This window comes from Streptomyces sp. CB02056 (genome assembly GCF_001905545.1).
Classification (GTDB): Bacteria; Actinomycetota; Actinomycetes; order Streptomycetales; family Streptomycetaceae; genus Kitasatospora.
Genome location: NZ_LIPD01000025.1, coordinates 1 through 56,288 on the forward strand (window position 1 = coordinate 1; position 56,288 = coordinate 56,288).

At 74.4% G+C, this 56,288-nt stretch carries 49 protein-coding genes; 25 read left to right on the forward strand and 24 right to left on the reverse strand.

Annotated elements, in window-relative coordinates:
* Positions 1-629 precede the first annotated feature (629 nt).
* Together AMK13_RS39210 and ptsP are read left to right on the forward strand one after the other, a co-directional pair.
* The gene (locus AMK13_RS39210) at positions 630-1,079 is read left to right on the forward strand and encodes a PTS sugar transporter subunit IIA (RefSeq protein WP_049657699.1); all 450 of its coding nucleotides are present in this window, start codon (positions 630-632) and stop codon (positions 1,077-1,079) included.
* A gap of 97 nt (positions 1,080-1,176) precedes the next feature.
* Positions 1,177-2,847 carry a phosphoenolpyruvate--protein phosphotransferase gene (gene ptsP, locus AMK13_RS39215; RefSeq protein WP_074006345.1) on the forward strand — a complete coding sequence of 557 codons (1,671 nt, stop codon included), beginning with the start codon at positions 1,177-1,179 and terminating at the stop codon, positions 2,845-2,847.
* An 83-nt stretch (positions 2,848-2,930) separates the two neighbouring features.
* Here the strand turns inward: ptsP and AMK13_RS39220 are convergent, their stop codons facing one another.
* The 3 genes from AMK13_RS39220 to AMK13_RS39230 form a co-directional block, all read right to left on the reverse strand.
* Positions 2,931-4,949 (reverse strand): acetoacetate--CoA ligase, encoded by a 2,019-nt coding sequence (locus AMK13_RS39220; protein WP_074006346.1) that lies wholly within the window; start codon positions 4,947-4,949, stop codon positions 2,931-2,933.
* Between the two features lie 118 nt (positions 4,950-5,067).
* Positions 5,068-5,634 carry an NUDIX domain-containing protein gene (locus AMK13_RS39225; protein ID WP_074006347.1) on the reverse strand — a complete coding sequence of 189 codons (567 nt, stop codon included), beginning with the start codon at positions 5,632-5,634 and terminating at the stop codon, positions 5,068-5,070.
* A gap of 51 nt (positions 5,635-5,685) precedes the next feature.
* Positions 5,686-6,618, reverse strand: a complete 933-nt coding sequence (locus AMK13_RS39230; RefSeq protein ID WP_074006348.1) for an NUDIX hydrolase — start codon at positions 6,616-6,618, stop codon at positions 5,686-5,688.
* A 215-nt stretch (positions 6,619-6,833) separates the two neighbouring features.
* On the opposite strand from AMK13_RS39230, the gene mmuM reads away from it, so the two are divergent.
* The 5 genes from mmuM to AMK13_RS39255 all read left to right on the forward strand — a co-directional run bounded on the left by mmuM (position 6,834) and on the right by AMK13_RS39255 (position 13,189).
* A complete protein-coding gene (mmuM, locus tag AMK13_RS39235; protein WP_074006349.1) occupies positions 6,834-7,778 on the forward strand; it encodes a homocysteine S-methyltransferase in 945 nt (314 codons plus the stop codon).
* 216 nt (positions 7,779-7,994) lie between these two features.
* Positions 7,995-8,759, forward strand: coding sequence for an IclR family transcriptional regulator (locus tag AMK13_RS39240; RefSeq protein WP_049657378.1), 765 nt, complete (start codon positions 7,995-7,997; stop codon positions 8,757-8,759).
* Positions 8,760-9,082: 323 nt separating this feature from the next.
* The gene (locus AMK13_RS39245) at positions 9,083-9,802 is read left to right on the forward strand and encodes an MIP/aquaporin family protein (RefSeq protein ID WP_234348595.1); all 720 of its coding nucleotides are present in this window, start codon (positions 9,083-9,085) and stop codon (positions 9,800-9,802) included.
* A gap of 97 nt (positions 9,803-9,899) precedes the next feature.
* Positions 9,900-11,420 carry a glycerol kinase GlpK gene (gene glpK, locus AMK13_RS39250; RefSeq protein ID WP_049657375.1) on the forward strand — a complete coding sequence of 507 codons (1,521 nt, stop codon included), beginning with the start codon at positions 9,900-9,902 and terminating at the stop codon, positions 11,418-11,420.
* 173 nt (positions 11,421-11,593) lie between these two features.
* Positions 11,594-13,189: a glycerol-3-phosphate dehydrogenase/oxidase gene (locus AMK13_RS39255; RefSeq protein WP_049657374.1), complete on the forward strand. Its 1,596-nt coding sequence runs from the start codon at positions 11,594-11,596 to the stop codon at positions 13,187-13,189.
* A 134-nt stretch (positions 13,190-13,323) separates the two neighbouring features.
* Here AMK13_RS39255 and AMK13_RS39260 read toward each other — a convergent pair whose 3' ends face one another.
* Positions 13,324-14,544 (reverse strand): metal-dependent hydrolase family protein, encoded by a 1,221-nt coding sequence (locus AMK13_RS39260; RefSeq protein ID WP_074006350.1) that lies wholly within the window; start codon positions 14,542-14,544, stop codon positions 13,324-13,326.
* A gap of 72 nt (positions 14,545-14,616) precedes the next feature.
* On the opposite strand from AMK13_RS39260, the gene AMK13_RS39265 reads away from it, so the two are divergent.
* Positions 14,617-15,237, forward strand: coding sequence for a TetR/AcrR family transcriptional regulator (locus AMK13_RS39265; RefSeq protein WP_074006351.1), 621 nt, complete (start codon positions 14,617-14,619; stop codon positions 15,235-15,237).
* 93 nt (positions 15,238-15,330) lie between these two features.
* Here AMK13_RS39265 and AMK13_RS39270 read toward each other — a convergent pair whose 3' ends face one another.
* Entirely contained in the window at positions 15,331-16,719 is a 1,389-nt protein-coding gene (locus AMK13_RS39270; protein ID WP_074006385.1) for a GntT/GntP/DsdX family permease, read from the reverse strand.
* Between the two features lie 2 nt (positions 16,720-16,721).
* Positions 16,722-17,276: a gluconokinase gene (locus AMK13_RS39275; RefSeq protein WP_074006352.1), complete on the reverse strand. Its 555-nt coding sequence runs from the start codon at positions 17,274-17,276 to the stop codon at positions 16,722-16,724.
* 217 nt (positions 17,277-17,493) lie between these two features.
* Here AMK13_RS39275 and AMK13_RS39280 point away from each other — a divergent pair, with 217 nt between their 5' ends.
* Together AMK13_RS39280 and AMK13_RS39285 are read left to right on the forward strand one after the other, a co-directional pair.
* Positions 17,494-18,189, forward strand: a complete 696-nt coding sequence (locus tag AMK13_RS39280; protein ID WP_049658539.1) for a FadR/GntR family transcriptional regulator — start codon at positions 17,494-17,496, stop codon at positions 18,187-18,189.
* A 196-nt stretch (positions 18,190-18,385) separates the two neighbouring features.
* Positions 18,386-18,922, forward strand: a complete 537-nt coding sequence (locus AMK13_RS39285) for a hypothetical protein (protein WP_143204763.1) — start codon at positions 18,386-18,388, stop codon at positions 18,920-18,922.
* Between the two features lie 15 nt (positions 18,923-18,937).
* On the opposite strand, the gene AMK13_RS39290 is transcribed toward AMK13_RS39285, so the two are convergent.
* The 4 genes from AMK13_RS39290 to AMK13_RS39305 form a co-directional block, all read right to left on the reverse strand.
* On the reverse strand, positions 18,938-19,705 hold the full coding sequence (locus AMK13_RS39290) for a metallophosphoesterase (RefSeq protein ID WP_074006386.1): 768 nt from the start codon (positions 19,703-19,705) through the stop codon (positions 18,938-18,940).
* A gap of 19 nt (positions 19,706-19,724) precedes the next feature.
* Positions 19,725-24,287 (reverse strand): hypothetical protein, encoded by a 4,563-nt coding sequence (locus tag AMK13_RS39295; protein ID WP_074006353.1) that lies wholly within the window; start codon positions 24,285-24,287, stop codon positions 19,725-19,727.
* A gap of 117 nt (positions 24,288-24,404) precedes the next feature.
* Positions 24,405-25,280: a hypothetical protein gene (locus tag AMK13_RS39300; protein ID WP_049658421.1), complete on the reverse strand. Its 876-nt coding sequence runs from the start codon at positions 25,278-25,280 to the stop codon at positions 24,405-24,407.
* Between the two features lie 91 nt (positions 25,281-25,371).
* The gene (locus AMK13_RS39305) at positions 25,372-26,910 is read right to left on the reverse strand and encodes a hypothetical protein (protein ID WP_369808353.1); all 1,539 of its coding nucleotides are present in this window, start codon (positions 26,908-26,910) and stop codon (positions 25,372-25,374) included.
* A gap of 185 nt (positions 26,911-27,095) precedes the next feature.
* Between AMK13_RS39305 and AMK13_RS43920 the strand changes: the two genes are divergently transcribed.
* The 5 genes from AMK13_RS43920 (at position 27,096) to AMK13_RS39330 (ending at position 31,574) form a co-directional block, all read left to right on the forward strand.
* Positions 27,096-28,148, forward strand: coding sequence for an IPT/TIG domain-containing protein (locus AMK13_RS43920; protein ID WP_074006354.1), 1,053 nt, complete (start codon positions 27,096-27,098; stop codon positions 28,146-28,148).
* 429 nt (positions 28,149-28,577) lie between these two features.
* Positions 28,578-29,117 carry a hypothetical protein gene (locus AMK13_RS39315; RefSeq protein ID WP_241853229.1) on the forward strand — a complete coding sequence of 180 codons (540 nt, stop codon included), beginning with the start codon at positions 28,578-28,580 and terminating at the stop codon, positions 29,115-29,117.
* A 175-nt stretch (positions 29,118-29,292) separates the two neighbouring features.
* Entirely contained in the window at positions 29,293-30,069 is a 777-nt protein-coding gene (locus AMK13_RS39320; RefSeq protein WP_234348727.1) for a LamB/YcsF family protein, read from the forward strand.
* Complete coding sequence (gene pxpB / locus AMK13_RS39325; RefSeq protein WP_074006355.1) at positions 30,066-30,698, forward strand: 5-oxoprolinase subunit PxpB; 633 nt, start codon at positions 30,066-30,068, stop codon at positions 30,696-30,698. The genes AMK13_RS39320 and pxpB overlap by 4 nt, the downstream gene beginning before the upstream one ends.
* Positions 30,699-30,710: 12 nt before the next feature.
* Entirely contained in the window at positions 30,711-31,574 is an 864-nt protein-coding gene (locus AMK13_RS39330) for a biotin-dependent carboxyltransferase family protein (RefSeq protein WP_074006356.1), read from the forward strand.
* Between the two features lie 30 nt (positions 31,575-31,604).
* Here AMK13_RS39330 and AMK13_RS39335 read toward each other — a convergent pair whose 3' ends face one another.
* The gene (locus tag AMK13_RS39335) at positions 31,605-32,375 is read right to left on the reverse strand and encodes an alpha/beta fold hydrolase (protein WP_074006357.1); all 771 of its coding nucleotides are present in this window, start codon (positions 32,373-32,375) and stop codon (positions 31,605-31,607) included.
* Between the two features lie 145 nt (positions 32,376-32,520).
* Here AMK13_RS39335 and AMK13_RS39340 point away from each other — a divergent pair, with 145 nt between their 5' ends.
* From AMK13_RS39340 to AMK13_RS39350, 3 genes are all read left to right on the forward strand, one after another.
* Positions 32,521-33,054 carry a PadR family transcriptional regulator gene (locus tag AMK13_RS39340; RefSeq protein WP_049659302.1) on the forward strand — a complete coding sequence of 178 codons (534 nt, stop codon included), beginning with the start codon at positions 32,521-32,523 and terminating at the stop codon, positions 33,052-33,054.
* 84 nt (positions 33,055-33,138) lie between these two features.
* Positions 33,139-33,834 carry a class I SAM-dependent methyltransferase gene (locus AMK13_RS39345; RefSeq protein WP_074006358.1) on the forward strand — a complete coding sequence of 232 codons (696 nt, stop codon included), beginning with the start codon at positions 33,139-33,141 and terminating at the stop codon, positions 33,832-33,834.
* Between the two features lie 226 nt (positions 33,835-34,060).
* Positions 34,061-34,903: an undecaprenyl-diphosphate phosphatase gene (locus AMK13_RS39350; protein ID WP_074006388.1), complete on the forward strand. Its 843-nt coding sequence runs from the start codon at positions 34,061-34,063 to the stop codon at positions 34,901-34,903.
* An 85-nt stretch (positions 34,904-34,988) separates the two neighbouring features.
* Here the strand turns inward: AMK13_RS39350 and AMK13_RS39355 are convergent, their stop codons facing one another.
* Entirely contained in the window at positions 34,989-36,500 is a 1,512-nt protein-coding gene (locus AMK13_RS39355) for a HEAT repeat domain-containing protein (protein ID WP_074006359.1), read from the reverse strand.
* A gap of 290 nt (positions 36,501-36,790) precedes the next feature.
* On the opposite strand from AMK13_RS39355, the gene AMK13_RS39360 reads away from it, so the two are divergent.
* The gene (locus AMK13_RS39360) at positions 36,791-37,381 is read left to right on the forward strand and encodes a PAS domain-containing protein (protein ID WP_143204764.1); all 591 of its coding nucleotides are present in this window, start codon (positions 36,791-36,793) and stop codon (positions 37,379-37,381) included.
* Between the two features lie 76 nt (positions 37,382-37,457).
* Here the strand turns inward: AMK13_RS39360 and AMK13_RS39365 are convergent, their stop codons facing one another.
* A complete protein-coding gene (locus AMK13_RS39365; protein WP_074006361.1) occupies positions 37,458-38,939 on the reverse strand; it encodes a DNA-binding protein NsdB in 1,482 nt (493 codons plus the stop codon).
* 524 nt (positions 38,940-39,463) lie between these two features.
* On the opposite strand from AMK13_RS39365, the gene AMK13_RS39370 reads away from it, so the two are divergent.
* Entirely contained in the window at positions 39,464-40,708 is a 1,245-nt protein-coding gene (locus AMK13_RS39370; RefSeq protein WP_338016391.1) for an aminoglycoside phosphotransferase family protein, read from the forward strand.
* 65 nt (positions 40,709-40,773) lie between these two features.
* Here AMK13_RS39370 and AMK13_RS39375 read toward each other — a convergent pair whose 3' ends face one another.
* The 4 genes from AMK13_RS39375 to AMK13_RS39385 form a co-directional block, all read right to left on the reverse strand.
* Positions 40,774-42,156 carry an acyl-CoA dehydrogenase family protein gene (locus tag AMK13_RS39375; RefSeq protein ID WP_079272924.1) on the reverse strand — a complete coding sequence of 461 codons (1,383 nt, stop codon included), beginning with the start codon at positions 42,154-42,156 and terminating at the stop codon, positions 40,774-40,776.
* 168 nt (positions 42,157-42,324) lie between these two features.
* Positions 42,325-42,408, reverse strand: coding sequence for a putative leader peptide (locus AMK13_RS46510; RefSeq protein ID WP_350526312.1), 84 nt, complete (start codon positions 42,406-42,408; stop codon positions 42,325-42,327).
* Positions 42,409-42,488: 80 nt separating this feature from the next.
* Entirely contained in the window at positions 42,489-42,983 is a 495-nt protein-coding gene (locus AMK13_RS39380; protein ID WP_049656052.1) for a hypothetical protein, read from the reverse strand.
* 759 nt (positions 42,984-43,742) lie between these two features.
* On the reverse strand, positions 43,743-43,970 hold the full coding sequence (locus tag AMK13_RS39385) for a DUF397 domain-containing protein (RefSeq protein WP_234348556.1): 228 nt from the start codon (positions 43,968-43,970) through the stop codon (positions 43,743-43,745).
* 355 nt (positions 43,971-44,325) lie between these two features.
* On the opposite strand from AMK13_RS39385, the gene AMK13_RS39390 reads away from it, so the two are divergent.
* On the forward strand, positions 44,326-44,865 hold the full coding sequence (locus AMK13_RS39390; protein WP_079272925.1) for a hypothetical protein: 540 nt from the start codon (positions 44,326-44,328) through the stop codon (positions 44,863-44,865).
* 58 nt (positions 44,866-44,923) lie between these two features.
* Here the strand turns inward: AMK13_RS39390 and AMK13_RS39395 are convergent, their stop codons facing one another.
* The 3 genes from AMK13_RS39395 to AMK13_RS39405 form a co-directional block, all read right to left on the reverse strand.
* The gene (locus tag AMK13_RS39395; RefSeq protein ID WP_049656056.1) at positions 44,924-45,412 is read right to left on the reverse strand and encodes an NUDIX hydrolase; all 489 of its coding nucleotides are present in this window, start codon (positions 45,410-45,412) and stop codon (positions 44,924-44,926) included.
* 10 nt (positions 45,413-45,422) lie between these two features.
* A complete protein-coding gene (locus AMK13_RS39400) occupies positions 45,423-45,974 on the reverse strand; it encodes a sugar transferase (RefSeq protein WP_049656058.1) in 552 nt (183 codons plus the stop codon).
* A gap of 280 nt (positions 45,975-46,254) precedes the next feature.
* On the reverse strand, positions 46,255-46,527 hold the full coding sequence (locus AMK13_RS39405; RefSeq protein ID WP_143204765.1) for a hypothetical protein: 273 nt from the start codon (positions 46,525-46,527) through the stop codon (positions 46,255-46,257).
* 371 nt (positions 46,528-46,898) lie between these two features.
* On the opposite strand from AMK13_RS39405, the gene AMK13_RS39410 reads away from it, so the two are divergent.
* Complete coding sequence (locus tag AMK13_RS39410; protein WP_241853228.1) at positions 46,899-48,089, forward strand: polysaccharide deacetylase family protein; 1,191 nt, start codon at positions 46,899-46,901, stop codon at positions 48,087-48,089.
* 979 nt (positions 48,090-49,068) lie between these two features.
* On the opposite strand, the gene AMK13_RS39420 is transcribed toward AMK13_RS39410, so the two are convergent.
* Positions 49,069-49,839, reverse strand: a complete 771-nt coding sequence (locus AMK13_RS39420) for a glutamate racemase (RefSeq protein ID WP_074006363.1) — start codon at positions 49,837-49,839, stop codon at positions 49,069-49,071.
* A 57-nt stretch (positions 49,840-49,896) separates the two neighbouring features.
* Between AMK13_RS39420 and AMK13_RS39425 the strand changes: the two genes are divergently transcribed.
* Positions 49,897-51,045 carry a glycosyltransferase gene (locus AMK13_RS39425; RefSeq protein WP_049658710.1) on the forward strand — a complete coding sequence of 383 codons (1,149 nt, stop codon included), beginning with the start codon at positions 49,897-49,899 and terminating at the stop codon, positions 51,043-51,045.
* Between the two features lie 43 nt (positions 51,046-51,088).
* A complete protein-coding gene (locus AMK13_RS39430; RefSeq protein WP_074006365.1) occupies positions 51,089-51,835 on the forward strand; it encodes an SAM-dependent methyltransferase in 747 nt (248 codons plus the stop codon).
* Between the two features lie 72 nt (positions 51,836-51,907).
* On the opposite strand, the gene AMK13_RS39435 is transcribed toward AMK13_RS39430, so the two are convergent.
* The 3 genes from AMK13_RS39435 to AMK13_RS39445 form a co-directional block, all read right to left on the reverse strand.
* Complete coding sequence (locus AMK13_RS39435; RefSeq protein WP_074006366.1) at positions 51,908-52,783, reverse strand: alpha/beta fold hydrolase; 876 nt, start codon at positions 52,781-52,783, stop codon at positions 51,908-51,910.
* A 117-nt stretch (positions 52,784-52,900) separates the two neighbouring features.
* Positions 52,901-53,575, reverse strand: a complete 675-nt coding sequence (locus AMK13_RS39440; protein WP_049658715.1) for a thiol:disulfide interchange protein DsbA/DsbL — start codon at positions 53,573-53,575, stop codon at positions 52,901-52,903.
* A 173-nt stretch (positions 53,576-53,748) separates the two neighbouring features.
* On the reverse strand, positions 53,749-55,011 hold the full coding sequence (locus AMK13_RS39445; protein WP_079272928.1) for a glycosyltransferase family 4 protein: 1,263 nt from the start codon (positions 55,009-55,011) through the stop codon (positions 53,749-53,751).
* Positions 55,012-55,490: 479 nt separating this feature from the next.
* Here AMK13_RS39445 and mscL point away from each other — a divergent pair, with 479 nt between their 5' ends.
* Entirely contained in the window at positions 55,491-55,937 is a 447-nt protein-coding gene (gene mscL / locus AMK13_RS39450) for a large conductance mechanosensitive channel protein MscL (protein WP_049650971.1), read from the forward strand.
* Positions 55,938-56,288: the final 351 nt, after the last annotated feature.

A 56,288-nucleotide genomic window follows, 5' to 3' on the forward strand; every position in this document is an offset into this window, starting at 1 on the left:
ACACCCGCGTTGAGCGGCACGGCAACCACCGGAATAGGGCGGCCCCGCGCACTGCGTCCTCGCTAGTGTTTGTTTCAAAAGGAATCTCCAACCCCAGGAAACCCTGAGGCCGGGGATGTCAACATATCTGGCGTTGACTTTTGGCACGCTGTTGAGTTCTCAAGGAACGGACGCTTCCTTCGGACCGCCTTCCAGCGGACCCTCCGGGCTTCGTTCTTTCGTGTTTCCAGCTTACCAGATGCTTTCCGTTCCGTTTACCGGGGGTTTTTGCACCTGAAATCTGGCGTTAACCGCCGAGTTGCGGCGACTCGCCCAACCATAGCGGGTCGGCAGCCGGAGCGCGAACCGGGGCGCACCCGGGGTCGCTCGGACGGCGGCATGATTTGTTGCTCTCGCGAGCATATACAGCAATGGTCTCGATTCGCCAAGATGCCTGTAGAGTGCGGCGCATCGGCCAGAGGACTAGACCACTAGCGGGCCGGTGAGTCGCCGGCCGGCTAGGTAGGCAAGGGCGGGGTCTTCGCCCGGGAATGTCAGCAGTTGTCCGAAGTTGACATGAATTAGGCTTCAGTTGATCGTCGCGCCGCTCCTCGCGGCCGCTCGCTGTACTGCACTTGGGAGGCACAACCATGACCACTGTGACGTCGCCGCTGACCGGCAAGATCGTGGGGCTCGCGGGCGTGCCCGACCCGGTGTTCTCGGGTGCGATGGTCGGCCCGGGCACCGCGGTCGACCCCGTTCGCGAGCAGACCACGGCGGTCGCTCCGGTGGACGGTGTCGTCGTCTCCATGCACCCGCACGCGTTCGTCGTCGTGGACGCCGAGGGCCACGGTGTGCTGACCCACCTCGGGATCGACACCGTTCAGCTCAACGGCGAGGGCTTCGAACTGCTCGTCAACAAGGGCGACACGGTGACCCGTGGTCAGGCCGTCATCAAGTGGGACCCGGCGGCCGTCGAGGCCGCCGGCAAGTCGCCGATCTCGCCGATCGTGGCGCTGGAGGCCACCGCCGACTCGCTCGGCGACCTGCGGGAGGACGGCGAGGCCAAGGCCGGCGAGCAGCTGTTCAGCTGGAGCTGACCCCTTCCTTCCGACACCCGCCCCGGACGAGATGACGGGGCGGCCCCCACACACAGCGGTTCCCGGCGGGGCCGCTCATCTCAGCGGAGACAGTGACATGGAGAAGACGCTGCGCGGCGTGGGCGTGAGCCACGGGGTCGCGATCGGCCAGGTGCGGCACATGGGGACGGCGGTGCTGGAGCCCCCGGCCACCCAGATCCCGACCGAGGACGCCCCGCGCGAGCAGGCCCGCGCCCAGGCCGCCGTCGAGGCGGTCGCCGCCGACCTCGTCGCGCGCGGCAACCTCGCGGGCGGCGAGGCCCAGGCCGTGCTGGAGGCCCAGGCGCTGATGGCGCAGGACCCGGAGCTGATGGCCGACGTGTCCCGCCGGATCGCCGTCGGCAGCAGCGCCGAGCGCGGCGTCTACGACGCGTTCGCGGCCTACCGGGCGCTGCTCGCCTCCGCCGGGGAGTACCTGGCCGGGCGGGTCGCCGACCTGGACGACGTGCGCAACCGGATCGTGGCCCGGCTGCTCGGCGTGCCGATGCCGGGCGTGCCGGACAGCGACGAGCCGTACGTGCTGTTCGCGCGGGACCTGGCGCCGGCCGACACCGCGCTGCTCGACCCGACGCTGGTGCTCGGCTTCGTGACCGAGGAGGGCGGGCCGACCAGCCACAGCGCCATCCTGGCCCGGGCGATGGGCGTGCCGGCCGTCGTGGCGCTGCCCGGCGCGATCGAGGTCGCCGAGGGCACCGTCGTCGCGGTGGACGGCAGCTCCGGCGATGTCCTGCTGGAGCCGTCCCAGGAGAAGCAGGACGAGCTGCGGGCGGCCGCCGCCGCGCGCAAGGCCGCGCTGGCCGCCTCCTCCGGCCCGGGGCAGACCTCGGACGGTCACCGGGTGCCGCTGCTCGCCAACGTGGGCGGCCCGGCCGACGTGCCGGCCGCGCTGGAGAACGGCGCCGAGGGCGTCGGCCTGTTCCGCACCGAGTTCCTGTTCCTGGACGACTCGGCGAAGGCGCCCAGCGCCGAGAAGCAGGTCGAGGCGTACCGCAAGGTGCTGGAGGCCTTCCCCGAGGGCCGGGTCGTGGTCCGGGTGCTGGACGCCGGCGCGGACAAGCCGCTGGAGTTCCTGACCCCGGCCGACGAGCCGAACCCGGCGCTGGGCGTGCGCGGTCTGCGCACCCTGCTCGAGCACCCCGAGGTGCTGCGGACCCAGCTCCGGTCGCTGGCCAAGGCGGCCGAGGGCCTGCCGGTGCACCTCGAGGTGATGGCCCCGATGGTGGCCGACCGCAAGGACGCCAAGGACTTCGCGGCCGCGTGCCGGGAGGCCGGGCTGGACGCCAAGTTCGGCGCGATGGTGGAGATCCCGTCGGCCGCGCTGCGCGCCAGGTCGATCCTCCAGGAGGTCGAGTTCCTGTCGCTGGGGACCAACGACCTCGCGCAGTACACCTTCGCGGCCGACCGTCAGGTCGGTGCGCTGGCCCGGCTCCAGGACCCGTGGCAGCCGGCCCTGCTGGACCTGGTCGCCGCGGCGGCCGACGCCGCGCGGGTGAGCGGCAAGAGCTGCGGGGTCTGCGGTGAGGCGGCCGCCGACCCGCTGCTGGCCGTGGTGCTGACCGGTCTGGGCGTCACCAGCCTGTCGATGGGCGCGGCCTCGATCCCCTACGTGCGGACCACGCTCGCCAAGTACACGCTGGCGCAGTGCCGCCGGGCGGCCGAGGCGGCCCGGGCCGCGGACAACGCCGAGGAGGCGCGGGCCGCCGCGCAGCAGGTGCTCTCCGGCGAGTAGGGCGGGCGGCCGACGTAGCGACATGAGAAGGGGCGCTCCCACCAGGACGGTGGGGGCGCCCCTTTCGTGTGCCCCGGGGCCGGTCAGGCCTGGCGGTCGAGGCGGAGCCGCTCGAAGAAGCGCAGGTGCTCGATGCGGTCGACGGAGCCGGGGTTAACGGCCTGCTCCAGCGGGGTGCCGGAGAGGATGCGCTTGACCGGGACCTCGATCCGCTTGCCGGTGAGGGTGTGCGGGAGGCCGTCGACGGCGATGACCTCGTCGGGCACGTGGCGCGGGGAGAGCTCGGTGCGCAGCGAGGTGCGGATGCGGCCGATCAGGTCGTCGTTCAGCTCCGCACCGGGGGCGAGGACGACGAACAGCGGCATCCAGTAGCCGCCGTCGGGCTCCTCCAGGCCGATGACCAGGGACTCGGCGATCTCGGGGAGGCGCTCGACGACCTCGTAGATGTCCGAGGAGCCCATCCGGACACCCTGGCGGTTGAGGGTGGAGTCGGAGCGGCCGTGGATCACGACGGTGCCCCGGGAGGTGACGGTGATCCAGTCGCCGTGGCGCCAGACGCCGGGGTACATGTCGAAGTAGCTGTCGTGGTAGCGGGTGCCCTCGGGGTCGTTCCAGAAGCCGGTGGGCATCGAGGGGATGGGCTTGGTGACGACGAGTTCGCCGACGGTGTCGGTGTGCGGGTGTCCCTGGACGTCCCAGGACTCGACGGCCGCGCCGAGGCAGGGGGCCTGGATCTCGCCGAGGTGCACCGGGAGGGTGGGGACGCCGCCGACGAAGCAGGAGCAGACGTCGGTGCCGCCGCTGACGGAGGCGAGCCAGACGTCCTCCTTGACCTCCTGGTAGATCCAGCGGAAGCCGTCCGGCGGGAGCGGGGAGCCGGTGGTGCCGATGCAGCGCACGGCGGACAGGTCGAGGTCGCGGCCGGGGTGGAGCTCGGCCTTGCGGCTGGCGATCACGTAGGCAGCGGAGGTGCCGAGGACGGTGGCGCCGGTGCGGGCGGCCACGGACCAGAGGGCGCCGGTGTCGGGGTGGCCCGGGCTGCCGTCGTAGGTGACGATCGTGGACCCGACGAGGAGGCCGGCCAGCAGGAAGTTCCACATCATCCAGCCGGTGGAGGTGTACCAGAGGAAGCGGTCCCGGGGGCCGAGGTCGAGGTGGAGGCCGGCCTGCTTGAGGTGTTCGAGCAGGATGCCGCCCTGGCTCTGGACGATGGCCTTGGGCAGGCCGGTGGTGCCGGAGGAGTAGAGGACCCAGAGCGGGTGGTCGAAGGGGACGGGCTCGAAGACCGGCTCCACGTCGTCGGCGACCAGGTCGTCCCAGTGCAGGGCGCCCTCGGGGGCGGGGGCGCCGAGCAGCGGGACGTGCACGACGGTGTGCAGGCTGGGGAGTTCGCGGCGCAGCTCGGCGACGACCTCGGTGCGGTCGTGGTCCTTGCCGCCGTAGTGGTAGCCGTCGATGGCGAAGAGGACGGCGGGCTCGATCTGCTGGAGGCGGTCGAGGACGCTGCGGGCGCCGAAGTCGGGGGCGCAGCTGGTCCAGACCGCGCCGACGGCGGCGGTGGCGAGCAGGGCGACCGCGGCCTGCGGGACGTTGGGCAGGTAGGCGCTGACCCGGTCGCCCGGGCCGATGCCGCGGGCGCGCAGGGCGGCGGCGAGCGAGCCGACCTGACGGCGGAGCTCGGACCAGGTGAGGACGGCCGGCTGCTCGGTGGTCTCGTCGAGGTGGAGGATCGCGGGGCGGTCGGCGTTGGCCGGGTCGTCGGCGGCGCGCAGGGCGTGCTCGGCGTAGTTGAGGCGGGCGCCGGGGAACCAGCGGGCGCCGGGCATGGCGGCGTCGGCGAGGACGGCTTCGGGGGCCCGGGTGAAGCGGACGTCGAACCACTGGGTGATCGCGGTCCAGAACCGGTCGAGGTCCTCGGTGGACCAGGCGTGCAGGTCCGCGTAGCGCTCGGCGGCCTGCTGGTCGTCGGCGGCCGGGGCGAGCGGGGCGGCCGGGGCGCCGTGGTGTTCGGCGGCCCAGGCCTGGAAGGCCACCAGGGTGGTGGCGGCGGCGCGAGCGGGGTTGGGGCGCCAGAGCGGCTGGTCCTGCGGTGGGGTGCTCACGGTGGTGGTCTCCCGGCCGGTGGTGGGGACGGGAGCGCTCGTGGCAGACCCGTCCGGTTGGGCTGTCGGTGCAGACCATGCCATGTGATCGCCCGCCGCGCCAGGGTCGGCCGGTGGGTCAGCGGGGGGTGAACTCGCCGCTGAACCAGCGGCGCAGGACGCCGTTGTGGAAGTCCCAGACGAGCGGGGTTTCGGCGGTGGCGAGCAGCCAGCCGTCGGTCTCGTCGGTGGGGCGCGAGGGCGGGAGGTCGGCGAGCGGGCGGGCCGGGAGCAGTCCGCAGAGCATCACGAAGCGGCCGTCGGGGTCGGAGGCGGTGTGGATCAGGGCGACCTCCGCCGGGTCGGCGGTGATGCCGGTCTCCTCGTGCAGTTCGCGCACGCAGGCCTGCTGCCAGCTCTCGCCGTAGTCCATGTAGCCGCCGGGGAAGGCGAGTTCGCCGTAGCCGGGCTCGATGGTGCGGCGGATGACGACCAGGGCCGGGTCGGCGTCGGGGCGGGTGACGGGGAGGACGGTGATCGCGACGGGCAGCGGGTTGCGGTAGCTGATCTCGGCGCAGCCGGGGCAGGTGCGCGGCCAGGCGCGGGTGTCGGCCGGGTAGGGCGTACCGCAGAAGTGGCAGTGCGAGAAGGGCCGGTGGGCGGTCTGCTGGGCTTCGTCGGCGGTCGTCGCTTCGTCAGTGGTCATGGCCGGATGGTAGCCCGGTCGGCCGAGGGTGCCGCCGGGGGCCGCGGACCCTCAGCGGGAGCCCGCGTCGTCGGCTGTGCTGTCGGTCGCGTCGTCGTCGGCCGTGCCTTCGCGGGCGGGGCGGAGCAGCGCGGGGTGCAGCAGGCGGGCGTCGCCGGCGTGGTAGGTGCGGGCGCGGGGGCCGCCGCGGGCTCCGCCGCGCTCGGTGGTGGTGCCGGTGCTCTCGACGAAGCCGGGCACGGACAGCACCTTGCGGTGGAAGTTGCCGGGGTGGAGCTTCTCGTCCCAGACCGCCTCGTAGACGGCGCGGAGGTCGGGGATGGTGAAGTCGTACGGCAGGAAGGCGGTGGCCAGCGGGCTGTACTCGAGTTTGGCGCGCACCCGGTCGAGGCCGTCGGCGAGGATGCGGGCGTGGTCGAAGGCCAGCGTGAGCGGGCCGGGGCCGGTGCGCCCGTCGACGCCACCCCCGTGGGTGTCGGCGGGCACACCGGCGGTTCGGGACCGGCCGCAGGGCCGGAGGTCCAGGTCGGAGACGGGGTGCCAGGCGGCGGCCGCGGCGTCCGTTCCGGCCTGGGGGTCGGGCAGGTCTGGGGCGAAGGCGAGGTAGGCGACCGAGACGACGTGCATCCGCGGATCCCGCTCGGGGGTGCCGTAGGTGCCGAGCTGCTCCAGGTGGAGGCGGCAGAGCCTGGTCTCGGCCTCGGAGGCGCTCTGCAGGCCCGTCTCCTCGGCGAGCTCGCGGGCGGCGGCCTCGTCCAGGCCCTCTTCCCCTGCGCGCAGGAAGCCGCCGGGCAGCGCCCAGCAGCCCTGGTAGGGCGGGGCGCCGCGTTCGACGAGCAGGACGTGCAGGCCGCCGTGGCGCAAGGTCAGGGCGACCACGTCCACGGTGACGGCGACCGGGGTGTAGGCGCGCGGGTCGTACGCGGCGAGCCACTCCTCCTCGGCCCCGGGCCCGGTGGGGGGCGGCTGGTCGTCCGCTGCCATCGCCGGGCTCCTTTCCGTCGTCGCCGGTGCCACCGGGCCTGCCGTGCCGGTGCTGGATCGTCGTCCGAGGTCTGTTCCGGCCGTTGTGATCAGGCCGTTCTTCTCGGGCTGAGCACAACGTAGCGAGTGCGTTCCCCGGCGGCAAATGGTTTTCCTGCCCGGCGGGGGCCTCCGCCTCTAGGCTGTGACCAGGAACTCTGCCCGAGGAGGCCGCCATGCCCACTGCTCCCCCGCCGGACTTCGCCGCCGCGCTGGCCGCCGGTCCGCTGGTGCTCGACGGAGGGATGTCGAACCAGTTGGCGGCGGCCGGGCACGACCTCTCGGACGGGCTCTGGTCGGCGCGGCTGCTGGCGGACGACCCGCAGGCGGTGGTGGCGGCACACCGGGCGTACTTCGCGGCGGGCGCCGACGTCGCGATAACCGCGAGCTACCAGGCGAGTTTCGAGGGCTTCGCGCGCCGCGGGGTCGGCCGGGCGCAGGCCGCCCGGCTGCTGGCGAGCAGCGTGGAGCTGGCCCGGGAGGCGGCGCGCCCGGAGCCGGGCGGGCGGCGGCGCTGGGTGGCGGCCTCGGTGGGCCCGTACGGGGCGGTGCTGGCGGACGGCTCGGAGTACCGGGGCCGGTACGGGCTGGGCGTCGCGGAGCTGGCGGACTTCCACCGGCCGCGGCTGGAGGTGCTGGCGGCGGCCCGGCCGGACGTGCTGGCGCTGGAGACGGTGCCGGACGTGGACGAGGCGCGGGCGCTGCTGGGGCTGGTGCGCGGGCTTGGGGTGCCGGCCTGGTTGTCGTACAGCATCGAGGGCGACCGGACCAGGGCCGGACAGCCGCTGGCGGAGGCGTTCGCGCTGGCCGCCGACGTGGACGAGGTGGTCGCGGTGGGCGTCAACTGCTGCACGCCGCAGGACGCGGACCGGGCGGTGGCGGTGGCCGCCGAGGTGACCGGGAAGCCGGTGGTGGTCTACCCGAACAGCGGGGAGAGCTGGGACGCCGGCCGCCGGGGCTGGCGCGGCGAGCCGACCTTCCGCTCGGCCCGGGTGGGCGGCTGGCTCGCGGACGGCGCGCGGCTGGTGGGCGGCTGCTGCCGGGTCGGGACGGACGGGATCGCGGCGCTGGCGGCGGAGGTGACGGTGCTGCGGGCGCAGTGCGCGGAGGCGGTGGGCTGACCTCGCGGGCGGGGTGAGGCCCGGCGCGGGGCGGTGAGGACCGGCGCGGGGGCGCGTGTGCACGCCCCGGCCCGGACCTGGGAGCACGGCAGGTGAACACGGGGTCGAGAGCGGGTTACCCGGGGGGAAGGTGCACGGAGTCAGGGCGGCCTGGCAGACTCGTCCCGTCACCACTGTGGTCGACAATGTCGACCGCCTGTCAGCGCGGAGGTTCCCATGCCCGGCCCGATCCAGTCGCTTTCCCGGGCCGCCGCGATCATGCGCCTGCTGGCCGGCGGCGAGCGCCGGCTCGGCCTGTCCGAGGTCTCGACGGCACTGGACCTGGCCAAGGGCACGGCGCACGGCATCCTGCGCACGCTGCAGCAGGAGGGGTTCGTCGAGCAGGACCCGGAGACCGGCAAGTACCAGCTGGGCGCCGAGCTGCTGCGGCTGGGCCAGAGCTACCTGGACGTGCACGAGCTGCGGGCGCGGGCGCTGGTGTGGGCGGACGACCTGGCCCGGGCGGCCGGGGAGACGGTCTACCTGGGCGTGCTGCACCAGCAGGGCGTGCTGATCGTGCACCACGTGTTCCGGCCGGACGACACCCGGCAAGTGCTGGAGGTGGGCTCCATGCAGCCGCTGCACAGCACCGCCCTGGGCAAGGTGCTGGTGTCCTACGACCCGGTCGCGCGCGGCGAGTTGGGCGACGGCCCGTACGAGTCGTACACCGTGCGCACGCTGACCGAGGCGGCCGACGTGGACGCCGAGTGCGCGCTGGTCCGGGAGCGCGGCTGGGCGGACTCGATCGAGGAGACCTGGGAGGGCGTGGCCTCGATCGGCGCGCTGATCCAGGACCGGCGGCGCAACCCGGTGGGCGCGGTCTGCATCAGCGGGGCGGTCGAGCGGGTCTGCGAGGACGGCTTCGTGAAGCCCTCGCTGGTGGCCTCGGTGCGCAGCGCGGCGCGGGCGATCTCCCGCGACCTGGGCGCCGGGCGGTTCTGAGCACATCCACGGGCGGCTCGCGGAGGGCCGTCGATTCGTCACGCTGAGGCGCGGACGGGCGGAGGCCTGTCCGCGCCTCTGGCGTTTTGTCCTGTTTCGGGGCGCTCCGCTCGGTAACGTCGACGGACCTGTCGGGGTCAGGGTCACAGCTCCGTAACCCTGCCTTGACGTGGGGGCGACCTGGGGAGGAAGCTTCCGCATGACGGTCGACATTGTCGAACGATGGCCGGAGAGATCACTCCCACAGTGCGCTCACCCGCACAACGATCGACCGGCCGCCTGCCCCCACCCACCCTCCGGGCCATATGGACAAGGGAGTCTTTGTGTCCGCGTTCTCCAACGGCGACGTCTTCGTCGGCGAAACCCTCGGCACCGCCGCCCTGATACTTCTCGGCGGTGGCGTCTGCGCCGCCGTGACCCTCAAGAAGTCGAAGGCCGTCAACGCCGGCTGGCTGGCGATCACCTTCGGCTGGGGATTCGCGGTCCTCATCGCCGCCTACATGTCGGCCCCGAAGTCCGGTGCCCACCTCAACCCGGCCGTCACCATCGCCCTCGCGGTCAAGAGCGGCGAGTGGAGCCAGGTGCCGCTCTACCTCGGCTCCCAGCTGCTCGGCGCGATCATCGGCGCCGTCCTGGTCTGGGCCACCTACCTGGGCCAGTTCAACGCGAACAAGGAGCCCACCCTCGGCATCTTCTCGACCGGCCCCGAGATCCGGAACCCGGTCCAGAACGTGATCACCGAGGTCATCGGCACCTTCGTGCTCTGCTTCGCGATCCTCACCATCGGCACCAACAGCGGCCTCTCCCAGTCCGGCACCGGCACCCTGATGGTCGCCTTCACCGTCGTCGGCATCGGCCTCTCGCTGGGCGGCCCGACCGGCTACGCGATCAACCCGGCCCGTGACCTCGGCCCGCGCATCGCGCACGCCCTGCTGCCGATCCCGAACAAGGGCGGCTCCGACTGGTCGTACGCCTGGATCCCGGTCGTCGGCCCGATCCTGGGCGGACTCGCGGCCGGCGGCCTCTACAACGCCATCTTCTAAAGGACGGGTTCGACCCCGCCGCACACGGGGACTGACCGACCGACGCGTCAGGCCCACCCACCCCGTAACCCCCGAACCCGAGCCGAGGACCCTCCCCATGACCTCCACCGGTAACTACATCGCCGCGATCGACCAGGGCACCACCTCCAGCCGCTGCATCATCTTCGGCGCCGACGGCCGGATCGTCGCCGTCGACCAGCAGGAGCACCGGCAGATCTTCCCCCAGCCCGGCTACGTCGAGCACGACGCCGCCGAGATCTGGACCCGGGTGCAGTCGGTCGTCCGCGGCGCGCTGGAGAAGGCCGGCCTGACCAAGGACGACATCCGCGCGATCGGCATCACCAACCAGCGCGAGACCACCGTCCTGTGGGACAAGAACACCGGCGAGCCCGTGCACAACGCGCTGGTGTGGCAGGACACCCGCACCGAGGGCCTCTGCCGCGAGCTGGGCCGCAACGTCGGCCAGGACCGCTTCCGCCGCGAGACCGGCCTCCCGCTGGCCAGCTACTTCGCCGGCCCGAAGATCCGCTGGCTGCTGGACAACGTCGAGGGCCTGCGCGAGCGCGCCGAGGCCGGCGACATCCTGTTCGGCACCATGGACACCTGGGTGATCTGGAACCTCACCGGCGGTGTCGACGGCGGCAAGCACGTCACGGACGTCACCAACGCCAGCCGCACCATGCTGATGAACCTGCACACCCTGCAGTGGGACGACAAGATCGCCGAGTCGATGGGCGTCCCGATGTCCGTCCTGCCGGAGATCCGCTCCTCCGCCGAGGTGTACGGCGAGGCCGTCGGCGACCTGGCCGGCGTCCCGGTCGCCTCCGCGCTCGGCGACCAGCAGGCCGCGCTGTTCGGCCAGACCTGCTTCGACGAGGGCGAGGCCAAGTCCACCTACGGCACCGGCACCTTCCTCCTGCTGAACACCGGCGAGAAGATCGTCAACTCGTACCACGGCCTGCTGACCACCGTCGGCTACCGGATCGGCGACCAGGCCCCGGTGTACGCCCTGGAAGGCTCGATCGCCGTCACCGGCTCGCTCGTCCAGTGGCTGCGCGACCAGCTCGGCATCATCTCGACCGCCGCCGAGATCGAGACCCTCGCCAACACCGTCGAGGACAACGGCGGCGCCTACTTCGTCCCGGCCTTCTCCGGCCTGTTCGCCCCGTACTGGCGCTCCGACGCCCGCGGTGTGATCGCCGGTCTGACCCGGTACGTCACCAAGGGCCACCTGGCCCGGGCCGTCCTGGAGGCCACCGCCTGGCAGACCCGCGAGGTCGTCGACGCCATGCAGAAGGACTCCGGGGTCGAGCTCACCGCCCTCAAGGTCGACGGCGGCATGACCAGCAACAACCTGCTCATGCAGAACATCGCCGACGTCCTGGACGCCCCGGTCGAGCGGCCCTACGTGGCCGAGACCACCGCCCTCGGCGCCGCCTACGCGGCCGGACTCGCCGTCGGCTTCTGGAACGACCTCGACACCCTGCGGGCCAACTGGCACCGCGCCGCCGAGTGGACCCCCCGCATGGACGAGGCCACCCGGGAGCGTGAGTACAAGAAGTGGCTCAAGGCCGTGGAGCGCACCATGGGCTGGGTGGAGGAAGAAGAGAACAACTGACCGACAGCCGGTCGGGGCCCCGTGCCCCGACCGGCCGCCCGCCGTTCCGGCAGCGGGTGTCACCGCGTTTCACCGGCCCGCCGCACCGGGCCGACCGGCCTCTCCCGCAGAGGCCGCACCGCACACGAGAGGAGTAACGGCGCCGCCCGACCCGCGCGCCGTACACAACCACCATGGCAACCATCCCGACCCTGGGCGCCGAGCGCACCGCCGGCCACACCGCCTCCCGCGCCGAGACCCGCGAACTGCTCGGCAAGGCCACCTACGACCTGCTGGTGATCGGGGGCGGCATCCTCGGCACGGCCGTCGCCTGGACCGCGTCCCAGGCCGGCCTGAAGGTCGCCATGGTCGACGCTGGCGACTTCGCCGGTGCCACCTCCAGCGCCTCCTCCAAGCTCGTCCACGGCGGTCTGCGCTACCTGCAGACCGGCGCGGTCAAGCTGGTCGCGGAGAACCACAAGGAGCGCCGCGCGCTCTCCACCGACGTGGCCCCGCACCTGGTCAACCCGCTGACCTTCTTCGTGCCCGTCTACAAGGGCGGCCCGCACGGCGCCGCCAAGCTCGGCGCCGGCGTCTTCCTGTACTCGGCGCTGTCCGCCTTCCGCGACGGCATGGGCCGGGTCTCCACCGCCGCGCACGCCGCCCAGCAGGTGCCCGCGCTGCGCACCGAGGGCCTGCGCTCGGTGGCCGTCTACGGCGACCACCAGATGAACGACTCGCGCGTCGCCGTGATGACCGTGCGCGCCGCCGTCGACGCCGGCGCCGTGGTGCTCAACCACGCCGAGGTCACCGGCCTGCGCTTCACCGGCGGCCGGGTCACCGGCGCCGAGCTGCGCGACCGCCTGGACGGCAGCGAGTTCGGCATCGACGCCCGCCTGGTGCTGAACGCCACCGGCCCGTGGGTGGACCACCTGCGCAAGATGGAGGACGCGGGCGCCGCGCCGTCGATCCGCCTCTCCAAGGGCGCCCACGTGGTCGTCAAGCGCCGGGCGCCGTGGCGCGCCGCGCTGACCATCCCGATCGACAAGTACCGCGTCTCCTTCGCCATCCCGTGGGAGGACCACGTCCTGCTCGGCACCACCGACGAGGAGTACACCGGCGACCCGAAGGACGTCCGGGCCACCGAGGCGGACATCGACCAGATCATGGGCGAGGCCGCGCACGCGATCCGCGACGAGCACCTCGACCGCGACCTGATCACCTACTCCTTCGCCGGCCTGCGGGTGCTCCCGGGCGGCCCGGGCGACACCGCCGCCGCCAAGCGCGAGACGGTCGTCACCGAGGGCCGCGGCGGCATGCTGTCGGTCTCCGGCGGCAAGTGGACCACCTACCGGCACATCGGCCGCACCGTGCTGGAGAAGCTGGCCCACGTGCCCGGCACCAGCCTCGGCGAGGACATGTCCCCGATCGCCCCGACCGTCCCGCTGCCGGGCGTCGGCGCGCCGAACGCGGTGGCGCACCGCCTGCTGATCGACCGCGACCCGGGCTCGCGGATGGAGCCGCTGGTGGCCAAGCACCTGGCCAGCCACTACGGCACCCTGTCCTTCGACATCGCCCGCATGATCGACGAGAACCCGGAGCTCGGCCGGCCGATCCACGAGGACGGTCCGGACGTCTGGGCGCAGGTCGCGTACGCGGCGGACAACGAGTGGGCGTACACCACGGACGACGTGCTGCGCCGCCGCACCACCATGACGGTGCGCGGTCTGGACACGCCGGAGATCCGGGCCGAGGTCGAGGCCTTCCTCGCGAAGCGCGGCACCAAGTAGGCACGGCCGGGCGAAGCGCGGTAGCGCGGGTCCTCTGCGGCGGGCGGGCGTTCGGGGTCTTCCCCGGGCGCCCGCCCGCCGTTTCGCCGTACGGCCGTTCGGCTGTACGGCCGTACGGCTGTGCGGCCGGGCCGTCAGACCGGGACGCCGGCCTTGACCACCCGCTTCGGGTGGAGGTCGGACCGGGTGAGGACGGTGAGGTCGGCGAGCGGGTCGCCGTCCAGCACCAGCAGGTCCGCGTGGGCGCCCGGGGCGAGGGTGCCGATCTCCCCCGCCATGCCGAGCAGCCGGGCCGCCGTGGTGGTCGCCGAGCGCAGCACGTCCGCGACCGGCTGGACCCGGGCGCGCAGCGTGAACTCCTCCAGCTGGGCCGGGTGCAGCGGTCCGAGCAGGTCGCTGCCGTAGACCAGGTCGACGCCCGCGCGGTGGGCGCGTTCCAAGGCCTCCAGGCCCCGGTCTCGGACCTCGGCGAGCTTGCCCAGCGAGGCGGCCGGCAGGCCGGAGGCGGCACCGAGCCTGGCGGTCTCCTCGTAGGCGACCAGGGTGGGCACCAGGAAGGCGTCCTTCTCCAGCAGCAGGGCGATCGTGCCGTCGTTCAGCAGGTTGCCGTGCTCGACGCAGCGCACACCGGCCCGCAGGGCGCGGTCGATCGCGCGCGGGTGGTAGGCGTGCACGGTGACGTAGCGGTTGTGGTTCTCGGCCTCCTCGACGACCGCGCGGATCTCCTCCTCGCTGTACTGGACGGCGCCGATCTCGTCGTGCGGGGAGGCGACGCCGCCGGAGAGCAGCACCTTGAGGTGGTGGGCGCCCTTGCGGAACTCGTCCCGGGCGGCGGTGCGCACCGCGTCCACGCCGTCGGCGATCCGGGCGAAGTTCGGGCGGGACTCGCAGCAGGGCAGCACGTCCTCGCCGAGCGGGCGCAGGTCGCCGTGGCCGCCGGTCTGGGACAGCGCCTTGCCGCCGTGCAGCAGCCGCGGGCCGGGTACCAGGCCCTCGTCCAGGGCCCGGGCCATCCCGTGGTCGGCGCCCCCGACGTCGCGGACGGTGGTGAAGCCGCGGCGCAGCATCCGCTCGGCCTCGGCGAGGGCGCGCACGGTGGCGTAGCCGGCAGTCCAGTTCGCGAAGTCGGGCAGGTCGAGCGAGGTGATCAGCAGGTGGACGTGGGCGTCGATCAGGCCGGGCAGCACGGTGCCGCCGGCCGCGTCGAGGACCCGGACGTCCTCGCCGGCGGCGGGCGGGCGGCCGGTGCCGGTGGCGGCGATCCGGCCGTCGGCGGCCTCCAGCCAGCCGAGGTCGGTGCGGGTGCCGTCCTCGGGGTGGAGCAGGTGGGCGTTGGTGATCAGCAGTCGACTCACGGAGCGGCTCCTCGTTCAGTACGGCTCGTATTGAATACGACTCGTACTGAATACACCATGTATCGTTCTCCCGTGAACCCGCCCCCCGCCGACACCGCCCCCCGACCACCCAGACGCCGCATCCACACCCGGGCCCGGCTGCTGGCCGCGGCGAGCGAGCTGTTCCTCTCCGTCGGCTTCGCCCGGACGAGCATCGAGGACGTCTGCGCCGCCGCCGGCTACACCCGCGGCGCCTTCTACTCGAACTTCGGCAGCAAGGAGGACCTGCTGCTGGCCCTCTTCGACGACCAGGCGGGGCAGCGGCTGGCCGAGCTCGCGGAGCTGGCCGCCGCCTGCGAGTCGCTGGCGCCGCGGGAGCGGGCCCGGCGGTTGGTGGAGGCGCTGCTGCGGGTCGAGCCGGCGGAGACCGGGTGGATCCTGCTGTTCCTGGAGTTCCGGCTGGTCGCGGCCCGGAGCCCGGCGCTGGCCGAGCAGGTCGCCGCGCACGACCGGGCGGTCGCGGCCGCGCTGGCCGGGGTCCTGGAGCGGAACCTGCCGGAGCTGGTGCCCCCGGGCGCGAGCGCCGGGCAGGCCGCGGCGGTGGTCCTGGCGGCGCGCGAGGGGGTGCTGGCCCGGACGGCGGCGGGCGGCGCGGCCGCGGAGGAGCTGCTGGCGGCGACGGCGGCGGTGCTGTCGGGGCTGCCGGGGCGCTGACCCGACTCCTGGCACGGCCGGGAGGCCGGAAACGCCGAGGGGCGGCACCCGTACGGTCACGGGTGCCGCCCCTCGGCGGTGCTGCTTCGCGCGCTAGATGATCAGGCTGAGCGGCATGATCAGGGCGATGGCGACCACCGAGATCACCGTCTCCATCACCGACCAGGACTTCAGCGTCTGCCCGACGCTCATCCCGAAGTACTCCTTCACCAGCCAGAAGCCGGCGTCGTTGACGTGCGAGAGGAACAGCGAACCGGCGCCGATCGCGAGCACCAGCAGGGCCGCGTGGGTCGAGGACATGTTCGCGGCGAGCGGGGAGACGATGCCGGCCGCGGTGATCGTGGCGACCGTCGCCGAGCCGGTGGCCAGGCGGATCAGCACGGCGATCAGCCAGCCGAGCAGCAGCGCGGAGATGTGCCACTTGCCGGACCACTCGCTGACCGCGTTGCCGACGCCCACGTCGATCAGGGTCTGCTTGAAGCCGCCGCCCGCGCCGACGATGAACACGATGCCGGCGATCGGGCCGAGCGACTTGCCGACGGTGTCGGAGATCCGGGCCTTGTCGAAGCCGGCCGCCTTGCCGAGCGTCACCATGCCGAGCAGGGTCGCGGCGAGCAGCGCGATCAGCGGGGAGCCGATGAAGTCGAACACCCGCTGGCCCAGCGCCTTCGGGTTGTCGATCACCACGTCGGCCAGCGCCTTGCCGAGCATCAGCACGACCGGCAGCAGGATGGTGGCCAGCACCGCGGCGAAGGAGGGGGTGCGGTCGTGCTTGGCCGTCTCCTCGGGGGCGGTGGCCGCCGGGATCTCCAGCGGGCCGACCCAGCGCTCGGCCACCCGGGCGAACAGCGGACCGGCGATGATCAGGGTCGGGACGGCGATCAGCAGGCCGAGCGCCAGGGTGATGCCGAGGTCGGCCTTCAGCGCGTCGACGGCGACCAGCGGGCCCGGGTGCGGGGGCACCAGGCCGTGCAGCACCGACAGGCCGGCCAGGGCCGGGATGCCGACCCGCATCAGCGGCACGTTGCCGCGGCGGGCGACCAGCAGCACGATCGGGATCAGCAGGACGACGCCGACCTCGAAGAACAGCGGCAGGCCGAGCACGGCCGCGATCAGCGCCATCGCCCAGGGCAGCGCCTTGTTGCCGGTGCGGGAGAGCACGGTGTCGGCGATGATGTTGGCGCCGCCGGAGTCGGCGAGCAGCTTGCCGAGCATCGCGCCGAGGCCGATCAGCAGGCCGACGCTGGCGACGGTGGAGCCGAAGCCCGTCGAGAAGCTGCTGAGCAGCTTGTCGAAGGGGGCGCCCGCGACGGCGGCCAGCAGACCGGAGCCGAGCGTGAGGGCGAGGAACGGGTGCAGCTTCAGCTTGGTGATCAGTACGACGATCGCACCGATGCTGAGCAGCACCGCGATCAGCAGCTGGGAGTCGCTGCTGGTGTGCGGCAGGGCCGGTGGGGCGGCCGCCAGCAGAGTGGGGGCAATGCTCACGCGAGGTCTCCATTGACGGGCCGCAGCAGCGCCACGGCCATCTCGACGAGTTCTTCGGGGGACGGGCCCACGTCCAGGGCGGCGCCGCGCTCGTCCGCACCCAGGGGCTCCAAGGTGGCGTACTGGGAGTCGAGCAGCGACGTCGGCATGAAGTGGCCGGTGCGGTGGGAGAGCCGGTCCTCGACCAGCTCGTGACCACCGCTGAGGTGCAGGAAGAAGGCACCCGGGGCGTCCGCGCGCAGGATGTCGCGGTAGCGGTGCTTCAGCGCCGAGCAGGTCACCACGCCGCCGGTACCGGCCTCGGCCCGCTCCTTGAGCCAGGCGCCGATGGCGCGCAGCCAGGGCGCGCGGTCCTCGTCGTCCAGCGGGATGCCGGCCGACATCTTGGCGATGTTGGCCGCCGGGTGGAAGTCGTCCGCCTCGGCGAAGGGGAGGGCGAGGCGGTCTGCCAGCAGGCGGGCCAGGGTGGTCTTGCCGACGCCCGAGACGCCCATCACCACGATGGTGAGGGGGGACTGCGGGAAGTCGTGGTTCTCGACGCTGAGAGCCATGGGGTGGTGCTCCTTCGTTGCCTGGCCGCCACTATCGCCTCAAAGATATGACGTATTCAAGTGGCGGAAACCAAATCGTCATACTTTTGCGGTGTGGTCTGGGTCGCAGGACGCACGACCCGGACCACGGGGGCGGCACGACCCGGACCGCGGGGCGGCACGACCACCGCCACAGGGCGACGTGAACGCGCGCGGGGCGGGCGTCTACCCTGGGCGGATGGAGATCCAGGGGCTGCCCGGGCGGCTGCTTGACGAGCTCGGACCGGCGATCGCGTCGGGGGAGGTCCCCGAGGGGGCCGTGCTGCGCGGCGAGGAGCTGGAGCACCGGTTCGGGGTCTCCCGGACGGTGGTCCGGGAGGCAGTGCGGATCCTGGAGGGGATGCGCATGGTGGCGTCCCGGCGACGGGTCGGGATCACCGTGCAGCCGAAGTCGGTCTGGGACGTCTTCGACCCGATGGTGATCCGCTGGCGCCTGGCCGGCTCGGACCGGCCCGCCCAGCTGCGCTCGCTCGGCTCCCTGCGGGTGGCCGTCGAACCGGCCGCGGCCGCGCTCGCCGCCACCCACGCGAGCGACGACGACCGGCGCGAACTCAGTTCACTGGCCGTGGATCTGACGGTCACCGCGCGGGCCGCCGACCTGGCCACCTTCCTCGAACACGACATCGCCTTCCACTCCCTGGTGCTGCGCGCCTCCGGCAACGAGATGTTCGCCCACCTCGGGGACACCGTCGCGGCGGTGCTCACCGGCCGGACCGAGTACCATCTGATGCCCGATCAGCCGGAGTCGTACGCGATCCGGCTGCACCGCGAGGTCGCGGAGGCGATCTGCGCCAAGGACGCCGGCCACGCCGAGCGGGCGATGCGGACGATCGTGAGCGGCGCGCTGGAGGAGCTCAACGCCCAGCTGGACTGAACCGGGGCGCCGGGGGCGTCTGCCAGGCCTGCCGGGACGGCAATGGCGGCCCGGATGGCACGGTTTGGCGGCAGTTCGGCGGTTATGGAGGCATAGTCCTGGTTCGGCGGGGCAGAGTGTGCCGAGGGGGCGCGTTTCGTGTGCGCCCGTTCCGTATGCTTCACCGAACACGCGCCACGCGCCTGGGGGTCGCTCGATGTCCGTGCCACGCCGCCGCCGTCGCCGCCTACCCGACGAGGTACGCGCCGCCGCAGTCCGGGCGGTGCTCTGCCTGTCCTTCACCCTGGTCGGTGTCGTGGTGGCGACGCTGGCCTCGTACGCGGACAGTTGGCTGCTGACGCCCGCGCTGCTGGCGATGGGGCTGGGGGTGTTCGGCACCATGTGGTGCCTGGTGGAGATCCTGATCTCCCGCCAGGTCGCGGCCCAGCGGATGCAGTCGCCGGGCTCCGCGCACCCGATGGCGGGCAGCCGGGCGCCCTCCGAGCCGCTGGCCGCGCGGCCGTTCCCCCGGCCCGGCTCGTCCTCGGTGTACCGGCAGCCGTACGAGTCGCCGCAGCCGCAACCGCAGCCGTACGGGCCGGGGCGGCAGCAGCCCCAGCCGTACGGGTCGGGGCAGCCGCCGTACGGGAACCAGCAGCCGCCCCGACCGCCGTACCAGCAGCCCTACCAACCGCCGCGACAGCCACCGCAGCAGCCGCCGCGCCAGGCCCGGGTGCAGCCCAACCACCCGTAGCACCAGGCCGATCGGTCAGTCCCGGAGCGGCAGCGCCCGGTAGTGGGTGGTGAGCCGGCGGTCCTCGTCCAGGACGTGGAAGGCCAGCATCGGCGGGTGGTCGAAGGAGATGCCGGGCCCGCCCTCGAAGGGCAGCGTGACGGTGGAGACCACGCCGGGCGCGATCAGCAGCGGCAGGCCGGCGAAGGCGGTGGCCGCGGAGGTGTGCGCGTGGCCGCAGAACAGGGCGGCCACCCGGGGGTGGCGGCGCAGCACCCGCTCCAGCCACTCCTCGCCGAACTGGCGGATCGGGTCGACGTACGGCAGGTGCAGTTCCACGGGCGGGTGGTGGAAGGCCACCAGGGCGGGCAACTCGGTGCGGCCGGAGGCGAGTTCGGCGTCCAGCCAGTCCAGCGTCGGCTCGTCCAGCAGGCCGTCGTGCTGCCCGGGTATCGAGGAGTCGAGCATCAGCACGTCGGCGCCCGGCAGTCGGTGCACCCGGTTGACCGGCCCCTCCCCCGGCGCCTCGCCGAGCAGCACCTCCCGGTACGGCGACCTGGAGTCGTGGTTGCCCGGACAGGTGAACACCGGGTGCCGGGAGACCAGGACCTCGGCGACCTGCCGGTACTCCTCCGGCAGGCCCTGGTCGGCGAGGTCGCCGGTGACCAGCACCGCGTCCAGCGGGCCGGGCAGGGCGTCGAGGTACGCCATCACCTGCTCGGCCCGCCGGCGGGCACGCTTGCCGTCGTCCCGGCCGTGCTCCTGGCCGAGGTGGATGTCACTGAGGTGCGCGATCGTCAGCATGGCGATCACGCTAGCGAGTTCACGGCTGGGCGGGAACCTCCGCGGGGCGCTTGAACATCCGGGTGGCGGTGATCTCGCCGTGGATGGTCGGGCCGTCCGGGTCCGGCGCGGCGGGCAGGCCCGGACGCAGGTGCTCCTCGACCGAGATGTACTTGAGGCCGGCCCGCAGGTCGGCGTCGTTGCGCAGGCGGATCACCAGCGGGAACTCGGCGAGCGCGGTGGTGTCGAACAGGCCGGTGGTGTAGATCAGCTGGACGCCGAGCGCGTCGGCCACGGCCCGCTGGAGCTCCAGCAGGTAGGTGGCGTTGGCGCGGCCGATCGGGTTGTCCAGGAACAGCGTGCCGGCGTGCCGCAGTTGGGACTGGCCGCGGTCGTTGGCGCGCAGCGCGGCCATCGTGCAGTACAGCGCGATGGCGGCGGTGAGCAGCTGGCCGCCGGAGAAGACGTCGGACATCTGGCCGACGCTGACCCGCTCGGCGCGCAGCACCGCGTCGGGCTTGAGGATCTCGACGCTGACGCCCTTGGGGCCGATCGCGGCGGCGACCCCGCGCAGCAGCAGGGACATGCCGTCGCGGCGCAGGTCGCTGTTCTTCCTGACGGCGGCGCGGGTGGCCTCGTCGATGACCTCGCCCAGGCGCTCGACCAGGGTGGCGTGGTCCGGGTCCTCGAAGCGGATCCGGAGGAACTCCTGGCCGGACCACTCCCCCAGGCCCTCGGGCAGCCGGGAGAGCCGCTGGGCGGCGCGCAGGGTGGTGAGCGAGGACTCGACCAGGCCGCGCAGCCGGTCCACGATCGAGCCGCGGTTCTTCTCCAGCTGGGCGAGCTCGTCGGTGAGCACCCGCAGCCGGGGCGCAAAGGCGGTGGCCCAGGCGGCGGCGTGCTCGGGCAGCGCGGAGGCGGGCAGTTCGCGGATCTGCTGGCGGGCGGGGGTGCGGACGGCCTCGTAGCGGGCCGCGTTGGCGTGCCGGACCAGGGCGTCGGCGGTGTCGCGGACGGCGAGTTCGGAGGAGGACAGTTCACCGGCGGCGGTGCGCAGGGCGCGGCGGGCCTCGGTGGCGCCGGTGCGGGCCTCGGTCAGCGAGCCCAGGTACGGCTCGACCGGGTCGTCCGGGTCCTCCTGGTGGTCGCGCAGGCCGTCGCGGAGCTGGCCGGCCAGCTCGTCGAAGTCGGCGGCGGACGCCTGGGCGGTGTCGAAGGTCCGCTGGAGGTCGGCGTGGGCGGTGCGGGCGGCGTCCAGGGCCTCGCGGCGCTCGGCCAGGCGGCTGGTGGCGGTGCGCAGCAGGGCCTGGGCGTGCTCCGGATCGGTGGGGACGAGGTCCTCGGGCAGTTCGGTGTGCGCCTCGCCGTCGGCGGGGGCGGAGCGCTCGGCCTCGCCGCGCAGCCGGCCGAGCTGCTCGCTGGCGGTGGCGGAACGGGCCTCGATGGTGGCGACCAGTTCCTCGGCGCGGGCGGCGGCGGCCTGGCGGGCCGGGCCGTCGGCGCCGTCGGGGCTGCCGAGGAGTTCCTCGGCGCGGGTGCGCACCTTGTTGGTGAGGCGGTCGAGTTCGGTCGCGGCGGCGGCCTCGTCGCCCTCGGCGCGGGCCTGTTCGGCGCGCAGGTCGGCGCCGACGCCGACCTTCTCGTACAGCTGGGAGGCGGCGCGGTAGGCCTCGCGCAGGGCGGGCAGCGCGGCGGGGGCGGCCTCGGCGGGTTCGTCGGCCTGCTCGGCGGCGGGGATCTCGGCGCGTTCGGCGCGCAGCGCGCGGGCCGTCCGGCGGGCGTCGTCGGCGGCGCGCTGGGCGGCGCGGCGGTCCTCGTCGCAGGTGCGGGCGCGTTCGGCGCAGAGCGCCTGGCGGCGGTCGCACTCGGCGGCGTCCTCGGCGAGTTCGCGCTGGCGGCGGGCCCAGTTGGCGCGCTCGCGCAGCCGGAAGGCGAGGCCGGAGAGGGCGTCGGCGCGGCGGCGGGCGCGCTGGGCGGCCTCGCGGTGCTCCTCGTGGGCGGAGGCGGCCGCGGTGTGGTCGGTCTCGGCCTCGTCGTGGTCGGCGCGCAGGGTGGCCAGGGCGGCGGCGGCCTGCTCGGCGTGCTCGCGGGCGGCCTCGGCGGCGGCGGCGAGTTCGGCGAGGGTGCCGGGCGGGCAGCTGGCGTGCCAGGAGGCGAGGCGGGCGGCGAGGGCGCGGTCGGCGCCGAGGCGGCCGGCCAGTTCGCGGATGTGCTCCTCGCGGGCGCTCGCCCGGGCGCGCAGTTCGCGGCGCTCGCCGTCGGCGGCGGACTCGTCGTGCATGGCCGGGTTCGGCGGCACGAGGAAGAAGGCGGGCTCGTCGGTGATCGGGGCGATCAGCGAGGCGGCGGCGCCGACGGCGACGGTGGAGCGCGGCAGCAGGGCGGCGGCCTGCAGGGCCTCGCGGGCGCGCTCCAGCGAGGAGGGGTCGGTGACGACGACGCCGTCGACCAGTTCGGGGCGGGCGGCGAGGATCGCCTCGTGGTCGGCCGGGTCGACGGACTGGGCGAGGTAGCGCCAGCCGGGCAGGGCCGGGATGCCGTGCTCGGCGAGGTACTCGACGGTGGCGAGCACGTCCGGGCCGGGCGGCAGCAGGCCGCCGTCGCCGAGGGCGGCGAGGATGCGGGAGTCGTCGGCGGCGGCCGTGCGGAGGTCGAACAGGGTGCGTTCGGCGGTGGCGATGGACTCGTCGAGGAGTTCGCGCAGGTACTCGGCGTTGCGGTCGAGCAGGGCGGGGGTGAGGAAGCCGGCGTCCTCCTCGGCGCCCTCCTGGTAGGGGGTCAGGGAGAGCAGGTCGGCGAGGCGCTGTTCGGTGGCGAGCAGGGCGGCGGTGCGCTGCTCGGCGGCGAGGGACCGGGCGGCGTCCTTGCGCGCGTCGCCGGCCCGCTCGGCGGCGAGTTCGGCGCGCGAGGTGGCGGCGGCGGCCTCGCGCAGCCGGGCGGCGGCGGACTCGGCGGCGGTACGGGCCTGGGCGAGCGCGGCGGAGGCGGCCTTCTCGACGTCGGCGGCGTACAGCGCGGCGCGGGCCGGGTCCACGTCGCCGTCGGCGTCGATGAAGCCGGCCGCGACGGCGGCCTCGGTCTCCTGCTCGACCTCGGCGAGGCGCTGGCGCAGGTGATCGGCCTCGCTGCGGGCCTTCTGGGCGGCGGTGGCGGCCTCGGTGGCGTCGGTCTGGGCCTTGCCGCCGTCCTGCTGGAGTTCGCCCGCGCGCTCCTCCTCGGTGTCGGCGCGGGACTCGGCGGCCGCGGCGGCGGCCTCCAGGGCGCGGGCCAGGGCGGTCGCGGCGCGGGCGCGGGCGGCGAGCGCGGGGGCGGCGTCCAGCTCGGCCTCGCGGATGGCGGCGGCGACCCGGGCGACCCGGTCGGCGGCGGCGCGCTGGCGCAGCACCGCCTCGGCGGCCTGCCAGGCGGAGTGCAGGGTGCGGGCGTCGATGAGTTCGCGGCGCAGCGCGGCGGCCTCGGCGGTGGCCGCGGTGAGGCTCAGGGTGGCGTGCCGGTGGGTGAGTTCGTCGGTGATCAGGCTGTGCCGGGTGCGGTCGGCCTCGGCGGCGGTGACGGCGCTCGCGGCGGCGGCGACCTCGATGGCGAGGTCCTGGGCGCGGTCGCGTTCGGCGGTGGCGCGGGAGGCGAGGGCGTGGGCGAGGCGGCGGGTGCGGCGCTCGGCGGTGCGGTGGGCCTCGCGGACGGTCTCGCGGGCGGTGGTGGCCTCGGCGATGCGCTCCAGGAGGTCCAGCGAGCCGGCGGTGAAGTCGCGTTCGGCGGTGAGTTCGGCGCGGCGGCCGAGCTTGGCGGCGAAGCCGTGCACGAGGTCGGCGAGGCCGTCGGTGTCCCGGGTGTCGGTGACGGCGCGCAGCAGGAGGTCGGTGAAGTCGCTGTCGTGCTTGACCGCGAAGAGGCCGGCCGCCTCGCCCTCGTCGGCGTTCATCTCGCGCTGGTAGCGGAAGAGTTCGGGGTCGAGGCCGAGTTCGCCGAGGTGCTCGGTCCAGCGGTCGTGGCCGTCCTCGAAGACCAGGTCGAGGTGCGGGTGGGCCTTGCCGGCCTCGGTGAGGGCGTCGCGGAAGCCCTTCATGGTGCGGCGGCGGCCGCGGGCCTTCTGGTCGCCGGCCAGGCTGACCCGTTCGGCGACCGGCAGCGAGTCGAGGGTCAGGCCGGGGCCGGGGCGGAAGGAGTACCAGGTCTCGGCGAACTTGCGCGGGTCGGAGGAGACCTGGCGGCCGCGCCACTCGCTGACCTTGCCGACCACGATCGGCTCGCCGGTGACGGTGTGCTGCCACTCCAGGGCGACGTGGCCGCAGTCGTCGGCGAGCAGGAACTTGCGCAGCACGCCGGAGCTGGCGCCGCCGAGGGTGTTGCGGTGGCCGGGGAGCATGACCGAGAAGATCAGCTTGAGCAGGACGGACTTGCCGCCGCCGTTCTCCAGGAAGAGCACGCCGGCCGGGGCGGGGCGGCGGACCGGGCCGTCGGGTTCCTCGCCGAACAGGCCGATCTGCTGCGGGGCCGGGTCGGCGACCGGCTCGCCGACGCCGCGCAGGTCGAGCACCGTGTCGGCGTAGCGGGCGCCGGCCGGTCCGATCGAGTAGAGGCGGACCCGGTTGAGCTCGTACATGTGCGGCTGTTCTCCGTGGCTTGCGTGGCGTGAGGGATGGGCGGCGGGCCGGATCGGGGCGGGTGGGCCGGGGCCGGCGCGGTGGGCCCGGAGCGGGTGGGCTCCGGGCGCCGGGGCTCAGAGGGAGTGGAACGGCAGCCCCGCGTCGGCGACCAGTTCGTCGCCGGTGTCCGGCGGCAGCAGGCTGGCGGTGCCGTCGGAGACCGGGACGATGCCGAGGTCGAGCAGTTCGGCCATGGCCGCGCTGCCCGCCAGGTCGCGCACCTGGAGCTGGTAGCGGGCGGTGGTGCGGTAGGTGCCGCCGGAGTCGTCCGAGACCTTCTGGAGGAAGCCGGAGTCGACCAGGAACAGCACGGCCTTGGCGACGATGCCGATGGTGGAGCCGGAGAGCCGGCGGGCGTCCTTGGTGGCGCCGGTGGCGGTGCGCCGGGCCCAGACCCGCCAGGCGGCCTCCAGGCCGGGGGCGTCGGAGGCCGGGTCGGTGTTGGCGCCGTCCGCGTCGGCCTGCTCCTCCAGGCGGCGGCAGGCCTGGCGGACGAAGGAGTCGACGCCGTTGACGGTGATCCGGCCGAGGTAGCCGTCGTCGGCGAGGTCCTCGGGGCGCGGGAAGGCCATCGCGGCGACGGCCAGGTGGGCGAGGCCGTGCAGGAAGCGGTCGGTGGACTCGGAGGCGGCGCGGCGCGAGTAGTCGCCCATCCGGACGGCGAACAGCGAGTCCTCGGCGGCGGCCACGGCCATGCCGGCCCGCGGGGAGACCTCCAGGACGACCAGGCCCATGCCGGTCGCGATGGCGTCGGCGAGCCGGGCGAACGGCGGGTCCTCGCGGTGGCGGCGCACCAGGTCGGCGTACTCGGCGTCGCGGGCGGGCAGCAGCTTGGCCTGGAGGCCGAAGGAGACCAGTCGGGCGGCGTCCGCGACGTCGGCCGGGGTGATCGGCGCGGGGGCCGCGGGTTCGGTCTCGGCCGCCCAGGACGTGTCGTGGTGGGTCGTCACGGGCGGTGCTCCTCGGGGGTGGCGCGGTGGTTACGGTTCGTCATGGTTGGTCCCGGCGGGGTTGGTCCCGGCAACGTGTGCTCCCGGCCGGTCAGCCGGCGTCCTTGCGGTCGGCGGCCATGCCGACCGCGTCGAGCAGGGCGCTGCCGACGATCAGGTCGGCGCCGCCGAACTCCCGGTCGCGCAGCGGGGTGCCGTCGTCCACGGCGAACAGCAGCCGCTCCTCGCCCTGGCGGTAGGCGGTGCCGACCGGCGGGCTGGCCGCGTGCACGGCGAGCAGGGCGACCAGGTACGGCAGGTCCGGGTCCTGCTTGCGGGCGTCGGCGAGCAGGCCGGAGAGCCGGCGGGGGGCGTCCGGGGGCAGGTCGAGCAGGAGCATCGCGGACTCCAGCTGGGCCTCGGAGAACCGGCTGTCGTCCGGGGTGGCGACGAGGTCCGGGTCGGGCAGCTCGGCGCCGAGGTGCTCGCGCTCGACCGGCGGGGTGAGCAGCAGGTCGACCAGGTCGGCGACCCGCACCGAGACCGGGGTTCGCAGACCGGCGCCGCGGGCGAAGAACGCGCCGGTGGGGCGGACGGCCTGCTCTATCGGCAGCCGCAGCACGGGGGCGAGCAGCTGCCCGTAGAGGTCGATGCCGCTGCGGGCGCCGGGGGCGGCGAAGGCCTGGCGGTCCTGCTCGGCGCGGAACAGCGGGCCGGCCTCCAGCAGGCGGGTCTGGAGCTGGGTGTGGCGGCGGATGCAGTCCTTGACGATGTCGACCAGCTCGGCGGCGCGGCGCTTGTGCTCGGGGTCCTCGGCCTCGTCGCGGGCCTTGCGGATGTTGGTGAGAATCGCGTTCTCGTGCCGGTAGCGGTCCGCGATGTGGTCCAGCGCCTCCTCGATGAGATCGGGGATGGCGCGCATCCAGTCCACCGCCCGGACGTTGCGGCGGGTGGCGTCCAGGGCGCGGCGCAGCGTCTCGGCGTACTGGACGGTGCGGTAGCGGGCCTGCTCGGCGGCGAGCTGGGCGTCGGCCAGGCGGCCGCGGCGGATCAGCACCTCCAGCTTGACCTCGGCGGCGATCTGGGCCGAGGTGACGTCGGTGTCGAGCGCGCCGACCAGGACGTTGACCGCCTCGTCGGTGGTGCGCAGGTAGACGCCGCCGTCGGGGCCGGGGACCTCCTCGATCAGCTTGAAGTCGTAGTCGCGGCGGACGTACTCGCCGTCCGCGCCGAAGGTGCCGTAGACGGCGCGGAAGCCGCGGTCCACGCTGCCGACGTTGATCAGCGACTCCAGCACCCAGCGGGCGACCCGCTCGTGCTCGACGGCGGGACGGCCGACGGCCTGGGCGGCGACCCGGGGCAGCAGCCGGGCGAGCACTATCTCGCGGTCGGCCCCGGTGTCGAAGTCCATGTGCAGGGTGACCAGGTCGATCGCGGCGAGGCCGACCTCGGCCATCGCGTAGCCGCCGTACTCGCCGGCCAGGTTGACCTTGCGGTTGTCCAGGTCGTGCAGCGGGGCGGTGCAGGCCAGCGCCTTGAGCCGGCGGGCCAGGCCCTCGTCGGCGGCGGGGCCGGGCGCGGGGCGCGCGGCGGCCGGGCCGGCCGGGGGTCGGAGGCCGGGCTCGATGGGCGGGTCTGCGATGGCGGTCACGGTGGACAAGATTAGAGGTTCGCACCGAGTTCGACCGAAACGGACCTTGCGGGCGGGCGGAGCGGCAGGTGGGCGGCGGTTCGGGTGACGGATTCGGAACGTGGTTTCGACGGGATTCCGCCATTCCCGAACCGGTATTCGAGAAAACCGTGAGGGTCGCGCACCTGTTCGGTGATGATCGACCCATGATCACCCGACTGGCCAAAGCGGGCCTCGCCGCCGCGCTGTCCGTGACCACCCTCACCACCGGCGCCGTCCTCGCCACCGGTGCCACCGCCGAGGCCGCGACCCCGGCGGTCCCGACCTCCGCCCAGCACGTGACCGTCTCGCAGAGCGGGAACTACCCCGGCGGGTTCTTCACCACCGGAAACATGTCGGTGTCCTGGACCGTCGCCGGCACCACGGACCTGACCGGGCCGACCCACATCACCCTCGACCTGCCGCCCGGCGTCACCACCGACGGTGCGATGTTCTTCCCCGCACCGGCGGACTACACCTTCACCACCGCCCTCTCCCCCGACCACCGCCACCTGGAGGCCGTGTTCACCGGCACCCGGCCGGTCGGGAGCTACAACTTCATGAAGCTCAACCTGGCCACCACGCCCGGCGTGCCGATCGTCGGCGCGATCACCGCGACGGTCGCCAACCCGAACGACACCGACCCGACCGGGCACGTCTCCGGCTACGACCTCGGCAGCAAGAGCTCCCTGCCGGCGACCGTCCAGGCCGCCCCCGCCGTCACCGGCCTCGACACGGCCACCGGCCCGGGCACCGGCGGCACCGCGGTGACCGTCAGCGGCAGCAACCTGGCCAACGGCATGGTGCTGGTCGGCGGCGTCCCGGCCCCCGGCCGCTGCACCGACACCGCCTGCGCGGTGACCACCCCGGGCGGCACGGGCAGCGCCCCGGTCAGCGTGGTGACGCCCGGCGGCACGGCCGCGGCTCCGGTCACCTTCGACTACACCGGCGCCCCGCCGCCGGCCCCGGCCGCACCGGTGCTCAGCAGCGTCTCTCCCACCTCCGGCCCGGCCGCCGGCGGTACCCGGGTGTACCTGTTCGGCAGCAACCTGACGTACGGGTCGGTGGCCTTCGGCGGGGTGCCGGCCACCCACGTCTCCTGCGGCCCGGCCGCCTGCACCGCCACGGCCCCGGCGGGCGCCCAGCCCGGGCCGGTGGACGTCACGGTCACCACGGCGGGCGGGACCAGCGCGCCGGTGACGTACACCTACACGGCGTAGCGGCCGTACGCGGCGCACTGGCCGCCGTCGGTGCCCGGGTTCCGCGGAGCCCGGGCACCGCTGCGTTCGGGGCGGGGCAGTGCCGCCGCGTCCCCTCCACGACTCCGGCCCGGCTCGGTGCGGCCCCGGCCACCCTTCCCGCCGACGCGACCGGTTCCCCTCCAGCCCCCGATCCGGCCCCGGCCCACCCTCGCGCGCCCCCGACCACCCTCCCGCCGACTCCGCCGGCCCCCGCCTGGGCCCACCCACCCGGCCCCCTCCAGCCCCCGATCCGGCCCCGGCCCGCCCCCGCGCGCGCCCGGCCACCCCGCCCGTTCCCCTCCTCGCCCCACCCACCCCGAAGGCCAGTTGAACACGTTCAAAAGATGGGTCTAGAGTCGGTTCCGCGCAGGCGGGACAAGGCTCCGCCTGCACTTCGGCATGCTCGGCATGGAGGTGTGCGAGATGGACGGCGACTCGGCGGTCATCCTTCGCAAGGTCCGACGGTGGCTCTGGTTCTTCCTGGTCTGCCTGGTGCTCAGCGGTCTCACCGCGTTCCCGCTGGAGACCGAGACCCGCTGGCTGGCGGACTTCGCCGCCGGCCCGGCCGCGCCGCTGAGCGATCACCTCCCCGGCGCGACGGCCTGGATCGACCGGGTCCACACGGGCGTCGCCGAGACCAACGCGCGGTACCCCTTCCTGGCCTACGGCACCGACTGGCTGGCCTTCGCCCACCTGGTGATCGCCGCCGCCTTCTGGGGGCCGCTCAAGGACCCGGTCCGCAACATCTGGGTGATCCGCTGGGCCGTGCTGGCCTGCGGGGCCGTCATCCCGCTGGCGCTGATCTGCGGCCCGCTGCGCGGGATCCCGCTGGCATGGCGATTCATCGACATGTCGTTCGGCGTCTTCGGCGTCATCCCGCTCCTGCTCGTGCTGCGGGCGCTGCGCCCGCTGGAGCGCGCGTTCCGGGGGCCGGCGACCGCCGGTTGAGCCCGGGCGGCCCGCGCGCCCGGCTCGCACCCCGGCGCGACCCCGCGCGGCGCCGCCCCGGGGCGTGCGGCCCCGGGCACACGCCGCGGCGCCCGCGGGGCTCCGGGTCACGGGCAACGGCCTTCATCCGCAGGCCCTACCATCTGGCTCAACAGCTGCTGGGAGGCGGACGGGCGTGGCCGATGCGGTGATCGATCTCAATGCGGACCTCGGAGAGGGGTTCGGACGCTGGACCCTGACCGACGACGAGGCCCTGCTGTCGGTGGTGACCAGCGCCAACGTCGCCTGCGGGTTCCACGCCGGGGATCCGTCGACGATGCGCCGGGTCTGCGCGCTGGCGGCCGAGCGCGGCGTCCGGATCGGCGCCCAGGTCTCCTACCGCGACCTGGCCGGCTTCGGCCGCCGCGCGATGGACGTGCCCCCGGAGGAGCTCGCCGACGAGATCGCGTACCAGATCGGCGCCCTCCAGGTGTTCGCCCGCGCGGCCGGCTCCAAGGTCTCCTACGTCAAGCCGCACGGCGCCCTCTACAACCGGGTGGTCGGCGACTCCGAGCAGGCCGAGGCCGTGGTGGCCGGCGTGCTGCGGGCGGGCGCGGTCTGCGACGGGCCGCTGCCCGTGCTCGGCCTGCCGGGCTCGCTGCTGCTGGAGGTGGCCGAGGGCGTCGGGCTCCCGGTGGTCGCCGAGGCCTTCGCCGACCGCGCGTACACCCGTACCGGCACCCTCGTGCCGCGCCGCGAGCCGGACGCCGTGGTGCACGACCCCGAGTCGGTGATCACCCGCGCCGTCGCCATCGCCCGGGACGGCACGGTGGAGGCCGCCGGCGGCGAGCGGATCGCCGTCGAGGCCCGCTCGCTCTGCGTCCACGGCGACACCCCCGGCGCCGCCCAGCTCGCCTGGCGGATCCGCGGCGCCCTGGCCTCCGCCGGGGTCCGGGTGGAGGCCTTCACGTGACACCGGGGACGGTGCGCCGGGTCGGCGAGCGGGCGCTGCTGGTCGAGCTGCCCGGGCCGGCCGAGGTGGCCGCGCTGTACGGCTGGCTGAGCGAGCGCCGGGAGTCGGGGGCGCTCGGTGCGGTGGAGGAACTGGTCCCGGCCGCGCGCACCCTGCTGCTGGACGGCGTCGCGGACGTCGACGCGGTCGCGGCCCTGCTGCGCACCGCCCGTCCGACGGCGGCGGCGGCCGGGGTGGCGCGCGGACCGCTGCTGGAGGTCCCGACCGTGTACGACGGCGCCGACCTGGCCGAGGTCGCCGCGCTGTGGGGGGTCTCCGTGGAGGCCGCCGTCCGGATCCACACCGGGCCCGAGTACGTCGTCGCGTTCTGCGGCTTCGCCCCCGGCTTCGGCTACCTCACCGGCCTCCCGGCGCCGTACGAGGTGCCGCGCCGGGCCACCCCGCGCAGTTCCGTCCCGGCCGGCTCGGTCGCCCTGGCCGGCCCGTACACCGGCGTCTACCCGCACCCCTCCCCCGGCGGCTGGCAGCTGATCGGCCGGACGGCGCTCGCCCTCTGGGACGCCGACCGCGAGCCCCCGGCCCTGCTGGCCCCGGGCACCCGGGTCCGCTTCACCGCTGAACGGGCCTGAGGGGGAGGCGAGTTGAACGAGCTGGTGGTGGAGCGACCGGGACCGCTGACCACGGTCCAGGACCTCGGGCGGCGCGGGGTCGCCCACCTCGGGGTGCCGAGGGCCGGGGCGCTGGACGAGCCGGCCCTGCGGGCGGCCAACCGGCTGGTGGGCAACGACCCCGGGGCCGCCGGGCTGGAGAGCACGCTCGGCGGGGTCGCGCTGCGGGCCGTCGCGGCGGTCCTGGTCGCCGTCACCGGTGCGCCCTCGCCCGTCCGGGTGGACGGCCGGCCGGCCGCCTGGGGCGCGCCGGTCCTGGTGCCGGCCGGAGCAGTGCTGGAGGTGGGGGCGGCGACGGCCGGGGTGCGCGGCTACCTGGCGGTGGCGGGCGGGATCGACGTCCCGCCGGTGCTCGGCAGCCGCTCGACGGACCTGCTCGCCGGGCTCGGGCCGGCCCCGTTGGCCGCCGGGGACCGCCTGCCGGTCGGCACCCCGCCGCCGTACCGGGCCCGGCCCGAGCTGGTGCCGCTGCCCGCTCCCCCGGCCGAACTGGTGCTGCGGCTGCGGCTCGGACCGCGCGCGGACTGGTTCACCCCGGAGGCGGTGGCCCGCCTCGGCCGCGACCGGTACCTGGTCTCCCCGACCGGCAACCGGGTCGGGCTGCGCACCGAGGGCCCGCCGGTCGCGCGTGCCCGGGACGGCGAACTGCCCAGCGAGGGAATGGTGTTGGGCGCGGTGCAGATTCCGCCGGACGGCCGGCCGGTGGTGTTCCTGGCCGACCACCCGACCACCGGCGGCTACCCGGTGATCGGCGTCGTACCGGCCGCCGACCTCGCGGCCGCCGCCCAGGCCCGGCCGGGGACACCGGTGCGCTTCGTCCCCCTGCGGGAGCGCTGAGCGGGAGCACCGGGCGACCCACGAACCCGCTCACCCCCGTTCGAGCGCCTCCGCCGCGGCGGCCGCGAAGCCGTCCGGGTTGTCGATCATGATGTTGTGCCCGCAGTCCGGCACCGCGACCACCCGCACTCCGGCCGCGCGGAGGGCGTCGGCACCGGCGGGCTCGCCGTCCGCCGCCGGGTGGAGGAAGGTGCGCGGGAGGTCGAGGCCGAGCAGCAGCTCGCGCATGGTCGGTTCGGTCGCCCGGGCGAGGTGGCGGGCGCTGCGGTGGAGCGCCTCCGGGCCGGCCAGCCGCATGGTGGACCACCAGAACGGGCCGACCCGCTCGGCGAATTCGCCCAGGCCGCCGGCCAGGAACTCCTCCTCGCCGTAGGCCGCGATGCCGCTGCTGCCGGGGCGGCGCCGGTCGGGGTCGATCCGGTCCAGGTTGGCGTCCACCAGGAGCAGCCGCTCGACGAGGCGCGGGTGCCGCCGGGCGAGGACGATCGCGACCGCCCCGCCCATGCTGTGGCCGACCACCTCGACCCGGTCCGGCCCGGCGGCCGCGACCGCCGCCGCGACCGCGTCCGCGTGCTCCTCCAGCGTGTAGCCGAAGTCCGTCGGCCGGTCGCTGAGGCCGAAGCCGAGCAGGTCCAGCAGCAGCGAGCGCCGCCCGGCCAGCAGCGGGTGGGCGGCGGCGGCCGCGAAGTAGGCCGGCGAGCTGGAGCCGAGCCCGTGCAGGTAGAGCCGGACCGGCTCGGCGCCGGGCAGCTCGACCCAGCGGATCCGGTCGCCGTTCGGGGTGACGGGGGCCTCGCGCATACTCACTCGCTCCTCGTTTGTGGGGGCCGGCCCGGGGTGCCGGCCCGGGGGTTTCCGGCGGACGAGCAGGACCATACCTCGAACACGAGGTATCACGATAGCGAGATACCCATGCCCCGAGGGACGGATCTGAGAGAGTGGCCCCATGCTGAAGCTCGCCATCCTCGGGTTCCTGTACGACCGCCCCCTGCACGGCTACGAGCTGCGCCGCCACCTCGCCGCGCTCACCGGGCACGTCCGACCGATCAGCGACGGCACGCTCTACCCCGCGATCAAGCGTCTGGAGGCCGACGGCCTGCTGGTCCGCGAGACCGAGCCGGGCAGCGCCGCCGCGCCCCGGCACACCCTGCACCTCACCGGGGCCGGCCGCGCCGCGCTGCTCGACCGGCTGCGCGAGCCCGAACCGCTCGACGTCAGCGACGAGAACCGCTGGTTCACCCTGCTCGCCTTCCTGCGGCACCTCGCCGACCCCGCCGCCCAGGCCGCCGTGCTCCGCCGCCGACTGGCCTTCCTCGCCGAGCCGGCCAGCTTCTTCTACGAGGGCGACCGCCCGATCGGCGCCGAGGAGTTCGACGACCCCTTCCGGCGCGGCCTGCTGCTCGTCGCCCGCGCCACCACCGAGGCCGAACTCGCCTGGCTGCACGCGACCCTGGCCGACCTGGCGGACGGCCCCCGGTAGACCAGGCCCCGAACGCGCCGCGGCCCGCGCGGACCTGCCGACGCCCTCTTCCCCCGCCCACCCGTCCGTGTTCCGATGAACGGCATGGCAGACGAACGACGCGATGGCTACGACGGGACGGGCGAGGGTGCGATCACCCCGGACGGCTGCGCCGTCGAGGTGTGGACCCGCCTCCCCGCGGGCAACGCCCCGGACGTGATCGAGGCGGCGGTGCCGCCCGGCGCGCACATCCTCGAACTCGGCTGCGGCGTGGGCCGGATGACGCACCCGCTGACCGACCGGGGCTTCACCGTGACGGCCGTGGACGAGTCCGCCGACATGCTGGCCCGGGTCCGCCCGGACGTCCGCACGGTGCGCAGCCCGATCGAAGCACTGGACCTCGGCGAGCGCTTCGACGTCGTCATGCTCGCCTCCTTCCTGGTGCACGCCGGTGACGTGACGGTCCGCCGGGGCCTGCTGGAGACCTGCCGCCGGCACGTCGCCGAGGACGGCTGCGTGCTGGTGCAGCGCGAGGGCGAGGACTGGCACCGGAACGTGCCGAGGGAGAGCTCGATCGGCCCGGACGGGCGGGCCCGGCTGGTCTCCGCCACGCCGGTCGGCGACGGCGTCAACTCCGTACGGTTCGAGTACGTCTTCCCGGACGGCACCTGGACCCAGACCTTCCTGTCCCGACCGCTCAGCACCGAGGCGTTCGAGCGGGCGCTCGCGGAGGCCGGTCTGGTGGTCGAGCGCTACCTGACGGCGGACCGCACCTGGGTCCGGGCGCGGCCGGTGCTGTAGCTCCCGGCTGTCGCCGGAGCGGCAAGGGCCCTGTGCGCAAAGCCGGAACAAAGGGTGAACAAAGAACTGTCACTTTCACCCCGTACCATCAGCCGCGCGCCGGGCTCGCGCGCGGCCCGCGGGCCGGGCGGGTCACGGTGGTCCCGCACGCCCATCCGACCCGCAAGGACCCGCCCATGCCGCCCCTGCCCCTCGCCCGACGGATACCCCCGGCGGGTGCCCGGTGATCGATTGGTTCCACGGGGCCGTCCTCGGCCTGATCCAGGGGCTCACCGAGTTCCTGCCGGTCTCCTCCAGCGCCCACCTGCGGGTCTTCTCGGCCCTGCTCGGCTGGGACGACCCGGGTGCGGCCTTCACGGCCGTCACCCAGCTCGGCACCGAGACGGCGGTGCTGATCTACTTCCGCCGGGACATCGCCTCGATCATCAAGACCTGGGCACTGTCCCTGTTCCGGCCGGCGCTGCGCTCGGACCCGGACGCGCGGATGGGCTGGTTCGTGATCATCGGCACCCTGCCGATCGGCATCCTGGGCAAGCTGTTCCAGGACACCATCGAGACCCACCTGCGCGACCTGCGGATCATCGGCACCACGCTGATCGTCTTCGGCCTGATCCTGGCCTTCGCCGACCGCACCCGGGCCGTCCGCCACGCCCGTCCGATCACCGACCTCACGCTGCCGCACGCGGGTGTCTACGGCTTCGCCCAGGCACTGGCGCTGATCCCGGGCGTCTCCCGTTCCGGCGGCACGATCAGCGCGGGTCTGCTGCTCGGCTACAGCCGGGAGGCGGCGGCCCGCTACTCCTTCCTGCTCGCCATCCCGGCGGTGCTCGCCTCCGGGGCGCTGGAGCTGTTCAAGATCGGCGAGGGACCGGCCCCGGCCTGGGGGCCGACCATCCTGGCCACCGTGATCGCCTTCCTGGTCGGCTACGCGGCGATCGCCTGGTTCCTGAAGTACATCTCGACGCACAGCTTCCTGCCGTTCGTCGTCTACCGGGTGCTGCTCGGCATTCTGATCATCGGACTGGTTGTCGGCGGCGTCCTGACTCCGGACGCGGGCGCGGTGAAGTAGAACCGGGTTCCACAAACCAGGACCCGCGGAAACGAGTGGGCCGGGACACCGACACGGTGTCCCGGCCCACCGAACGTTGTGGACCCTAACGCCCGAACTCCCGGGCGGCGGTCAGTCGGCCGCGTACGGCGGCGTGGACCTCGGCCTCCTCGGCCGGGTCGGCGGCGAGCCTGCGCAACCGCTCCAGCACACGCGCGTCGCCCGTGGTGGCGACATGGCGCGCGGCGAGCTCACGCGTGGACTCCTCGCAGTCCCAGAGGCACTCGACGGCGGGCCCCTCGGGAAAGTGCACGTCGGTCGCGGCCAGCGCCTGGGCGGCGCGTCCGCGCAGCTCGGAGGAGGCGGCCTCCCCGTAGACGTGGCGCAGGACCGGGACGGCGTCGGCGGCGGCCAGCCGCCCCGCACCGTCGACCAGCGACCCGAGCCCGGTACCGCTGACCCCGCGCACGGAGATCCAGCGGCGCAGCCCGGCCACCACCAGCGGCGCGTCGGCCGGTTCCCCGGCGTCGGCGAGCAGCTGGACGGCGGCCTCGCCGAGCGCGCTGTCGGCGCCGCCGCTGGCCGGGTCGGCCCAGCGTCGCGCGTGCGTCAGCACCTCGGGGCCGCGCATCCGGCCGAGCAGCTCCAGGGCGGCCCGGACGATCCGGTCGTCCACGTCCGCGGCGGCGGCCTCGATCAGTTCGACGGCGGCCGGGTCGCGCTGTTCCACCAAGTGGCGCAGGGCGGCCCGGCGGGCGCCGGGCAGGCCGTCGCGGGCCGCCTCCAGCAGCAGCGGACGGTCCTCCGGCCGGACGACGGCGGTCAGGCAGCGGGCGGCCGCAGCGGCGCGGCGGTCCACCGCGTCGGGGCCGGACGGCGAGTCGGGGCCGCGCGCGGGCTCCGGGCGGGCGTCGGGCCGGCCGAGGAAGGCGCCGGCGCCGAGGCCGCCGAGCTCGCCCTGGTCGGCCCAGGCCAGCACGTCGGCGGTGGACCAGCCGGGGGTGACCCCGCTGCGGTTGATCTGGCGCTGCCACAGGTCGAAGGGTGACTGCTCGCTGGCCGCCGCCACTCTGGGGTGGTAGGCCGCCCAGAGCCGCCAGGGCCGGGGCTCGTACGCGTTGCGGATGAACTCGCGCAGCTCGGCGTCGCCCTCGGGGCCCGGCTCGAAGTGGTCCAGTACGGCGGTGCCGAGCAGCAGCAGGCCGCGGTCGTCGTCGCGCAGGGCCAGCTCGTCGAGGGCCCACGCCCAGTTGGCGCCGGTGGCGGCGTACTCGCGCAGCATCAGCAGCGCGTCGCGCCGGCCGTACGCGGCGAGGTGGCCCAGGACGGAAAGGGCGAGGCCGGTGCGGCTCTCGTCGTCGGTGACCAGGTCCTCGGCGGAGTGGAGGTGGTCCTCGATGCCCTCGAGGGGGGCTTCCAGGTCCATGTAGATGCGCGCGTAGTAGAGGGAGCGGCTCTCGACCTGCCAGTCGGCTCGCGGGTCCCTGGTGACGCACTCCTCCAGCGCGGCGATGGCCTCGGCACGGTCGGCGGCCAGCGCGTGGAGCTGCCCGTCACCACGGCCTCGCTGAAGGAGGCCTAGGAGGCTGGCACTGGGTGCTATCACTGGCTCGAACATGAGGTCAGCATCCGTTGCGGCGGTCGGAGTGGCAACGGGATTTCCGTCGCCGGGGTCTCTGGTCGGTACTGCGGTGGGCGCCCGGGCGCCGGAATCACCGAAGGTTACCGCCTCGGGCCCCCGTCCGCACACAGGGCGACGACGGCTCCGGCCACAGTGGCATATGCCAGCGGAAATTTTGCCCGCGTTCTGTCGAAATCACCCACAGGGGTGACAACGCTGTGCGACAGTCTTCTCACTGTCCGAACGGCCCGCACACCGCGGGCCGTGTACCGAGCGATAGGTCCGCCATGAACATGCCATTAGGCGCCACCCGCCCGCCGGGAGCCGCCCACGTGGACGGCGCCCCGGCGGGCGGGGGCGGCACGGCGAGCACCGGGAGCGGCACGGCGAACGGCGTCACGGTCGGCGCCGGCGGCCCGGGCGGACACGGCACGGGCGACGGTACGGGCGACGCCGACAGCGGAACGGACGGCAGAGTGGACGGCACGGCCCAGGAGCCGACCGGCCCGTACCTCGGCGCCGGCGGCGACCACGACGCGATCACCGACGACGGCCCGATCGGCTCCGCCGAGTGGGACCTGCTGACCGACGGGATCCAGTGGAGCCCGGAGGCCTACCTCCTCCTCGGTTGCGAGCCGGGCCACGGCCCGCTCAGCCTCGACCGGCTGCCCGACCGCCTCCCCGAGGCGGACCGGCCGCTGCTGCGGCGGATGATGACCGACGCCCTGGTGCACGGCCGCTGCGCCGCCGGCACCCTGCGGGTCCGCCGGCCCGACGGGCGCTACGACGGCGTCGAGTGCGCGGGCGAGCCCGTCCTCGGCACCGACGGCACGGTCGTCGCGCTGCGCATGCTGCTCCGCCCGGCCCCGCCGCACTGAGCCCCCGAGCCCACAACCCCCGCCCCGCCGTACCGCGCCCGACGGCCCGGCCCGGGCCCGTACGTCCGCGGGCCCGTCAGGTCAGCCGGCGCCGGTTCTTGGCGTCCGCCGCCCGCAGCGCCCGGCCCAGCTCCTCCCGCAGCTCGTCCACCACGGGCAGCCCCCGGTACTGCGCGGTCAGCCGGTACATCTCGCGCAGCCGGTCCCAGGTCCGGTGCGAGGAGTTCTGGCCGATCAGGTTCATCACCATCTTGGCCTGGAACCGCGCCGCGTCCGGCTCGCCGGTGAGCAGGTGCACCGAGGCCAGGGTGATCCGGTCGAACAGCGCCGACCGCAGCTGCCCGGTCCCCTCCCGCAGGGTGATCACCCGCTCCGCGTGCCGGCGGGCCTCGGGGGCCGCCCCCGGGTCGTGCTCGGAGAGCGTGCGCAGCACCAGGGCCTGCATGCCGCGCAGTTCGGCCTCGTCGAACACCTGCATCCACGAGGGCGGTGGCTCCGGTGCCTCCTCGGTGAACAGGTCCTCGGCCTCCCCGAGCAGCCGGTAGGTGTCCTGGGAGTGCCCGATCGAGGCGTGCGCCCACGCCTCGACGGTGTTGAGCATGGCGCGCGTTCTGGGCAGCAGCCGTCCGCCGGCCGCCTTGGCCGCCGACATCAGGTCCAGCGCCTCGTCGGCCCGGCCCAGGTGCACCATCTGCCGCGCGGCCCGGGAGATCGCCTCGCCGGCCCGTGGCCGGTCGCCGGCCTCCTTGGCCGCGTCGGCCGCGATCATGAAGTACTTCTGGGCGGTGGGCTCCAGCCCCACGTCGTGCGACATCCAGCCCGCCAGCACCGCCAGGTTGGCCGCGACCAGCCACAGCCGCTGCTCCACCGCGGTTGCGTGCCGGTGCGTCAACAGGCCGCCGACCTCGTTCAGTTGACCGACCACCGCCTTGCGCTGCAACCCGCCGCCGCGGGCCGCGTCCCAGGCCCGGAACACCTGTACCGAGTGCTCCAGCGACTCCACCTCGTCGAGCCCGACCGGGCCCGCGTCGTACACGTCCGCCGCCGGGTGCGCTCCGCCCCCGGCGACCGCCTGTCGCGGCCCTGGGACGGAGGCCGCGTACGCGACCGCGTCCCCGCCCAGCCAGCCCTTCAGCGAGTCGGCGATGACCGCCCCGGCCGTGAGCGCCGCTCCGGCGCCCACCAATCCACGTCGGTTCAGCATGAGGTCCATTCCCGTGAACTCGGTGAGGACCGCGGCTGTTCGATCCGGCGACCATGGCACTGCTGCGGACGCGTCCGCTCCGGACCTGGTGGGCCGGTGTCGTTCCAGACCGAGGTCCTCAGTGGTGACGACACGGCCGAGCCGCTCCGTGAACACGGCCGCCAGCACCCTCGGCACCGGATCGCGCGGGATCTCCCCCTGCTCGATCCAACGCCGTACCCTCGACGTGTCGGTGGACAGCTGCAGCTGCCCCATCGCGGCACCCCGACGGTTGACCAGCCGCGCCAGCTCGCCCTTCGACCATCCGGTCAGGACGAACAGGTCGGCCAGTCGGGTGTTGGGTTCCCTGCTCAACGAAGCCCCCAGGTTCCTCGGCTGATCCGAGGCTAGAGGCTCGGGCAAGTGCCGGGCGAGCATTCGCCACCGTTCGCCAGGGCCCGCCAGACTACTAAGCCAGTGCCCGACGGGTGTGTTGTAGGGGTGCGCCACCTCGCCCCCCGGGTCGGGCGGTGTCCCACCAGCGTCGGGGCTGTCCCCCGACGGTGGCACGGGGCGCTCCCGGTCCTCACCCGAGGGGGTGGCGCGGCCGGGTGGCGCGGGAGCGCCGGGCACGGCCACGGCAGTCCGGCCGACCGCATTCCCCAGGGTGCGGACGGCCGGAGCACCGCCGACCAGGGGTTCCTGACCCCGCGTCCGTGCCCGGCGCCCGCGCACCACCGACCGCACCGCTACGGGGTACCGCGCGGAGCAGCGCACCGCACGACGTACCGCACCACCCGCAGGGCCGCCGTCACGCCAGGAAGCACACGGCACCGGCCCTCCCCCGCCCCCGCGGGGCAAGCACCCGCCGACGGACCGGAAGGGACCTCCCTCAGCCCATGTACTCCTCAGCGACGACCCCCACGCCCACCGCGACCCGCCCAGCGCTGCGCCCCCCCACCGCAGCCGCCGGCCGCACCGGCCCCAGGGCCGTGCCCCCGGCGAGCCGTCCCGCGGTCCCGCGCGGCGCCGAGGGCCGGGCCACGGACACCCGGGTCGTCCCGACCGGCCGTACGGCGCTGGGCCCCGCCGGCCGTACCGCACTGGGCCTGCGGGCCCCCGAGACCGCCCTGCCGGGCGGCGGCCGGATGCCGCTGGCCCGGCAGGCCGACGGCCAGGTGCTGCGGGCCCGGCGGCCCGGCCTGCCCGTCGGCGGCGGCCCGGAGCGGATCGACCCGTCGGCGCTCCAGACCCCGGCGGTCCGGGCGGCGCTCGCGGGCGTCTCGCGGATATGTCCCGCGTTCACCCCGCGCCAGGTCCTGCGCGAGGGCAGCCGCCACATCCTGGTGGCGGGCACCATCGGGCGGGCTCCAGTGGTCGCCAAGTGCCTGGCGCCGCAGGCGGTGCGGAGTGAGTACTTCGAGCAGCTGGTGGCCGACTTCCACCACGAGGTGGCGGTCTACCGGGCGTTCGTCCGGCACCGTCCGCCGGTGCGGCTGCCCCGGCTGGTGGCGGCCGACCACGACCGGTGCGTGCTGGTCATGGAGCGCGTCCCGGGGCGCCCGGCGGCCCGCGAGCGCCACCCGGTCAACGCGCCCACCCCGGGCGAGGTGCGGGCGCTGCTCACCGCGGTCCGCACGCTGAACCTGTGGCGGCCGCCGACCGACGTCTTCCAGCCGCGCCTGGACTACCAGTTGGAGATCTCCCGCTACCACTCGGTGGGCCAGCTCACCGACCGGGACGCCGGCGACCTCCGCGGCCTGCTGCACGGCCTCGGCAGCACCCCGCTCCAGCTCTGCCACGGCGACGCCCTGCTCAGCAACATGCTGCTGGCGCCGTCCGGGCCGGTGCTGGTCGACTGGGAGCAGGCCGGCTGGTACCTGCCCGGCTACGACCTGGCGGTGCTCTGGAGCGTCCTGTCCGGGGACACCGCGGCACGCCGCCAGATCAGCCAACTCGCCCAGAGCGGCGGCACGCTGGCCCGGGACGCGTTCCTGGTGAACCTGGTGCTGGTGCTGATGCGGGAGATCCGGCTGTACGACGTGCCGGGCGCCGGCGAGGAGCAGCGGATCATGATCCGCCGGCTCTACGACGACGCGGCGCTCGCCCGCCGGGCCGTCCGCGCCGCGGTCGGGACCCGCTGAGCCACCTCCGCGGCCCGTCGGACCACCGTCAGGACCCGCCGGGCCCGGGAGTTCGACGACGGGCCCTACGGCCGGGCGCCCCGCTCCAGGGCGGCCCGGCCGGCGGCCTCCAGGACGGTCTCGTCGGGGGCCAGGTGCACCCGGCTGCTGAGCACGTCCCGCAGGTAGCGCTCCAGCGGGTGACGCCGGCTCAGGCCGGGGTTGCCGGTGAGGGCGACGGCCTGCTGGACCACTGCCGTCGCGGCCCGGGTGGCCAGCAGGTGGGCCGGACCGGTCCGGGCAACGGCCTCCTGGTCGCCCCGGTCCACCCGGGAGGCCAGGCCCTCGACCAGTTCCTCGGCCCCGATCAACTGGGCCTCGATCTCGCCGAGGGCGGTCCGGTAGCGGGGCAGGGTGCCGAGCGGCTCGGTCAGATTGGCCGGGGTGCGCTGGTTGAGGAAGCGGATCAGCCACGCCTCGGCGGCCCGGGCGACCCCGATCGCCACGGCGGAGAGGGCCAGGTCGTGCCAGGCCGACGAGAGATCGGCGTCAGCGTCGGCACTCTGACGGGCCGTCCGGCGACCGTTCGTCAGGCCGAGCGCGAGGTCGCCCGGCACCCGGACCCCGTCCAGCACCACGTCGTGGCTGGCGCTGGCCCGCAGCCCGAGCTGGTCCCAGGTCGGGTCGATCTCCAGGCCCTCGCTCTCGCCGCGGACCAGGAAGGTGCCGATCCGCGGCTCCTCCTCGTCGGTCCGGGCGGTCACCGCCATCCAGGCGAGCGCCTCGGCTCCGGTGCAGTACGTCTTCCGGCCCGTCAGCAGCCAGCCGTCACCGTCCCGTCGGGCGACCGTGCCGGGCAGCTCGCCCGCCCCGGCACCGGGCTCCGCCCGCAGCGTGTTGACCAGCGCCGGGCCGCGCCGGGACTCGGTGAGCAGCCGCCGGTAGCCCGCCGTCGGCCAGTCGGCCCGGCGGGCCTGCTCGGCGTGCTGGAGCAGGGTGAAGGCGGTGACCACGGCCACCGAGGCGTCGCCGCGGCCGAGTCGGGACAGTGCCCGGACGGTGTCGGCGAGCGTTCCGCCCGGACCGCCGTACCGCTCGGAGACGGTGAGGGTGAGCAGTCCGGCCTCGTGGACGGCCTCGATCCCCTGGTACGGGAAGGTCGCGTCGCGGTCGTGCTCCTCGGCGCGGGCGGCCAGCAGGTCGACCACCCGGGGCAGTCCGGCGAGGGCGGTCTCGACCGCGCTCCGGTCGGGTGCCGCGCCGCCGGGGGCCGAACTTGTGGGTGTGGAACCAGTGGATTCGAGATGGCCGGAACCCGTCGGTTCGGAACCCGCCGGCGGAGCGGCGGTCCGCGAACGGCGTCCGGCGGACGCGCTCCTGGGCGAACGGTTGTCGGCGGGGCGGTCGTCGGACGCGTGGTCCTCGGACGAACGCTCGGCGGTCGAACGGTTGGCGGCGCGAGTGGTCATGATGCTGTGCCTCCGGGCGGCAGCGTGGGCTCGGCAGGTGCGGGCGGCACGCCGTACGGGCGCGCGGTGGCGATCGGCGGCCCCGGAGGCCGGCTCACGGCCCGCCCCTGGTCCCGGCGCCGACCGGACACCCGGCCGATCGCCCGCCGCCGGGGGACGAATCCCCCCTCAGCGGCCCGGACACGCCGCGCTGGCGGTGCGCCGCAGGTCCAGATGCCTGCGACGGGTCAGCAGCGGAAGGCGGCACGGCATGTTCGCGACTGTACGAACCGTTGATCGATACCGTCAAGCAGCGTCCGACCCCCGGGCGGAGCCGGCCGGCCCCGGCGGGATCAGCCCTGCTGGAACATGTCCGCGGGGAGCGGCTTCAGCAGCTGATACAGGTCGTCCGAAATCGGTCGGTCCCAGGACGCGACGGTGACCAGGACGCCGTCGCTGCGGCCGAACTGGGCGCAGAACACGCGCTCCTCGCTGACCTTGACCTTCTTCACGATCAGCAGGTCGTCCCCGAGCATCACCGGGAAGTCCTCGGCCGAGACGAACTCGACCGGCTCGTCGTTCTCCAGCGCCGCGAGCAGCTGCCGCACCTCGAAGGGCACCTCGTCGCCGGTCTCCCGGGCGGGCGAACCCTCGGGGAGGTTGCCGATGAACATCGCCGGACCTCTGCCGCCGAACAGGTCGTAGCGCAGGAAAATCCCCTGGCAGGAGCCGTCCGGGCCGGTCATCATGGCCGCACCGAAGTCACCGGGCCAGTCGCCCGGGTCCATCGCGAGCACGTCGAAGTCCGGGCCGGCGGGCTGTCCGGAGCGACGGCGGAGAAAAGACATGGGAACATCGTACGTGTCCGGCACACCGCGTTCGCGAGGTGGGTGGGGCACCGCCGGGGGGTGGCCGGGAGATCGACGCTCAGAGACCAATGTTGACTCTGAGCAACCGTCCGGGCTACGTTCGGTTCAGCACGACAGCCGTTCTGGGTTTCACCCTCCGGGGGGACGGCATGTCGCAACGCGGCCCTACACGCGTTTCCCTCACTGTGCACTTGTCGTGCCGAACCGCCGAGCACCCAGCTTCGTCGTCGCACACAGCACGAACACACAAGCCAACAGTTCCAAGTTTCACAAGCCAGATCCGCGGGGCCCCGGCCCGTCGCTCCCGTGGATCTGCTCGGGACGCCGCCGCGTGGGGGCGTGCGGGTCCCGAGCACCGGTGCCGTCATCCGAGTCGCTCTCGGCTTCGGCGCCAACCTCCCGGCGACTGCCGGCCCCATCTCGGGGCCGGGACCGGCCGACGCACCCCGGTGCGCAGGGGATGACTGGGAGGATGGCCTGGCAGTACTGCCGGGCCGCACAGCAGGCGCCGTGTCTGGCCGCGTGGGGGCGGTGGGCACGGCGTCTGCCCGTGCTCTTACTCTGAGCTGCGTTTGTCTAACAGTCAACAGAAATTCTGACGGGGCACGCTCAATGGATCATCAGTTGTGATGTTTCGGACCCGAAAGATCCTCTACGGAGCGGACCCCCGTCGACCGGGGGTCCGCTCCCGTGCTGCCGGGCGCCGACTCGGCGCCGACGGGCTCCGCGCGCCTCGGCTCAGGTGAGGTCGAACTCGCCGTCCCGGGCGCCGAGCACGAAGGCCCGCCACTCGCCCGGCGTGAAGACCAGGACCGGCCCGTCCTCCTGGCGGCCGTCCCGCATCCCGATGTAGCCGTCCACGAAGGCGATCTGCACGTCGCCGACGCCCTGGCTGCTGCACAGCCACTCCGCCCCGGTGAAGTCCACCCTGGGCTTCCCGTTCGGCGCCAGATCCGGCTGCACCACGCTGACCTCCGTGTCCGTCCCGCTGTTGGATCCCACTGACCGATCTCCTCCCGACGGCGTTCCTGGGCCAGCCTAGCCACACCGCCCGGCCCCGGTCAGCGGGTTGACGAGGACTCCTCCGGGCGGGGACGGGTGCGGCCGGAGGACCAGTCGAGGCGTGTCCCGACCGGCGGGGGCGGCGGGCAGCTGCCAGAGTGCTGCCAGGGCGCCGTACGACCGCTTCCCCGGCCCGGCCCACGAGGTACCGGGGCCCGGGCCGCTCCGCCGCACCGCCCTGACCGACCGGGATGACCGGTTCGACCGAGCGCGCCTTGCCAGAACGATCCACCGACCGACCCGTTCGAGGGAGCAGCCGATGAGCCGCCGGGACGGCACCCGCGCCGACGTCATCCCCATCTCCGACGCCCCCTCGGCCCATCCCCCGGCACCCCGGACGCCCCCCTCACCCACCCAGCTGCCCCGGCCGACCCCCGCCCGGACCGCCACCCACGGGCGGGTCGGGATCGTCCTGGTCTCGCACAGCCAGGAACTGGCCACCGCCGTACGCTCCCTCGCGCTCGCGTTGACCGGATCCGACTCCCCCGCGCCGGTCGCGGCGACCGGCGGCCACCCGTCGGACGGACCGGGCATCAGCGCCGTCCTGGTGGCCGCCGCGACCCGGCGGGTGGACCAGGGCCACGGCGTGGTGGTGCTCGCCGACCTCGGCGGGGCGGTCACCACCGTCCGCGCGCTGCTGGCCGACGCGGACGAGCACGGGCTGCCCTTCCCGGTCCGGTTCGCCAACGCCCCGTTCGTCGAGGGCGCGGTGGCCGCGACCGCCACCGCCACGGCGGGCGGGGACCTGGCCGCGGTGCTGGACGCGGCGGAGGAGGCCTACCGGCAGTACAAGGGCTGACCGGCGCGGGCGGGTGGTTGAGGACCTGCGGCGGGCCGTGATGGGCCCGCCCCCGGGCTCAGGGGCGCTCCTTGCCCTCCCAGGTGAAGACCGCCGGGCCCTCGCACTCCAGCGCGTGGCGCAGCCGCTCGTGCTCGCTCTCGATCATCGGCGGCAGCTCGTCCAGCCCGAACCAGCCGACGTCCAGCGACTCGTCGTCGTTCACCCGCGCCTCGCCGCCGACCGCGCGGCAGCGGAAGGTCAGCACCAGGTACTGCGTCACATCGCCGTTCGGGTAGGTGACCTGCGGCGAGACCGTGACCGAGGCGAGCAGCTCGGGCACGACCACCACCCCCGTCTCCTCCTCGCACTCGCGCACCACGCCGTCGGCGGGCTGCTCCCCGGGGTCGAGGATGCCGCCGACCGGCGCCCACCGGCCGTCGTCGGCCCGGCGGGCGAGCAGCACCCGGTCGCGGTCGTCCAGCACGACGGCGACGACGGCGCTCAGCCAGAGCGGGCGGGTTCCCACGATGGCGCGGAGCTCGGCGAGGAAGGGGGGAATGGCCATGGGCCGCAGCCTATCGGGGCGGCTCCGGACCGACCCGGTGCGCCCGGCCGGTGTCGGGCCGCAGCAGGGCGAGCACGGTGAGGCCGAGGATGCGCAGGTCGAGCCCGAACGAACGGTGCTCGACGTACCAGAGGTCGAGCTCCGCCCACTCGGGGCGGCTGAGCGGGCGGGGCGTCCGGCCGCGGCTCAGGGCCTGCAGCTGGGCCCAGCCGGTGAGGCCGGGCCGGACGGCGAGCCGGCCGCGCTCCCGGCGGGAGTAGTGCGCCGCCTGGTCCGGGCCGACCGGCAGGGGCCCGATCACCCCCATGTCGCCGCGCGCCACGTTCCACAGCCGCGGCAGCTCGTCCAGGCCGGACTGCCGCAGCAGGGCGGTGAGCCGGCCGTCCCCTCCGGTCCGGAAGCGCAGGAGCTGGAACTCGCGGCCGTGCCGGCCGGTCCGGATCTGCCGCTGGAGGACCGGGCCGCCGGTGCCGCAGCGGAGCAGGACGGCGATCAGCAGGGCCAGCGGCAGTGCGACGACCGCGGCCAGGGCGGCGACGGCGAGGTCGCCGGCGCGTCTCATGAGACGGCCGCGGCGCGATCCGGTCTACCGCTCATCGCTCCACCTCCACGGCGCTTCGAGCCGGAAGAACGCCTTCACAGTAGAGGCGGGATGAAGCTGTCGTCCGGGAATGGTGAAAGAAGAGGGCCTGAGATTGTCCGACTGGACGATATTCAGTCGGTCTGACCAATTTCGCTCGATCGGCCGTTTCGGAATTCCGAGAGCGATCGACGTTACGGGTGGGGGCAACGCCCGGACGGAACCCGCCGACCGTACGGCCGGTACGCCCGCCGGGGCTCCGTCAGAGCGCGGCGCGGCGCCGGTCGCGGAACACGCCGAAGGCGATCCGGCCGAGCAGCAGGACGCCCGCGGCCAGACAACCGGCCACCGCCATCGCCCAGGCCGGCCCGTCACTGTCCGGCACGAACACGGCCACGACGATGCCGAGCGCCAGGCAGGCCAGGCCCACCACCGTCAGCGGGACCTGGTGGGTGACCAGGGCTCCGCCGCTGCACGCGCGAGCCATCCGGGAGGCCCCGTGGAGGTGGAAGGGGTCACGGTCCGCATCTGCCATGAGCCCAAGGTACCCCGGGGCGGCGCGGGTGGCAGCCCGCAGGGAGTGAAGGTCCGGACACGCTGCGCAACCGGGGGATCCGGGCTGGTCAGCGGCACGCCGGGCCCGCCCCGAAGTGTGTCCGAGGCGTCCGGGCGTGCATTCCGGCTCCACAATCAGTCCACGAAAAATCCTCGTCCCCCCGGTACAACCATCCGTCCGGTGCAGCGGTCTCAATGGCATTGAGTGATCCAGGAGCCGTTCGAGGGACGGGTGTGAACCCCCCACCGAGAACAGGAATATCCAGGAGCGGAGCCGCCGCCCCTGGAGTCGGAGGCCGGGCTCCGTCCTCCGGCGGTACCGCCACGCCGCTCGGCGAACGAGGGGGAACCGTGCCGCAGTCCCAGTCCAGTACATCGATCTCCATGGCCCGCGCCCGGCCGGCACCCCGCATGCGCGCGCTGCCCCTGACCGTCGGGTGGTCGGCGGACCGGCACGGCACCGGCCGGCCCACCGACCGTCCGCACGGCGACCACCTGCACGGCGACCACCTTCGCGGCGATCAGCTCGGCGGCGATCTCCTGCACGGCGACCGTCGGCACGAGGAGCACCGCCACGGCACGCACCTGGACGGCGGGGGCCGTCACCGGGCGGCCGTCGACACGGAACAGCAGGACGCTCGGGGCGAATGGCTGCGGTTCGCCCCCGTCCAGCCGCTGTTCCGGGCCCTGGCCGCCCAACGGCTCGCGGTGCTCGCGTACCACGGGGTGACCGACCACCGCTCGTTCGGCGCCCAGCTCGACCGGCTCCAGCGGCTCGCCACGCCGGTCTCGCTCGAAGCGGTCCTCCAGGCCGTGACCGAACGGCGGCCACTGCCGCCCCGGAGCGTCCTGGTCACCTTCGACGACGCCGACCGGAGCGTCCTCACCCACGCCCTACCGGCCCTCGACACCCGGGGCATTCCGGCCACCGCGTTCGTCATCTCGGAGCTCATCGGCACCGAACGGCCGTTCTGGTGGCACGAGGCCGACTTCCTCGCCCGGCACGGGGGCCGGGCCCGCTCGCTCGACTGCGGCCACCCGTCCCAGCTGCTCCGGCGGCTCAAGGCCATGCCGGACCCGGACCGGCGGCGCAGTCTGCACGAACTGCGGGTCAGCGCCGACCGGCGGCCACCCCGCCAGGAGCAGCTGACCCCGGCCGACCTGCTCGCCCTGCGGGACGGCGGCGTCGCGATCGGCAACCACACCCAGGGGCACCCGTGCCTCGGACGCTGCGACGACGACACCGTGCGCGCCGAGATCACCGGCGCCCACGAGGCCCTCACCCGCTGGCTGGGCGAACCGCCGATCGCCTTCGCCTACCCGGACGGCGGCCACGACGTCCGCGCCGAAACCGTCCTACAGGAGCTCGGCTACCGACTCGGCTTCCTCTCCGACCACCGCCTGGGCCCCCGCCTCCCCTCCCATCCCCTCCAGATCAGCCGCCTCCAGGTCGACTCCACCACCAGCACCCGCCGCTTCGACACCATCCTCTCCGGCCTCGAACCCGCCTACCGCCGCTGGCGCCGCCAGGCCGTCGCCTAGCAACGGGCGCCATCACGCCGCACAGGAAGTCGGCCGGGTCGACTTCCTGTGCGGCGCGCCCCCCGGCAGCCCATCCCCAAAGCAACCAATCACTCGAGCCAATCCCGCACCAAAAGTCGGCCGGGCCGACTTCTCACGCGCCCAGCCAAGTCATTTCGGGTGCCTGGAATGCCACCCCCGCCCCCGCAAAAAGTCGACTCCACGCACTCAACTTCCGGCACAAACCCACCCCAGAAGTCGGCCCGCCCGACTTCTGGCGCGCCCCAAGAGGCCACAGCAAGCGCACGCTCAACGAGCTGGGCGAGCCCGGCCGCCACACAGGAAGTCGGCCCGCCCGACTTCTGGCTCGCCCCGCCACGTTCACACAGAAGCCGCAACGGCCGCTCGCCACGCGGAGAAGACGCGGCCGGACCAGGCGCGTCCACTGCGCGAGAAGTCGGCCTGGCCGACTTCTGGCGCGCGCAGGCGGGACCCGGGCTGGCAATCAACCGGCTCGGGAGCGCGGGCCGTATAGCTGCAGCATCCCAGCGCGGCACCGACGCTCGACCGGACCAACCTCCCGCACGCCGCCGGGAAGCCCGGAACGCTCGCTGCACGAAAAGTCGGGCCGGCCGACTTTCTGCGCGATTCGAAGCAGCGACTCCGCGAAAAGTCGGCCGGGCCGACTTCTCGCGCACCAGCAAGCCCAGGACCGGCAACCAACAGACTCCAGGAGCCGGGCTGCCCAGCCGTTGCATCCGGGCATGGCGCAGGAAGTCGACTGGGCCGACTTCCCATGCAAGCAGGCCGGGCATGGGCCCGCGTCCGGGGAGTCTATGCGCGTAGAGGCCAGGGCGATTGGCCGCTTGAGTCGGGGGTGGTGCCGCTCGAAGCGGTCGTTGCGCGAGAAGTCGGCTGGGTCGACTTCTGGTGCAACCGACCAGAAGGGCTTCAGGGAGCGGGCTGCGTGGGAAGTCGGCCGGGCCGACTTCCCACGCGGTCAGCCGATGAGGGTGGCGAGGGCGTTGCCCTGGGGGTAGAGGGCGGCGGCCGGGGGGAGGTGGGCGGGGATGCCGGCGTGGAGGACGGTGAGGGTCCCTGTGCCGGTGCGGGTGGGGTCGGCGACGCGGCGGATGGCCTGGGCGGCGACGGCGTCGGCCGAGCCGTGCAGGGTGAGCCCCGGGGCGGCGGTCGGGGCGACGGCGGCGCGGATGCGGTCGTCGACGAGTTCGTAGTGGGTGCAGCCGAGCACGATGGCGTCGGTGCCGGCCGGCGTCCGGGCGGCGGCGTCGGCGATGGCGGCCGTGACGGCTTCGTCGTCGCCGTGCTCGACCGCGTCCGCGAGGCCCGGGCAGGCGACCTCGGTGATGTCCGCCGAACCGCCGAAGTCGCGGATCAGCCCGCGCTGGTACGCGCTGCCGGTGGTGGCCGGGGTGGCCCAGATGGCGACCCGGCCACCCCGCACGGCGGCGGGCTTGATCGCCGGGACGGTGCCGACCACCGGCAGCCCGGGCTCCAGCTCGGCCCGCAGGGTGGCGAGCGCGTGGACGGAGGCGGTGTTGCAGGCGATCACCAGCGCGTCGGGTTCGAGCGCGGCGGCGGCCCGGCAGCAGCCGAGGGCCAGTTCGGTGACCTCTTCCGGCGTACGGGGCCCCCACGGCATCGAGGCCGGGTTGGAAGAGAGCACCAGATCCACGTCCGGGCGCTGCTTCCGAAGGGCGGCGGCGGCGGCCAGCAGGCCGATTCCGGAGTCCATCAGTGCGATCTTCACGGCTCAAGACTTTAGTCGATCCGCCCGTCGGGCCCGGTTCTGCGGCAGACTGCCGGGGTGACCGTCCTGCTGTGGATCGCCGCGTTCTCCCTGCTGGTCTGGCTCTGGCTGGCGTGCTGCCACGGCTCGTTCTGGCGCACCGACGTTCGGTTGCCGCCGCGTCGCCCGCCGGTCCGCTGGCCGCAGGTGGCGGTCGTGGTGCCGGCCCGGGACGAGGCCTCGGTGGTCCCGGTGAGCCTGCCGACGCTGCTGGCGCAGAAGTACCCGGGGCGGGCCCGGGTGATCCTGGTGGACGACCACAGTTCGGACGACACCGGCGCGCTGGCGGCGGAGCTGCGGACGATCGACGGGCTGGAGCTCACCGTCACCACCCCTCCCCCGCTGCCCCCGGGCTGGACCGGCAAGCTGTGGGCGCTGCGGCACGGCGTGGAGCTGGCCGGTCCGGACGCCGAGTACCTGCTGCTGACGGACGCCGACATCGCGCACGGCCCGGACTCGCTGGCCGAGCTGGTGGCCGCCGCCGAGAGCAACGGCCTGGACCTGGTGTCCCAGATGGCCCGGCTGCGGGTGGAGACCGGCTGGGAGCGGCTGATCGTGCCGGCCTTCGTGTACTTCTTCGCCCAGCTGTACCCGTTCCGCCGGAGCAACCGTCCGGGTGCCCGGACCGCGGCCGCGGCCGGCGGCTGTTCGTTGGTGCGGCGGGAGGCACTGGAGCGGGCAGGCGGGGTGGCGGCGATCCGCGGCGCGGTGATCGACGACGTGTCGCTGGCCCGGGCGGTGAAGTCGACCGGCGGCCGGACCTGGCTGGGTCTGGCCGACGACGTGGACAGCGTGCGTCCGTACCCGCGGCTGGAGCAGCTGTGGCGGATGGTGTCGCGCAGCGCGTACGCCCAGCTCAGGCATTCGCCGGCGCTGCTGCTCGGGACGGTGCTGGGGCTGGCGCTGGTGTACCTGGTGCCGCCGGTGGCGACGGTGGCCGGGCTGGTGGCGGGCGCGCCGGCGGTGGCCGCGGCGGGTGGGGCGGCGTGGGCGCTGATGGCGGGCACGTACCTGCCGATGGTCCGGTACTACGGGCAGCCGGCCGCGGCCGTGCTGCTGCTGCCGTTCACCGCGGGGCTGTACCTGCTGATGACGGTGGATTCGGCCGTACAGCACTGGCGCGGCCGGGGCTCGGCGTGGAAGGGGCGGACGTACTCCCGGGCCTGAGAAACCCGCTGCGCGCCGCACCGCCCCGATCCATACTGCTCGGATGGACCGTCAGCAGATCTCCCGCCTCGCCCATGCCCACCACCCGATCGCGGCCCCGCTGGCGGACGGCTCGGTGGCCCGGTTGCTGGACCGTGCCATGGCCGGGACGGAGCAGGGCCGGGCCCTGGACCTGGGCTGCGGCGAGGGCGCCTGGCTGCTCCGGGCGCTGGCCGCCGGCCCGGGCTGGCGGGCAGCGGGCGTGGACCTGGACGCGGCGGCGCTGACCCGGGCCCGGGAGTCCGCGGCCGCGCTGGGCGTGGCCCGCCGGATCGGCCTGCACCACCTGGACGCAAGGGAGTTCACCGCGGAGGAGCCCTTCGACCTGGTGCTGTGCGTCGGCGCCACCCACGCGTTCGGCGGCCTGCTGCCGACGCTCGCCGCGGCCCGCGAACTCCTGGCCCCGGGCGGCCGGTTGCTGGTCGGCGAGGGGTTCTGGCAGCGCGAGCCGTCCCGGGCGGCACTGGACGGACTGGGCGCGGCACGGGAGGACTTCGCGGATCTCGCGACGACCACCGAGCGGGTCCTCGCGGAGGGCTGGACGCCGGTGTTCGGGCTTGTCAGCACCGAACAGGAGTGGGACGAGTACGAGTTCGCCTGGACGGGCTCGCTGGCCGAGTGGGCGCTGGACCACCCGGAGCACCCTGACGCGGCGGCCGCCCGGGAGGCGGCGGACCGGCACCGCACCGGGTGGCTGCACGGCTACCGGGGGACGCTCGGCTTCGTCACCTACCTGCTGCGCCGCGACTGAAGCACGCCGAAGGGCTCTGAACACGCCCGAACCGCCTGAGCCTCCCGCCCCCGAACACCCCGCACCGGTCGGCTACTTCCCGATCCGCGCGAGGAAGTCGTCGATCAGCGGGGCGATTTCGGGCAGCTTCTCCTCCAGCGCGAAGTGCCCGGTGTCGAACAGGTGCAGCTCGGCCCCGGGCAGGTCGCGCAGATAGGCGCGCGCACCGGCCTCGGTGAAGAACGGGTCGCCCACTCCCCAGAGCACCAGCGTGGGCGGCTGGTCGGCGCGCAGCCAGGCCTGCCAGGCGGGGTAGAGCTCGACGTTGGAGAAGTAGTCGAGGGCGAGTTCGACCTGGATGTCCTTGCGGCCGGGCAGGTCGAGGAAGTGCTGGTCGAGCGTCCAGCCGTCGGGGGCGACCAGGCTCGGGTCACCGGTGCCGCCCTCGTACTGGCCGCGGGTGACGTCCGGGGTGAGGATCGAGCGGGCGGCCAGCTCCGCGCCCGGCACGCCGCGCCTGTTCGCGATGAACTCCCTTGCCTGGTCGGAGAGTCCCTCCTCGTAGGCGTTGCCGTTCTGGACCACCAGGCCGGTGATCCACTCCGGGTGCCGGGTGGCCAGGCGCAGGCCGACGGGGGCGCCGAAGTCGAAGACGTACAGCGCGAAGCGGTCCAGGCCGAGGGCGAGGCAGAAGCCCTCGATCACGTCGGCGAGGGCGTCGAAGCGGTACGTGAAGGCGTCGGGCGCGGGGCTGTCGCTGTGGCCGAAGCCCGGGTAGTCGGGGGCTATCAGGCGGTAGCGGGTGCCGAGCGCGTCGAGCAGCCGGGCGTACTGGTGGGAGGAGGACGGGAAGCCGTGCAGCAGCAGGAGCACGGGGGCGTCGAGCGGGCCGGTTTCGCGGTAGAAGACGCGCAGGCCGTCGACGTCGACGTGGCGGTGGTGGACGTGAGGGATCATCAGCTCGCTCATGCTAACCATTAAACAGCATGTAAATGGTTAGGCAAGGTGCTGTTCGGACAAGACGCCTGCCGGGCAGGGCACATGAGCGAGCTGATCCGCTGTCACCGCGAGGGCCGGAGCACCGGCTCAGTGACCCCGCGCCTGCTCCTGCTGCACCAGGTGGTCGAGCACCTCGGGCATCGCCTCGACCCCGCCGGCCTGGGTCGGCGAGGTGCGGTACTCACCCTGGACGACGACCGTCGGCAGCTCGTTGACGCCGTAGCGGGTGAAGTCGGCGGCGGCCTCCTCGACCGACCGCGTCACCTCGGCGGAGCGGTACGTCTCGCCGAACGCCTTGGCGTCGACGCCCTGCCGCGCGGCCCAGTCGGTGGCGGTGGCCTCGGTGGTGAGGTCGACCCGCTCGGTGTGCACGGCGCGGAAGACGCTGACCTGGAGGCGGTCGACCTGGCCGAGGCGCTCCAGCGTGTAGAAGATCCGGGCGTGGCTCCGTTGCGCGGCCTCGTCCGGACTGCCGGGCCAGACGGCCGGGATGCGGCGCAGCGCGACATCGGCGCGGTGCTTCTCCGCCCAGGCCTGCAGGGGCTGTTCGAGCGCCTGGGAGTGGCTGCAGTCGTACCAGAAGAACTCGACCGCCTCGGTCCGGACGCTCTCACGGACCGGCTGCGGATGGTCGAGCTTGACGAACTGGGCGCCCCCGAACGGGATTTGGTGGGTGATCGCGCCGGCCTGGACGGGGGACGCGGCAATCCCGACGGCGACGGCGAGCAGGACGGTGGACCGCAGCAGCGACTTCGATTTCACACCGGGCAGTGTGCTGGCGGCGGTTCGCTACCGGCCGGTTGCTGCGCACGGGCCGCGCCGGATTCGCCCGGACGGCGTAGCCGGGCCGGGCGTCGAGGACGGGCCGGCCGCCCGACGGGGTCGGCACGGCCACCCCGGTCGGCATGGCACCCCTGGCCCGCCAGGCCCCCCGGTCAGCGGGCGGCCTCCGGGCCCGCCGTCCATACCTCGGCGACCAGTTGCTGCCAGGCGTCCACGACGGCGCCCAGCTCGAAGTGCTCCAGCGCGTGCGCCCGGGCCGCCGCGCCGAGGCCCGCCCGGTTGACCGCGAGCACCTTGCCCAGCGCCTCGGCGAGGGCGAGCGGGTCCCCGGGGGCGACCAGCGCGCCGGTGGCACCGTCCCGGACCACCTCGCGCACCCAGCCGACGTCGGTGGCCACGGCGGGCACCCCGGCCAGCGCCGCCTCGATCAGCGCGCCGGGCACGCCCTCGCTGTCGCTGGTCAGCAGCAGCGCGTCGGCGGCGCGGTAGAGCGGGGCCGGGTCGGGCAGCGAGCCGAGGAAGTGGGCGCGGGCGGCGGCCGGGTGGCGGGCCAGCGACTCGCGCAGCGGTCCGTCTCCGGCGACGGCGAGCCGGACGTCGGGCAGCCGGTCGAGCACGTCGAGGGCCAGGTCGAGCCGCTTCTCCGGGGCTATCGCCCCGATCCAGGCGACCAGCAGCACGTCGGCCGGAAGGCCCAGCGCGTGCCGCGCGGCACGCCGGTCGTCCCGGCCGTCGGCAGGCGGGTAGCTCTCGGCGGCACGGGAGTTGGGGATCACGTGCACCTTCCCGTCGGGCAGCCGGAACTGTTCCTCCAGGACGACGCGCGCCTCGTCGGTGAGCGTGGTGACGGCGGCCGCGCGGTGCATCAGCGCGCCACCGCGCACCCGGCGCAACCGGTTGGCGGTCCAGTAGCGCGGGTGGCCGACCGAGACGTAGACGAAGGGCGTACGGGTCCCGGCCAGGGCGAGGGCGCAGGCGGCCAGGGTGTCCGAGCCGTGGGCGAGCACCACGTCGGCGGCGCGGGAGGCGGAGCGCAGCGCCCGCAGGGTGCTCGGGTGCAGCCGGCCGGGGCCCAGCACGGCGGCGGAGCGTAGCCCGGCGGCGGCGGAGCAGTCGACGGCGGACCGGCCGGCGGCCTCGGGGTCCGGGCTCGCGGACCCGGAGCCCGGACCTGCGGAATCGGGGCTCCGGCCTGCGGAACCGGGGCCGGTGGAGTCCCGGCCCGCCCCGCCGGGGCCGGAGGGGACGGCCGGGTGCGGGGCGAGGGCGCACAGCGCGGAGGCCTGCCCCCGACGGCCCAGTTCCCGGTGGAGGTCACGGGCGAAGTTCTGCGCGCCGCCCCGGCGTGAGTCGCTGATCAGGTGCAGGACACGCGGACGGTTTCCGGCCGGATCGGCCGACAAATGGTCGGGCATGGACCGACCTTGGCACAGTGCTCCGCCCGGTACATCCCCTTCGCGCAACCTGATGGTGGCCCATCCGCCCGCGCTTGTACACCGGATGTGCGCCACGGGGCCGCCGTCGTGCGCCGTACGCGACCGCCGTGCGCCCCGTCTCGCCCCCTGCCGCGCTCCGGTCCACCCTGTCGCGCCGGGTCGGCGCCGCCCCGGACCGGCGCGTGCCGGTGTCACATGCGGCGCCACACGCGGTGCCACAGGGGCGAGTTGGAGCGGTCGACCAACCGACTGGCTCGGCTGTTCGACCGGGGAAAGGCCGGTACGCGGAGCGTCCCCGCCCCGCAGGGCCCACGGACGCGGGGCGCCTCGACGGTTACCCGATTCGGGTGAACGCGGTTGGACCTCGGCCCGGCCCGCTCGGCAGGATGTCCGGCCTGGGGCGGCACCCGCCGTGCCGCCCCATCTCCCCCTCCCCCGTACGGATTTGGAGTCACCCGGTGTTCAAGGGATTCCGCAGCTTCCTGCTGCGCGGAAACGTGGTGGACCTCGCGGTCGGCATCGTGATCGGCGCTGCCTTCACCGCCGTCGTCACCGGGTTCGTCAGCGCCTTCCTCACCCCGCTGGTCGGCGTCGCGTCCGGCGCCGTCGGCGACTTCACCCAGAAGACCTTCGACGTGGCCGGCACCCGGTTCCCGTACGGCCTCTTCGTCAACGCCGTCATCGGCTTCGTCCTGACCGCCGCCGTCATCTACTTCGCCGTGGTGCTGCCGGTCGGCAAGCTCCAGTCCCGCTTCGAATCGGCCAAGCCCGCGCCGGCCGCGAAGGTGGACTGCCCGGAGTGCCTGAGCAGCATCCCGGCCGCCGCGACCCGGTGCTCCTTCTGCACCTCCGAGATCGGCAAGCCGGCCCTGCCCGCACAGGCCCAGGCCCTGCAGTCGCACTGAGCGCCGACACCCGGACCAGCGACGGGCCGCCGCCTGATCAGCGGCCGGCCATCGGGCCGACGGCCCAGGTCGCGGGCCTGAACCGGGCCCCGGAGAGCTGACGGGAATTTTATTCCCGAAACATTCACGAGCCCCCGTCGCCTGCTCGGCGGGGGCTCGAATGCGCCCGCGCACGCCCTGTCCGGGAAAAGTTTCTCCGCAGGGCCCCCGACCGTCCACCGGCCGGTCACCACAAGGCCTTCCGGGGCCTCCGTCCGGCCGCCGTTCGACCACTGACGGGGTGCCAAGGTTGTCCGGAACCGGTCGCCGGAATGTCCGTCTTTCCTACTTTCGAAACCTTTGTGCGAGCGA

Bases quoted from the DNA above. Each gene is read 5' to 3' on its own strand.
- AMK13_RS39210 (WP_049657699.1), top strand. From the start codon at position 630: ATGACCACTGTGACGTCGCCGCTGACCGGCAAGATCGTGGGGCTCGCG.
- ptsP (WP_074006345.1), top strand. From the start codon at position 1,177: ATGGAGAAGACGCTGCGCGGCGTGGGCGTGAGCCACGGGGTCGCGATC.
- AMK13_RS39225 (WP_074006347.1), bottom strand. From the start codon at position 5,634: ATGACCACTGACGAAGCGACGACCGCCGACGAAGCCCAGCAGACCGCC.
- AMK13_RS39230 (WP_074006348.1), bottom strand. From the start codon at position 6,618: ATGGCAGCGGACGACCAGCCGCCCCCCACCGGGCCCGGGGCCGAGGAG.
- mmuM (WP_074006349.1), top strand. From the start codon at position 6,834: ATGCCCACTGCTCCCCCGCCGGACTTCGCCGCCGCGCTGGCCGCCGGT.
- AMK13_RS39240 (WP_049657378.1), top strand. From the start codon at position 7,995: ATGCCCGGCCCGATCCAGTCGCTTTCCCGGGCCGCCGCGATCATGCGC.
- glpK (WP_049657375.1), top strand. From the start codon at position 9,900: ATGACCTCCACCGGTAACTACATCGCCGCGATCGACCAGGGCACCACC.
- AMK13_RS39255 (WP_049657374.1), top strand. From the start codon at position 11,594: ATGGCAACCATCCCGACCCTGGGCGCCGAGCGCACCGCCGGCCACACC.
- AMK13_RS39275 (WP_074006352.1), bottom strand. From the start codon at position 17,276: ATGGCTCTCAGCGTCGAGAACCACGACTTCCCGCAGTCCCCCCTCACC.
- AMK13_RS39280 (WP_049658539.1), top strand. From the start codon at position 17,494: ATGGAGATCCAGGGGCTGCCCGGGCGGCTGCTTGACGAGCTCGGACCG.
- AMK13_RS39285 (WP_143204763.1), top strand. From the start codon at position 18,386: ATGTCCGTGCCACGCCGCCGCCGTCGCCGCCTACCCGACGAGGTACGC.
- AMK13_RS39290 (WP_074006386.1), bottom strand. From the start codon at position 19,705: ATGCTGACGATCGCGCACCTCAGTGACATCCACCTCGGCCAGGAGCAC.
- AMK13_RS39295 (WP_074006353.1), bottom strand. From the start codon at position 24,287: ATGTACGAGCTCAACCGGGTCCGCCTCTACTCGATCGGACCGGCCGGC.
- AMK13_RS43920 (WP_074006354.1), top strand. From the start codon at position 27,096: ATGATCACCCGACTGGCCAAAGCGGGCCTCGCCGCCGCGCTGTCCGTG.
- AMK13_RS39315 (WP_241853229.1), top strand. From the start codon at position 28,578: ATGGAGGTGTGCGAGATGGACGGCGACTCGGCGGTCATCCTTCGCAAG.
- AMK13_RS39335 (WP_074006357.1), bottom strand. From the start codon at position 32,375: ATGCGCGAGGCCCCCGTCACCCCGAACGGCGACCGGATCCGCTGGGTC.
- AMK13_RS39340 (WP_049659302.1), top strand. From the start codon at position 32,521: ATGCTGAAGCTCGCCATCCTCGGGTTCCTGTACGACCGCCCCCTGCAC.
- AMK13_RS39345 (WP_074006358.1), top strand. From the start codon at position 33,139: ATGGCAGACGAACGACGCGATGGCTACGACGGGACGGGCGAGGGTGCG.
- AMK13_RS39355 (WP_074006359.1), bottom strand. From the start codon at position 36,500: ATGTTCGAGCCAGTGATAGCACCCAGTGCCAGCCTCCTAGGCCTCCTT.
- AMK13_RS39360 (WP_143204764.1), top strand. From the start codon at position 36,791: ATGAACATGCCATTAGGCGCCACCCGCCCGCCGGGAGCCGCCCACGTG.
- AMK13_RS39370 (WP_338016391.1), top strand. From the start codon at position 39,464: ATGTACTCCTCAGCGACGACCCCCACGCCCACCGCGACCCGCCCAGCG.
- AMK13_RS39375 (WP_079272924.1), bottom strand. From the start codon at position 42,156: ATGACCACTCGCGCCGCCAACCGTTCGACCGCCGAGCGTTCGTCCGAG.
- AMK13_RS46510 (WP_350526312.1), bottom strand. From the start codon at position 42,408: ATGCCGTGCCGCCTTCCGCTGCTGACCCGTCGCAGGCATCTGGACCTG.
- AMK13_RS39380 (WP_049656052.1), bottom strand. From the start codon at position 42,983: ATGTCTTTTCTCCGCCGTCGCTCCGGACAGCCCGCCGGCCCGGACTTC.
- AMK13_RS39390 (WP_079272925.1), top strand. From the start codon at position 44,326: ATGAGCCGCCGGGACGGCACCCGCGCCGACGTCATCCCCATCTCCGAC.
- AMK13_RS39395 (WP_049656056.1), bottom strand. From the start codon at position 45,412: ATGGCCATTCCCCCCTTCCTCGCCGAGCTCCGCGCCATCGTGGGAACC.
- AMK13_RS39400 (WP_049656058.1), bottom strand. From the start codon at position 45,974: ATGAGACGCGCCGGCGACCTCGCCGTCGCCGCCCTGGCCGCGGTCGTC.
- AMK13_RS39405 (WP_143204765.1), bottom strand. From the start codon at position 46,527: ATGGCAGATGCGGACCGTGACCCCTTCCACCTCCACGGGGCCTCCCGG.
- AMK13_RS39430 (WP_074006365.1), top strand. From the start codon at position 51,089: ATGGACCGTCAGCAGATCTCCCGCCTCGCCCATGCCCACCACCCGATC.
- AMK13_RS39435 (WP_074006366.1), bottom strand. From the start codon at position 52,783: ATGAGCGAGCTGATGATCCCTCACGTCCACCACCGCCACGTCGACGTC.
- AMK13_RS39445 (WP_079272928.1), bottom strand. From the start codon at position 55,011: ATGCCCGACCATTTGTCGGCCGATCCGGCCGGAAACCGTCCGCGTGTC.